Origin of the sequence: Paenibacillus ihuae (assembly GCF_001368795.1) — a bacterium.
In the GTDB taxonomy this organism is placed as follows: domain Bacteria; phylum Bacillota; class Bacilli; order Paenibacillales; family Paenibacillaceae; genus Paenibacillus_AQ; species Paenibacillus_AQ ihuae.
Window position 1 is genome coordinate 515,233 of the sequence record NZ_LN831198.1, and the last position, 57,671, is coordinate 572,903.

The 57,671-nt window shown below is 45.8% G+C and carries 41 protein-coding genes and 1 pseudogene (1 of these 42 running past the window's edge); 34 read left to right on the forward strand and 8 right to left on the reverse strand.

What is annotated here, in order from left to right; genetic code table 11:
- The 19 genes from AQR02_RS02385 to AQR02_RS02480 form a co-directional block, all read left to right on the forward strand.
- Window positions 1–317 (forward strand): DUF3109 family protein (locus AQR02_RS02385; protein WP_209444113.1); only part of this gene is annotated, 317 nt, incomplete at its 5' end.
- Window positions 318–453: 136 nt separating this feature from the next.
- Window positions 454–1,650, forward strand: coding sequence for an exonuclease SbcCD subunit D (locus AQR02_RS02390; protein ID WP_054939227.1), 1,197 nt, complete (start codon window positions 454–456; stop codon window positions 1,648–1,650).
- Window positions 1,607–4,699 (forward strand): AAA family ATPase, encoded by a 3,093-nt coding sequence (locus tag AQR02_RS02395; RefSeq protein ID WP_054939228.1) that lies wholly within the window; start codon window positions 1,607–1,609, stop codon window positions 4,697–4,699. Before AQR02_RS02390 ends, AQR02_RS02395 begins: the two co-directional genes overlap by 44 nt.
- A gap of 349 nt (window positions 4,700–5,048) precedes the next feature.
- The gene (locus tag AQR02_RS32975; RefSeq protein WP_054939229.1) at window positions 5,049–7,337 is read left to right on the forward strand and encodes an AAA family ATPase; all 2,289 of its coding nucleotides are present in this window, start codon (window positions 5,049–5,051) and stop codon (window positions 7,335–7,337) included.
- Window positions 7,334–8,599: an McrC family protein gene (locus AQR02_RS02405; RefSeq protein ID WP_054939230.1), complete on the forward strand. Its 1,266-nt coding sequence runs from the start codon at window positions 7,334–7,336 to the stop codon at window positions 8,597–8,599. Before AQR02_RS32975 ends, AQR02_RS02405 begins: the two co-directional genes overlap by 4 nt.
- A gap of 176 nt (window positions 8,600–8,775) precedes the next feature.
- Window positions 8,776–10,944 carry a Z1 domain-containing protein gene (locus tag AQR02_RS02410; protein WP_054939231.1) on the forward strand — a complete coding sequence of 723 codons (2,169 nt, stop codon included), beginning with the start codon at window positions 8,776–8,778 and terminating at the stop codon, window positions 10,942–10,944.
- A gap of 280 nt (window positions 10,945–11,224) precedes the next feature.
- Window positions 11,225–13,477: an McrB family protein gene (locus AQR02_RS02415; protein WP_054939232.1), complete on the forward strand. Its 2,253-nt coding sequence runs from the start codon at window positions 11,225–11,227 to the stop codon at window positions 13,475–13,477.
- Window positions 13,452–14,945, forward strand: a complete 1,494-nt coding sequence (locus AQR02_RS02420; protein ID WP_054939233.1) for a DUF2357 domain-containing protein — start codon at window positions 13,452–13,454, stop codon at window positions 14,943–14,945. Before AQR02_RS02415 ends, AQR02_RS02420 begins: the two co-directional genes overlap by 26 nt.
- An 18-nt stretch (window positions 14,946–14,963) precedes the next feature.
- The gene (locus tag AQR02_RS02425) at window positions 14,964–15,377 is read left to right on the forward strand and encodes a hypothetical protein (RefSeq protein WP_054939234.1); all 414 of its coding nucleotides are present in this window, start codon (window positions 14,964–14,966) and stop codon (window positions 15,375–15,377) included.
- Between the two features lie 112 nt (window positions 15,378–15,489).
- The gene (locus AQR02_RS02430; protein WP_054939235.1) at window positions 15,490–16,551 is read left to right on the forward strand and encodes a restriction endonuclease-related protein; all 1,062 of its coding nucleotides are present in this window, start codon (window positions 15,490–15,492) and stop codon (window positions 16,549–16,551) included.
- Window positions 16,548–19,631, forward strand: a complete 3,084-nt coding sequence (locus tag AQR02_RS02435) for a pPIWI_RE_Z domain-containing protein (protein WP_054939236.1) — start codon at window positions 16,548–16,550, stop codon at window positions 19,629–19,631. Before AQR02_RS02430 ends, AQR02_RS02435 begins: the two co-directional genes overlap by 4 nt.
- Window positions 19,628–22,114 (forward strand): pPIWI_RE module domain-containing protein, encoded by a 2,487-nt coding sequence (locus AQR02_RS02440; protein WP_054939237.1) that lies wholly within the window; start codon window positions 19,628–19,630, stop codon window positions 22,112–22,114. Before AQR02_RS02435 ends, AQR02_RS02440 begins: the two co-directional genes overlap by 4 nt.
- Window positions 22,115–22,341: 227 nt before the next feature.
- Window positions 22,342–25,035 (forward strand): DEAD/DEAH box helicase, encoded by a 2,694-nt coding sequence (locus AQR02_RS02445; RefSeq protein ID WP_054939238.1) that lies wholly within the window; start codon window positions 22,342–22,344, stop codon window positions 25,033–25,035.
- A 129-nt stretch (window positions 25,036–25,164) separates the two neighbouring features.
- Window positions 25,165–27,798, forward strand: a complete 2,634-nt coding sequence (locus tag AQR02_RS02455; protein ID WP_159067671.1) for a DEAD/DEAH box helicase — start codon at window positions 25,165–25,167, stop codon at window positions 27,796–27,798.
- Window positions 27,799–28,112: 314 nt separating this feature from the next.
- On the forward strand, window positions 28,113–29,042 hold the full coding sequence (locus AQR02_RS02460) for a hypothetical protein (protein WP_054939241.1): 930 nt from the start codon (window positions 28,113–28,115) through the stop codon (window positions 29,040–29,042).
- Window positions 29,043–29,104: 62 nt separating this feature from the next.
- Window positions 29,105–31,279, forward strand: coding sequence for a dynamin family protein (locus AQR02_RS02465; protein WP_108721964.1), 2,175 nt, complete (start codon window positions 29,105–29,107; stop codon window positions 31,277–31,279).
- 16 nt (window positions 31,280–31,295) lie between these two features.
- Entirely contained in the window at window positions 31,296–34,418 is a 3,123-nt protein-coding gene (locus AQR02_RS02470) for an ATP-binding protein (RefSeq protein ID WP_054939242.1), read from the forward strand.
- A 4-nt stretch (window positions 34,419–34,422) separates the two neighbouring features.
- The gene (locus AQR02_RS02475; RefSeq protein WP_054939243.1) at window positions 34,423–35,040 is read left to right on the forward strand and encodes an HNH/ENDO VII family nuclease; all 618 of its coding nucleotides are present in this window, start codon (window positions 34,423–34,425) and stop codon (window positions 35,038–35,040) included.
- A gap of 11 nt (window positions 35,041–35,051) precedes the next feature.
- On the forward strand, window positions 35,052–35,447 hold the full coding sequence (locus tag AQR02_RS02480) for an SMI1/KNR4 family protein (protein ID WP_054939244.1): 396 nt from the start codon (window positions 35,052–35,054) through the stop codon (window positions 35,445–35,447).
- A 56-nt stretch (window positions 35,448–35,503) separates the two neighbouring features.
- Here the strand turns inward: AQR02_RS02480 and AQR02_RS02485 are convergent, their stop codons facing one another.
- From AQR02_RS02485 to AQR02_RS02500, 4 genes are read right to left on the reverse strand one after another with little or no spacing between them, the layout of a single operon-like run.
- On the reverse strand, window positions 35,504–36,736 hold the full coding sequence (locus AQR02_RS02485) for a hypothetical protein (RefSeq protein WP_054939245.1): 1,233 nt from the start codon (window positions 36,734–36,736) through the stop codon (window positions 35,504–35,506).
- Window positions 36,737–36,752: 16 nt separating this feature from the next.
- Window positions 36,753–38,291, reverse strand: a complete 1,539-nt coding sequence (locus tag AQR02_RS02490; protein WP_054939246.1) for a dynamin family protein — start codon at window positions 38,289–38,291, stop codon at window positions 36,753–36,755.
- Window positions 38,281–39,906 carry a dynamin family protein gene (locus AQR02_RS02495; protein WP_054939247.1) on the reverse strand — a complete coding sequence of 542 codons (1,626 nt, stop codon included), beginning with the start codon at window positions 39,904–39,906 and terminating at the stop codon, window positions 38,281–38,283. The genes AQR02_RS02490 and AQR02_RS02495 overlap by 11 nt, the downstream gene beginning before the upstream one ends.
- Window positions 39,907–39,921: 15 nt before the next feature.
- Entirely contained in the window at window positions 39,922–40,866 is a 945-nt protein-coding gene (locus tag AQR02_RS02500) for a helix-turn-helix transcriptional regulator (protein ID WP_054939248.1), read from the reverse strand.
- A 391-nt stretch (window positions 40,867–41,257) separates the two neighbouring features.
- Between AQR02_RS02500 and AQR02_RS35425 the strand changes: the two genes are divergently transcribed.
- Window positions 41,258–41,407: a DUF1304 family protein gene (locus tag AQR02_RS35425; RefSeq protein WP_425339993.1), complete on the forward strand. Its 150-nt coding sequence runs from the start codon at window positions 41,258–41,260 to the stop codon at window positions 41,405–41,407.
- Window positions 41,408–41,487: 80 nt separating this feature from the next.
- Here AQR02_RS35425 and AQR02_RS02505 read toward each other — a convergent pair whose 3' ends face one another.
- Window positions 41,488–41,967: a glutathione peroxidase gene (locus AQR02_RS02505; protein WP_054939249.1), complete on the reverse strand. Its 480-nt coding sequence runs from the start codon at window positions 41,965–41,967 to the stop codon at window positions 41,488–41,490.
- Between the two features lie 186 nt (window positions 41,968–42,153).
- On the opposite strand from AQR02_RS02505, the gene AQR02_RS02510 reads away from it, so the two are divergent.
- The 3 genes and pseudogenes from AQR02_RS02510 to AQR02_RS02520 all read left to right on the forward strand — a co-directional run bounded on the left by AQR02_RS02510 (window position 42,154) and on the right by AQR02_RS02520 (window position 43,571).
- Window positions 42,154–42,573, forward strand: coding sequence for an organic hydroperoxide resistance protein (locus AQR02_RS02510; protein ID WP_054941959.1), 420 nt, complete (start codon window positions 42,154–42,156; stop codon window positions 42,571–42,573).
- 189 nt (window positions 42,574–42,762) lie between these two features.
- The gene (locus AQR02_RS02515; RefSeq protein WP_054939250.1) at window positions 42,763–43,041 is read left to right on the forward strand and encodes a hypothetical protein; all 279 of its coding nucleotides are present in this window, start codon (window positions 42,763–42,765) and stop codon (window positions 43,039–43,041) included.
- 109 nt (window positions 43,042–43,150) lie between these two features.
- Window positions 43,151–43,571, forward strand: a pseudogene (locus AQR02_RS02520) (thiol-disulfide oxidoreductase DCC family protein).
- A gap of 71 nt (window positions 43,572–43,642) precedes the next feature.
- Here the strand turns inward: AQR02_RS02520 and AQR02_RS02525 are convergent.
- Window positions 43,643–44,833 carry a copper amine oxidase N-terminal domain-containing protein gene (locus tag AQR02_RS02525; protein ID WP_054939251.1) on the reverse strand — a complete coding sequence of 397 codons (1,191 nt, stop codon included), beginning with the start codon at window positions 44,831–44,833 and terminating at the stop codon, window positions 43,643–43,645.
- A 288-nt stretch (window positions 44,834–45,121) separates the two neighbouring features.
- Here AQR02_RS02525 and AQR02_RS02530 point away from each other — a divergent pair, with 288 nt between their 5' ends.
- The 10 genes from AQR02_RS02530 (at window position 45,122) to AQR02_RS02575 (ending at window position 55,748) form a co-directional block, all read left to right on the forward strand.
- On the forward strand, window positions 45,122–46,291 hold the full coding sequence (locus AQR02_RS02530) for a P-loop NTPase family protein (protein WP_054939252.1): 1,170 nt from the start codon (window positions 45,122–45,124) through the stop codon (window positions 46,289–46,291).
- The gene (locus tag AQR02_RS02535; RefSeq protein WP_054939253.1) at window positions 46,284–47,549 is read left to right on the forward strand and encodes a TadA family conjugal transfer-associated ATPase; all 1,266 of its coding nucleotides are present in this window, start codon (window positions 46,284–46,286) and stop codon (window positions 47,547–47,549) included. Before AQR02_RS02530 ends, AQR02_RS02535 begins: the two co-directional genes overlap by 8 nt.
- Window positions 47,546–48,394 carry a type II secretion system F family protein gene (locus AQR02_RS02540; RefSeq protein ID WP_082451591.1) on the forward strand — a complete coding sequence of 283 codons (849 nt, stop codon included), beginning with the start codon at window positions 47,546–47,548 and terminating at the stop codon, window positions 48,392–48,394. The genes AQR02_RS02535 and AQR02_RS02540 overlap by 4 nt, the downstream gene beginning before the upstream one ends.
- Before the next feature lie 12 nt (window positions 48,395–48,406).
- Window positions 48,407–49,279 (forward strand): type II secretion system F family protein, encoded by an 873-nt coding sequence (locus AQR02_RS02545; RefSeq protein WP_108721965.1) that lies wholly within the window; start codon window positions 48,407–48,409, stop codon window positions 49,277–49,279.
- 13 nt (window positions 49,280–49,292) lie between these two features.
- Window positions 49,293–49,481, forward strand: a complete 189-nt coding sequence (locus AQR02_RS02550; protein WP_054939255.1) for a Flp1 family type IVb pilin — start codon at window positions 49,293–49,295, stop codon at window positions 49,479–49,481.
- The gene (locus AQR02_RS02555) at window positions 49,481–50,143 is read left to right on the forward strand and encodes a TadE/TadG family type IV pilus assembly protein (protein ID WP_245237054.1); all 663 of its coding nucleotides are present in this window, start codon (window positions 49,481–49,483) and stop codon (window positions 50,141–50,143) included. Before AQR02_RS02550 ends, AQR02_RS02555 begins: the two co-directional genes overlap by 1 nt.
- A gap of 75 nt (window positions 50,144–50,218) precedes the next feature.
- Window positions 50,219–52,483, forward strand: a complete 2,265-nt coding sequence (locus AQR02_RS02560) for a hypothetical protein (RefSeq protein WP_054939257.1) — start codon at window positions 50,219–50,221, stop codon at window positions 52,481–52,483.
- 15 nt (window positions 52,484–52,498) lie between these two features.
- Complete coding sequence (locus AQR02_RS02565; RefSeq protein ID WP_054939258.1) at window positions 52,499–53,536, forward strand: TadE/TadG family type IV pilus assembly protein; 1,038 nt, start codon at window positions 52,499–52,501, stop codon at window positions 53,534–53,536.
- 25 nt (window positions 53,537–53,561) lie between these two features.
- Window positions 53,562–54,074, forward strand: a complete 513-nt coding sequence (locus tag AQR02_RS02570) for an A24 family peptidase (protein WP_054939259.1) — start codon at window positions 53,562–53,564, stop codon at window positions 54,072–54,074.
- A gap of 18 nt (window positions 54,075–54,092) precedes the next feature.
- Window positions 54,093–55,748 carry a DUF6382 and FHA domain-containing protein gene (locus tag AQR02_RS02575; RefSeq protein ID WP_054939260.1) on the forward strand — a complete coding sequence of 552 codons (1,656 nt, stop codon included), beginning with the start codon at window positions 54,093–54,095 and terminating at the stop codon, window positions 55,746–55,748.
- A 24-nt stretch (window positions 55,749–55,772) separates the two neighbouring features.
- On the opposite strand, the gene AQR02_RS02580 is transcribed toward AQR02_RS02575, so the two are convergent.
- Together AQR02_RS02580 and AQR02_RS02585 are read right to left on the reverse strand one after the other, a co-directional pair.
- Window positions 55,773–56,675 (reverse strand): TIGR01777 family oxidoreductase, encoded by a 903-nt coding sequence (locus AQR02_RS02580; protein WP_054939261.1) that lies wholly within the window; start codon window positions 56,673–56,675, stop codon window positions 55,773–55,775.
- Window positions 56,676–56,703: 28 nt separating this feature from the next.
- Window positions 56,704–57,159, reverse strand: a complete 456-nt coding sequence (locus AQR02_RS02585; RefSeq protein ID WP_054941961.1) for a DUF2621 domain-containing protein — start codon at window positions 57,157–57,159, stop codon at window positions 56,704–56,706.
- 172 nt (window positions 57,160–57,331) lie between these two features.
- Between AQR02_RS02585 and AQR02_RS02590 the strand changes: the two genes are divergently transcribed.
- On the forward strand, window positions 57,332–57,671 hold the beginning of the coding sequence (locus AQR02_RS02590; protein ID WP_054939262.1) for a deoxyribonuclease IV. Its footprint extends 788 nt past the window's final position; the window shows 340 of its 1,128 coding nt (coding positions 1–340); the start codon lies at window positions 57,332–57,334; its stop codon lies off the right edge, out of view.

The following is a 57,671-nucleotide window of genomic DNA, read 5'->3' on the forward strand; positions in this document are numbered from 1 at the left end:
ACTTTGATCAAACTCGATGTGTTTTTTCAAATGATACTGGACTATGTTCTTTGCAGGCAGCCGCCACTGAGAACGATATGCATCCCTGGAAATATAAACCTTTAGCTTGCTGGGTATTTCCATTAAGTATGGAAAACGGTCTGATAAGTGGCCCACCAGCACAAGATCAAATCGACCCGGATTATGTTGATGAAACTTATCCGGGATATACGAAGTACGTCACCTGTGGAAGTCATGATAATAATGGGGAAATATGGTACAAAAAGTATTATAATGAAATATTGAAAATTGAAACTATAATGAATAATAAAAAGTAGACTCACTTCAAATGAGAACAAAAGTTCGCTGACAACCTTCTGTCAGCGAACTTTTGTTTATAATAGAGTGACATAAAACAAGGAAACGTATAACCGTTAAGTTAAGCGAAAGAATTATACGAAAGGACGGAAAACCATGAAAATCTTCCACACAGCAGACTGGCACCTAGGCAAGCTGGTACAAGGCGTCTATATGACAGAGGATCAGCATTACATCCTTGAACAATTCATCAAGGATATTGAAATAGAGCAGCCTGATGTCATCATCATCGCAGGCGATCTATACGATCGTGCCGTCCCACCGACGGAAGCAGTGCAATTACTCGATAGAGTGCTGCAGAAGATTATACTGCAGTTGAAAATTCCTGTACTCGCCGTCGCCGGTAATCATGACAGTCCAAGCCGTCTCGACTTCGGCAGCACCATTATGAGAGCCTCGGGGCTACATATCGCCGGAGAACTTCATACCTCCATGGAGCCTGTGGTCTTGAGTGATGAGTATGGTGAAGTTCACTTCCATCTCATTCCTTATGCTGAGCCAGGGAAAGTACGTTATTTACTAGGTGATGAGAGTATTAGAACACATAACGATGCCATGCAGAAGATTACGGAGGATATTAAAAGCACGATGGACCCGAACGCCCGCCATATTTTTGTGGGACATGCTTTTGTAACACCTGGCGGTGAAGCACAGGATAATACCAGTGATTCTGAACGGCCGCTGTCGATCGGTGGGGCTGAACATGTAAATTCCGAATTTTTTGACGGATTCCATTACACCGCATTAGGTCACTTGCATCAGGCACATCATGTTGGAAACGAAACGGTCCGATATGCTGGCTCACCGCTGAAGTATTCCATTTCGGAAGAACTTCATAACAAGGGATATTTAATTGTCCATCTGGATGAACACGGAGAGACAACGATTGAGAAAAGATTGCTGACACCACGACGCGACATGCGGACCGTCGAAGGTTTCATCGCAGATATTGAGCAGCATGTCATTAATGAGGATTATGTGTTCGTCCGCTTGCTGGATGAATTGTTGGTGTCATCGCCAATGGAACGGGTACGCTCGGTCTATCCAAACGCAATGCATGTAGAACGCAAGATGACAATCCCAGGGTTGATTGGGGAGCCACAGGTGGTTGAAGGACGAGCAAAGATGGATGGACTGTCGCTGTTTAAAGCTTTTTATAAAGACGTAAGAGGAACAGAGCTATCGCCAGAAACAGAGAAGTTGTTTATCGAAACGCTGCAGGAAATCCTGGAGAAAGAAGGTGAGCGTTATGAGACCGCTCAAGCTGACAATGACGGCGTTCGGGCCGTATAAGGATACAGAGGTTATTGATTTCTCCGAGCTTAAAGAGCACCGGTTATTTGTCGTATCAGGGAATACGGGGGCCGGGAAGACATCGATTTTTGACGCGATCTGTTTCGCTTTGTACGGAGATGCAAGTGGTGAAGATAGAAATGATAACAAGATGCTCCGGAGCCATTTCGCCGATGACCAGGTCCACACGTCTGTTGATTTGGAATTTGAGCTGAAAGGTCGGACGTACCGTGTATTTCGGCAGTTAGCCCATGTAAAGACCGGAAATAAAGGTGCGACAGGAGATAGTTATGAACTGTACGAAATCAGCGGTGGACAGGCTGTCCCCATTGTCGATCGTTTTATCGTGTCGCAGGTGGATGAGAAAATTCGCGGACTTATTGGACTCACCAAGGAGCAGTTTAGTCAGATCGTTATGCTGCCACAGGGTGAATTCCGCAAGCTGCTCACCTCAGAGACAGAGAACAAGGAAGAGATCTTGCGCCGGATTTTTAAGACAGGGTTATATAAACAGGTCGCGGACCATTTGAATGAACAACGCAAGGATATGCAGCAAATTTGCTCGGAGCAAGCGAAGATGCTGGAATATCATATCGGTAATGTGAAAGGTGCTCTAGGTGGGCGTGAAGCCTCTGACTTATACAAGGTTTTTGAGCAGGAGAACTACAATACTTATCAAGTGCTTGAAGCATTGGATAAAGAGATTGAATATTATACTGTGCAACTGAAAGAAAAGAAGCAGTTGCTGCAAGCTGAAATGACCAAATTCCAAGAACATACGGCTGTTTATCATCAAGTACAAGCGGTGAATGGACAATTTGATCTGTTAGATCAGAAAGCTGAAGTAAAGCAACAGTTAGTAGCGAAAGAAGATGTTATCAAGCAGCAAACAGTGCAGCTGTCTCTGGCGGAGCAAGCGGTTCACCTTCAGGTCTATGAACAACATAATATTGAAATGACGGATGAACTAAGTCGTAAAAGCGAGTTGCTCGAAGCTGCGCTTACAGAATGCCTGCAGGCTGAAACTGCCCTCAATACGGCTATTGCTCTCTATAAGCAGGAGGAAGGAAAGGAAGAATTACGGAATCAATCTTTACGTGAACTGGATCGGCTTCAAGGATATCTCCCGGCAGTAAAAGAGATTGACCAGAGACAGCAACGAGTCACGAAGCTTACGATAGAAGTGGATACCTTGTCTAAGCAGCTGAACGGCTCAATTGTTGAGCTGGAGAAGAAGCAGAGCGATCGACTCTCTAAAGCAGCGCAAGTTAAGGAACTGGAAGATAAGGTTCTTCATTTGCCGGCAAAGACTGAGAAGCTTAGCCAGTTAAGACAGCAGGCTGTAACTATGAAAGAATATCTCGGCCTGTTAGACAAACTTACAATAGAACAAGCAGAAGAAAGAGAGAATAAAGGGTCATTTGAACAAGCGGATCAGGCGTATTCTGCAATTGAGGAACGCTGGATTGAAGGGCAAGCAGGATTGCTTGCAAGTCATCTTCATGATGGTGAGTTATGTCCGGTCTGCGGAAGTCTTGATCATCCCCAAAAAGCTGCTGCCACCGGCGACATTCCTACCAAAGAAGAGCTTGAGCGAATGCGTAAGGAGAAATCTTCATATGAAAAAAAACACCTCGAAGTAAAGGCGAAGCTCACAACTACTGAACAGCAGATTAAAGAGAAGCAGCAACAGTTGCTTGAACTGGGATATCCGTTAGAAGGGATTCAGACAGTCTACGCTGATCTGCAAATAGAGGGGAAGGCACTGGTTGAAGAGGAGAAGCAACTGAAGGAAGAGAATTCTATGTTGGCTCCACTCAAGCAAGCACTAGATACACTGGACAGCAAATTGGAGGAGTTACGCAAACAAAAGGAACATACGCTAAATTTGTTCAATAGCAAAAATACTGAATATGTAACTGAGAAAGCATTATTTGATCAATCGTTATCCAGCTTGCCAGAAGAAGTACGTAGTCTCGGGAAATTAGAACAGCATATCAAGAGTGCAGAGGTTAACAATAAACAACTGGAGAACGCGTGGAAGCAAGCACAGGGTCAATACCTGGAAGCGAACGAACGGAATATCAAGGCATCTGCAAGCCGAGTCAATGCTGAGAATGGGAAGAGTGAAGCGACTACCAATAAGGACAAGGCTCTTCAAAGCTACGTCGGAGCGTTAGAGCAGGCTGGGTTCGCTTCAGAAGAAAGCTATAAAGCAGCGAAGATGAGCAATAGTGCTCAAGCTGAGCTGAAGAGTCAGATTGAAATGCACAAGGCCTCATTGTCATCGGTAACCAAGCAAATTGAGGAATTAACCTCCACGCTGGCAGGTAAAGAACGTCAAGATCTTGCCATCCTGCAGAAGCTTCTAGATGATCTGGAGCAATCTATTGATATCGTTCGCGCGGAGTCTATCCAAGCCGGGAATAACTTTGATAAAGGCTCGGAATATAAGGCGAATATTCTTGAGGCTGAGCGTAGCTGCCAAGAGGCTGAACGTGAGTACCAAGTCGTGAAAGATTTGTATGATGTTGTGCGCGGAGAGAATAGTAGTAAGATCTCCTTTGAACGCTATCTGCAAATTGAGTTTTTAGATAAAATTATTCACAATGCAAACCATCGGCTACAAAAGATGTCCGGAGGACAATACTATCTTGTCCGCAGCGACCGTATGGAGAAACGCGGTAAGCAAAGTGGCCTTGGATTTGATGTGTATGACAATTATACCGGTCAATTGAGGGATGTAAAGACATTATCCGGTGGAGAAAAGTTTAATGCTTCGCTGTGTCTAGCGCTCGGAATGGCAGATGTTATTCAAGCTTATGATGGCGGGGTTTCACTAGAAACCATGTTCATCGACGAGGGTTTTGGTTCACTGGACGAAGAGTCTCTGAACAAGGCTATTGATACTCTGATTGACCTGCAACAGTCCGGCCGAATGATTGGTGTAATCTCACATGTCCAAGAGCTGAAGAGCGCAATTCCGGCAATCCTGGAGGTGAAGAAAACTAGAGAAGGGTATAGTTATACCAATTTTGATGTGAGTTAATTAAATCGTTGTTTATATTTATAGTGAGATGTATAATCGGTTTTCTTTAAGTCCTACGCTGAAAAATTAAACTAAAAAACCAGAAAAGAGACGAACTTCGATTGTTCATTTTTTTTCCGTTTATTAAACATTGGGGGACTAGTAGAGGTGGTTATGCACAATGAAATTAGAAGCAAAAAATCTAAAGGGAATATTTGGTCGACATACTTCTATTTTTGTCGTAATGTCTATTTATAGATATCTATGAGCTATAGGGTTATCTTCTTTGGTAACTTTTCATGAATAAGTCGGGAAGAACCGATAGTTTCAAGTGTTAATTTTTATAGTTACAAGTCAAGGAGTATATATAATGAGTGATTCGATTAAGAATGGCGTTTCATTACATGACATTAACTATAGTTTATTGGATAAAAGCCTTCGGAGGTTTAATAAGTACCGGGTAAATAATGAGGAGGAATATCAGAATGAACGTCAATTAAAGGTTGAAATCATGTCCGTAATCGGTCCGATTCTCAGAAATTTGGAAATGGATTCGCAGCATATGATTGACCGGTTAATACAAGTTACTACAGGAGAAGGCAAAAATAGAAAAGTCTATCAGAATATATATAAGTTGTTCAAGGGATGGATCTGGCGGGATAATTTCAGGCGCATATTGCAATATTCTGAGTTGGTTGTCATCTTGAACTTATTGCAAGATTTATTAGAGCAAGGTATTACGGTTGAAATCAAAGAGCGATTCAGAGAGCAGTATCGAGCAATGATAGAGGCACATGGAAGTATCAAACCTAAAACAAATGAAGTACCTGTTCCATTGTTAGCCATGTTACTAGCATCTTATAATCCTGATAAATATGTGCTCTATATACCAAAAGAAAATTTCGATTCATTTGGAGAGCACCTTGGCCTTATCATTCCTAACGATGTGGTGGAAAGATATACTTTATATAACCAGGTGGCAAATATGATACTTAATTACGCTAAGAAAAAGGGATACAACGTTCAAGACTTATTGGATGTTTATCATGTTGTTAATATGACTGATAAATATGAGAATGTAACTGGAGGGTTCAGGACTGTTATGAGCAATAGCCAACCTATAAACAAAATTTTATATGGTCCGCCAGGGACAGGAAAAACCTACAATGTTATCTATGAAGCCTTATCCATTCTAAACCCAGAAATTGATTCTGATATCATTACGAATCCACAACTCCGAGATGAGGCTGTAGCTCTTTTTAACCAGTATGTAGACAGCAATCATATTATGTTCTGCACCTTTCATCAATCGTATAGCTATGAAGAGTTCGTGGAGGGAATTCGGTTCAGTGATGAAAAGAAGCAGTATGAAGTTCAAGACGGCATCTTCAAAAGATTATGTAACGCGGCACGGGCAACCTACTCTGAACTTAGAGAAACTTATAAATTCGACCCCGATCAAACCCAGTTTTTCAAAATGTCCCTAGGCAATACGGGGAATAGTGATGAGGATGAGGTATATGATTACTGCATCTCAAACAATGAGATCGCTCTAGGTTGGGGGGAGAATGTCGATTTCTCTAAATGCCAAAACAAGCAAGCAATACGTGGATTGTATGAATCCCAACTGCCGGACGAAAACCCTTACGGAGCAGAGTTTGTAGAGCGTTTTAAGCATTGGATGCGAATCGGAGATATCGTCGTCATCTCGCATGGCAATAAGAAGGTTAGAGCGATTGGGAAAATAACTAGCGAATACAACTACAGAGTAGACTCGCCAATTGCTTATCATCAATTCAGGGGAGTCCAGTGGCTGTACGAAAATAATGAAGCCATGCTCCCCGTGCAAAGCGTTTTGCGAGAAAAGTTTTTTTCACAACAAACAATCTATATGTTCGATAAGAAAGACCTAAACATGGACAGCATAAAGGAATTAATTTCGGGCATACGAGAGCAGGGAGAGCAAGATCAACAATACATCCTCATAATTGACGAGGTTAATCGGGGGAATATCTCCAAGATCTTCGGGGAATTGATCACACTGATCGAACCGGACAAGAGAACGAACCAGAAAAATGAACTTTCAGTCACACTCCCATACTCGGGGGATCGTCTTCGTGTGCCTTCCAATGTTCATATTATTGGCACAATGAATACAGCCGATCGCTCTATTTCTTTAATTGATACCGCTTTGCGAAGAAGATTTGAATTCGTTGAGATGTTGCCGGACTACTCGCTGCTTCCATCAGATGTGGAAGGAGTGAATATCAAGTTATTAGTGGAAACAATAAATCAACGTATTGAATATTTATATGATCGGGACCATGTGATCGGACATGCCTATTTTTTGATGGATAACCCTCAGATTGAGAATTATATTGCAGTGATGCTAAGTAAGGTGATACCGCTTCTGCAAGAGTATTTCTATGATGATTGGGAGCAAATCGAACTCGTATTAGGAGGTTCAGGGAAGCCTAGAGATAATTCTTATTTTCTGAACAGAGTTGTGATGCAAGCTGATAAGCTATTTGCTAAGAAATCTGGCTCCCTCGAACCTATTAAAGCTCGTTATTTCGTCCAAACAAACCCGACAGTGGATGCACTCAAGCGGATTTATAACATGTCTAAGAATCAAGCTGAACAGGACGATGAGGAATGAAACATCTTGTCGTGACTGAATGCTTCAATTCACTTCTGATATCAGATACGGGGAATCAAGAATGTCTTACGTCGTTAGAAGCTGATGAACTTGCGGCCTACGTAATAAAACATGATTTAGAGGAAGACGGCATACAATTCTCCCGAAACGAGATTACCTTTATCAATTATGTAGGGTTTATACAATTGAGATCGTGTTCAATAGAAATCTTACCTAAGGTATCTGGAAATGATGTTCGTCACTCGAGACAAGTGTTGTTACGAATGCTTCAGCGTTCCGGATTTTTAAACATCCACGAGAGCCAAGTCAGTCAGCTGATGATTGAGAAAATGAACTTGTTCGAGATTATTGCTAGTTTATTCACGGAGAAGCTCGCTCTAGAACTTAGAAAGGGAGTATTTAAGACCTATCAGAGAGAATACGGCGAGCTTCACCTCGTTAGAGGAAAGATTAACATGAATCGACAACTTCTTCGGGAAGCCATGATGCAGCCGGGGGTTAGTTGTATATACGACGAGTTTCAAATAGACAATCCATTAAATCAAGCGTTCAGAGCTGCGCTACAAATCGTTATGTCTCAATCCAAGTTCCCCTCGACAAAGAAGCGAGCTATGAGCAGTGAGGTATTATTGGATGAAGTAGATTCTAGGCTATTTAACTACGATCAGTTGGATCGTATACGATTCGATCGAACGAACGTCCGTTTTCAAGATAGCTTCCAGCTTGCTAAACTTTTAGTTGGCCGGTCAGCACCTGTATTTTCCCCAGGTAGAAATAAGAATAGCTCGATCTTGTTTAAAATGAATGATTTGTTTGAGGCCTATATTGCTTATTTGGTACGTAAGAATTGGGACGAGGTTACGGTAAAGGATAGAAGCTATAAACTGCTCGTCAACGAGAGAAACAGTAGGGGGGTCTTCCAGCTTGAACCGGACCTATTGGTCGCCCGGCCAAACGGGAAACAAATCATTATCGACACTAAGTGGAAAATGATTCACTCTCAGCGTCCCCGGCATGGGGTGAAACGTGAAGACTTTTACCAGATGTATGCTTATTTAACTCGCTACAAAAAAGTTACTGAGGTAGTATTACTCTACCCTCACCATGATGGAATTGCATCATGCGACAGCTGTTTGGAATCCTGGCATCTAGAAGGAGAGTCTGGGAAAAAGATTAAGGTATATTCTATCCAATATGAGAATGAGCAGGTTGCTGAGAGTGAACTTCGCGACATAGTAGGTTCTTTAGAATTATTAGATTAATTAGATACAGGACATAGGCAGAATTCTGTTTATTATTCGGAAATTTACAAATAGACCGGATGGGTAGTAACTGTACACTGAATTCATTAAATAGAACACCCGTTTACTGACAGGAAGTGGTCAATGGGATTTGTTAGAATGTATTCATTAAATACACCTACTTAAGGAGCAAGAGTATGTTAAAGACAATGCAAACAGGGATTTTTTATAATACACTAAAGGAAAAAAATGGATATAACGAGCCCTTGGAGACCTGTATTAAGGAAACTGTTGCTAAGTTACATGAGAATAATACAAGCGCTAATCGTCCGGGAATGTTACTCGGGAAAATTCAGTCAGGTAAAACTCGGACATTTATTGGAATTATGGGTCTTGCTTATGATAATGATTTCGATGTGACTATAATACTTACCAAAGGAACAATTGCACTTGCACAGCAGACGATTGAGCGTCTAAATAGTGAATTTCATGAACTCATTCAAAATGATAAAATGCAAGTTTTTGACATCATGAATGTACCAAGTGGTCTCCGGGGTTATGTGCTTAACCAAAAACTTGTCTTTGTTGTGAAAAAGGAAAAGCGTAACATGGAACGACTCCATAATGCATTCTTTGAGAAATACCCGTTACTTGGAGAAAAGAGAATATTAATAATTGATGATGAAGCTGACTATGCCAGTCTTGGCTTTAATAAGTCTAAAGCTGAAGGTCTGGAAATTAAAAAAATTGCCGGTAGCATAGATGAATTTCGTAAAAAAGCTGGTAAGTGCGATTTTCTCCAAGTTACAGCAACGCCATACTCTCTCTATCTTCAGCCTGAAGAATTGACGATTGAATCCAAAAAACTGGAATTCAAGCCCATTCGACCTGCCTTTACTAAATTAGTTCCCATACATAACCGGTACATCGGTGGCGATTTTTACTTTGATCAGAATGATGATGGCAGTGACTCCATTTCGAAACATTTGTTTGAAGAAGTTAGTGAAAGTGAATTGGAAGCTCTGAAAAAATCAGATCGTCGATCATTTAAAATTGAAGATTGTCTTATTAGTCCTAAAGTTAAAACACTCCGTGAAGCTATCGTCAACTTTATTGTTGGTGGCTCCATTCGTCGATTGCAGAACAGAGAATTAAATGAAGTGGAAAAGAAGTTCAGCTTTATCATTCATACCGAACAAAATAAATCCTCTCATGGTTGGCAAGATGATGTGATCCTGGCAATCTGCGATAAGTTAAATGAGGAATGCAAGGCAGATATGCCACGATATAATGAATTAGTTGAGGAAGCCTACGATAACCTTAAAGAATCAATTGATCTCTATCATTTAGAAATACCTACTATTGAATCGGTTAAAAAAGAAGTGCGGAAGGCTTTTTTGGATGAGCACATCATGACAATGGTAGTGAACTCAGAAAAAGAAGTGAAGGAACTTCTGGACGAAACAGGTCAATTGAAATTACGTACTCCACTGAACATTTTTATTGGTGGACAAATCTTAGACCGTGGCATAACAATAGGGAATTTAATTGGATTTTATTATGGTCGAAGACCAAAAACATTTCAGCAGGATACGGTACTGCAGCATTCCCGTATGTTTGGAGCCCGCCCAATGGAAGATTTAATTGTTACCAGGTTTTATACGACCAAGCCTATTTACGATATCATGAAAAAAATCCACGATTTCGATACTGCATTGCGTGAAGCTTTTGAAAGAGGGAACCAAAATAATGGTGTGATATTTATACAAAAGGATACAAAAAACAAAATAGTACCTTGCTCGCCCAATAAGTTGTTGTTATCTAGCATCACTACGCTTAAGCCCTCATCTCGCCTACTTCCTGTTGGTTTTGAACTTAAAGCCAAAACAAACATGCAAAAGGCTGTTTCTCAGATTGATAAAATGTTAGGTAGTAAAACCAATAACTTCGATGAGCCATTCCTAATGGATCTTGATGAAGTAATTGAAATGATCAAATTAATCGAGAGTACTTTTAAGGAAGGTCATAACTGGGATCAAAAAGCATTCATATCAAGTCTTGAGTTTTTAAGTAATCGCTCTACCACATTACAGGAACGTCAAGGGAAGGTTTGGGTTTTGGTGCGCAAAGAACGTCAGGCGCAAAGGCTCAAACAAAATGATGGACGACTTGAAAACTCGCCGGATTCTTATCAAGAGAAAAACAAGGCTCGTGATGTGGCGCAAGACATCCCAGCCTTAGTTCTGCTCCGTCAAGAGGGTGAGGTTGAGAAAGGATGGAGTGGCAATCCCTTCTGGTGGCCTGTATTAGTTACACCGGCAGATACGCGGACGGCAGTATTTACGAGTGAAGAAGTGTCGGATTAATTGAAAACAAATTTATCTGATATTGATTGAGATCGAATGAGAGAATGAAAGAGATGCGGAATTGTCATGGAAATGTATGATAATACTGCATCGCTTTTATTGTAGGAGTACAAATTTAATTGTTTATTGATTAAGCATGTATGTATCCTAGCAGATTATTAGAATAAGTCCTTGCTAGGAGCCCCTTGACTGTCAAATACATACAGAATATTAGAGTTATAAAATATGGTGGCAGTTATAAATAAATGTTAAATAATTCGAACATTCAAAGGAGCTCATTATGATCAACTTATCTCAATATCAGCAAATCTTCGATATTGAAAATACCACGGAACGATGCAAAAAAGTTAATGATACCATGGATCAGTTCTGGAAATCAGAATTAGATCAGTTGGCTGGGGAATTAATTGGTCAGGATTATAGAATTGCTACATACGGTCAAACGTTAGTGACCACCTATCATGACTCGTTAAATCCTAAATATGCAGAGCAAAAGAAAGATACGAGTATAGGCAAAAAGTATTTTGCTCAAATCGTTGGCAATACAGGGAACAAAGAGTTCAATCTGCTAACACTCGAGTTTAACGGTGTTGAGCGTCAGTTTTATATCAATATAGAACTAAGTTTTTATCAAGTCTATGAGTTGATTAAGACTGGTCGTCTGAATTCGATGTTAAGTGAACTGGATAGTGAGATCAGAACATTCACCAGAACAGGTTCCTTCACGAAAAATGAAATTGAACGATCTGAATTGGAACAGACTTTAACTGCAATGATTAAACCAAGAACCAGACCCTGGGTTTATTTTGGTCTAGCACTTCCTCTGGAAGGTGAGTATCAGAGCACTGATATTGTAAATATGTTAAGAGTTATATGGGAGAAGACGGCTTCACTACGGAATTATGTATTTGAGGATAGAACGCAAAGTGCTAAATCCTCGCATATTATGGCATTGATTGCTTCGGTGGAGACGAGTTATTCGGTTTCGCTGTTTGGATATCCCTATCAGATTCATTATGGAACTCTTGAGAATGAGAAGTCGGGAACTCGGGAACAGGAATTCACATTAAAGCGGGATGGGCAGACGATTGTACAAGGCTACTTTTACTATAGTGAATATGATGTGAGATCAGCAATAAACAAACCGGTGCTTGCAGTGAATGTAGAGGGTTATAATCATATTTATGCAAACGTATCAGGTCTTCTTGATGATGATCGTAAGGAATGGTGGATTAAAAAATCATTTAAAATGCAAAACCAAGATAACGAGGTATTAAAGCTTCGCGCGCTTGATTTACTACGTCAGAATGGTATTCCGGTACGTAATGATAATGAATATCTGACAGGTACATACAACAATATAAAGCAGCAGTTTGAAGAAGAGCTAGCCGAAATTAAAGGGAGATTCGCTTGTGCTGCCCTTTTGTTCGCTCATGTGGGCGGGCGTGGAGGATTTAAATTTCTCGAGACCACTGCTCCAAGTGTTGAACCGGTGGATGATGATTCGGCAAACGATGATCATTCAACGGAGATTGTTGAGTACAACAGCAATTTTAATTTTTCAGTTATTTATGAGACGATTCAGAATTGTTCCCTGACTTTTGATAAAGATTTAATCCGTGACCTACATCTGAATTTGACAGCTTTGAACGATAAGCATTTTGTTATTCTAAGCGGTATTTCGGGAACGGGCAAAACACAGCTAGCTAAACTCTACGCAAATGCAGTATATGGTTTGTCCTATGAAGCTGACAATCCGTATTTATCTATAATACCTGTTCGTCCGGATTGGACGGATGCGACTGCTTTGTTTGGCTATTACAGCTCTTTTGAGAATGGATATATTATGACAGAATTCTTAAAGGCGATCCTTCACGCTCAAGAGGAGCGCGAGAAACCACATTTTATTGTACTCGACGAAATGAATCTAGCCCGGGTCGAGTATTATTTAAGCGATTATCTGAGCGGGGTGGAATCACATCATGAAATTCCTTTGCATAATCGAGATGACCTAGTACTGATTCCTTCCAAAATTAAAATACCGCCGAATGTATATCTTATTGGAACGATAAATGTAGATGAAACAACACATAGTATCTCGGACAAGGTATTAGATCGTGCATTCGTTATGACATTAAGCGAGGTGGATCTGCAAACTTTTTGGAGTCGTGTAGATGATGGTGTCAGAGCGGAACTGCAGAACGAATTTGTATTTTTGAAGCTACTGAATGGGTTGTTGGCTCCTTATCACCTGCATTTTGGATACCGGACAATGAATGAGATGATTCAGAAAATGAGCAGCTATCTTGCGTTAGATGTTGAACATCAGGGCTCAAGAAAGGCTATGCTGGATCGTGTTATTGCGGAGAAGGTGCTTCCGAAACTTAGAGGTGATGATCGGATAGCTGATCTGCTTAAAGAACTAAAAGAAACCTTCTCTGAAAATTTGAATGAAGAATCAGTAAGTTACGGTCATATTATTCGTATGGAGAAGGAGCTTGTACGTTATGGAGCAACACAGTTCTGGCGGTGATTTTCTGCTCCGATTAAATGGTGAAGCATGGGTTACCTTGGAAGATGCCTACTTAATCGAAGCGACTACCTACGATTGGAAGTATGTAATGAAAGACTTGGAACCGCAGCCTTCGGTCCAGTTTTGCGGTTTGCGGCATTTCCCAAATCGAATCTGTGAAGGAGAAGTTTATGGTCAATTAACGACACCTTTTTATAGCGGCCAGGTCACTTTAGTGATTAATGGAGTAGTATTTGATACTTATATTTATTCGGATACCCGGAAAATGACGCAGGAGCAATATCACCTCATGTTAAGTGAGATTTTACAGGAAGCGTCGCTTTGTTTCGAGCATTCGGGGATTGAACTGGGAGTTGATGCCGATGATCGTTCGCGTGAGCTTTCTTTGGCACAATGGAGCTATATTGAAGCATCGTTCTCTTCACTTGCAACCATGATCCGACACGTGATTGAGAACCCGACTAGGGTACTTCAAGCCCATGAACAACAAATGAGACGGGATCGAGTCAAGGTAGTGGATACGCGAACACTGGTCTGGGTAGAACGAAATAGAGGGCGGAGCCCTAATGGAACCATACCGAAAACAGTGAAATCTTCTATGCGAGAAGATAACTACAACACATATGAGAATAGGCTGATAAAGCGGCAACTGATGGAACTGAGAAATCTGCTGAAGCTGTACGGGAATACAAGTCCGGCAGAATTTGCAAGTAGAGCTGAAGCCTATGCTGATAAAGTAGGGTATTGGCTAAGAGATCCTTTTTTTCAGCAAGTAACTCCCTACCAAGCTGTGATCCGAATATCCCAAGTGTTTCGAAAACATCCCGTATACCGACAGTGCTATCAATGGTTTGATCGCTTATACAAGCATGGGAAAGAACGAATCGGCATGAGTTACAATTATCCGCTGAGAGAAACTTTTGCGCTATATGAGATATGGTGTTATATGCAACTTGTGAAGCTTTTTCGGGAAAAGGGCTTATTAAAAGACAGCAGTAGGTTATTCCGAACCAGAAGGGAAGGGATTTTCCTTCATTTTGCAGAGCACAACGAGAGTGTTGTCCAGTTAAAGAATGGTATGCAACTATCCTATCAACGGGTATTTCAAAGTAATTCACCGCACTTTTACACCTTTACACAGAAGATGGTCCCCGACATTGTTATTGATGCAGGAGAACGTCTATATATTCTCGATCCTAAATACCGCGTAGCTAGCAATTTGGGGACAGCACTTGGAGAAATGCATAAGTACAAGGATGGAATTTTGCTACGCCATAACGACGAACGTGCAGTTCAGAGCGTTTATATCTTGACCCCTGTTCAGAGCGATGAACTTCGTTATTTCACGGCAGATTTTCACGAAAGATATAATATGGGGGCAATGACGGTTATGCCGGGTGGTGGCATGAGATCACTAGAGATGTGCGTAGATAAACTGGTGCATGAGGTAGAGGAAAGGCTTATTTAAAAAGTCAGGAGGATGCAAATGTCAATTCCAGATAAAGGTCTAATAATCGAACATTTAAGCAATAAGTACAGTTGTAAATTAACAACCATGACAAGAAAACAAATCATGTTCGAGGGAAACAAAAATGGCGAACGCATTGTTGTATGTACTCCGGGTTCTAAAATACACAAAAAAGGTAGTGGTTGGTTCGATTTGAAAATGGCTCAAGTTGAACTTTTAGATGACGCTAATATTTCGATTTTGGCTGTAAGACTTGAGGGGAACAAAGTATATTATATAGATTTCAAAGAGCTTAGGAAATTGATAACTCCTGATTACATTGTATTTACACCTCATATAGGTGAACATTGGAAATTTTTTGTTTGGGAGTCTCATATCGAGATTCAAGGGAATAGAGAAAAATTCTATGTTCAGCCAGAATTTGTTTCTTGAATTAGTGACCTCACAGAATCGGAATTTATTTCGAACATACATTCGCTGACAACTAATAGTCACACCCATAGTTTATCCTATATCTATCAATCTTCTAATAGGATGGTGCTCTATGGCTAAAACACATGACACTCTTCTGTCCCTGATCAAAGGCATTAACAAATGGCAGGGCGACTATGGCAGGATTCCGGATGAGCTTTATAAGGGAATGCTGCTGTTCATTGAACAGACAGCTGCTTCTAAAGCTCAACCTCCGGTTGATCTATATCATCTACTGCAAACTCTTCATCGCCCCTCCAAAGAATGGGGGATCCCTGATCTCCAAGACTATTACCCCGAAGAAGCTTCTTTGTTAGAAGAATTCATTGGCTTAACGCCGGATGCTGATGAGTTCCTGAACAGATATGTCTCCCCACAGGATGCTGAGCAACAGACTATGTATGAGATCCTCATGTACTGCCGAGAAGAAGATCGACAGCTTCAGCAGGAATATACTCGCATCCGCACGTTTCTATCTAATCCAAAAAATGCCGTAGTTACTTCCTTTCAATTGTCCCAATTTGCTGATACATTCCTTGATGTTCAACTAACGAATTTGATCAAACAATGTTATGAAGAAATAACACCTGCGGTGGCAAACTTTCGGAAGTGCCCCCACTGTGGATGGACCCTGGAGTATAAGAATGACCGGTGGCGTTGTAATAAGGAAGATATCTGTCATCTGCTTGCTGATTTTGAGCGCATGAGTTCTTTTGATTTTGGTAAAGAAAGGGTATTGCGGCTTGTACCCGGAATTCAAAGATTTGTATTGCTGCCTGGAATATCTGAACTTAGAATCGCCGAACGATTGATTCGTAAGGGATATCAGGTTGAGCTCTATCCCAATGTAGATGAATATGATCTCTTGGTATCCGAAGATGGAAAAAGGATCTTTCTTGATGTCAAGGACTTTAGAGATCCACGGACGCTTGCTAATTTCTTCAATCATCAGAGTCCTGCCTACCTGGAAAAGTACAAGAACAAATGCCTTATTGTAGTTCCGAATTATCGCAGCCAGCTCTTCGCATCTTATCGTGAACGAAGTATGAATCTGCTAAACGAAACTGCTAGGGCATGTATCGAAATGATTATGGAGAAAGAAATTGAATCCACGCTGAAGAAGGTGTTTCTGTGAGGCAGACTTATTGGGATCTTTCCGAAGGTTTCATCAAGGCGTTTGAATCACTTCAACTGCGTAAGTCCGAAATTAACCTTCTGGTGAGCATGGAGTTATTCATTACAGGTTGTACTTTGATCGATCCTAAGCTATCTATCCATCAAGCGTGGTCAGTTTTGGTTGGTTACAATGAACCCATTCTGAAACATACCACTCGCTCGGACATCATCACCCGGCTGAGAATTCTATTTCCTGAACTGCGAACCAAGAAGAATCTCTTGAAACGAATCAATGCCTATATGGAAATCGGGAGTGAGTATCGGTTATACGAGATCAAGGAGGATGAAGGAGCGATTCGTATTGCTCCGCGTTATTTAATTGACCGTTCTTCTATCTATAGCAATATCCTTGAACATTCCATCCCACGCCAGTTGAATGCTAAACCCTTTGCTAATGAAAAAGTGTTTACATACTCTCGAAGGATTCGAGGTGGGCAATGGATTACCTTCCAGGGGGAAATCCCTGAATCTATGCTCTCCAATGAAGTCAAACCTCTGCCAGCGTATCGGCCTAAAAGAATATTTAAGCTTTCGGTCCCATATAACGGAGCTGTATTAGCAACTGAGATGGATCAACTCCTAGGAGCATCGGCCATGTGGGTAAGTAGGGCCAAGTCTGTGCTTTTGGAATCGCTTGATGGTATGGATCTAGAATTTGTGTATCAAGGGAATCAACACATTGGTGGGGGGCTTGGAGCAGGGAAGTCGACTTTTATGATGATGGAAGCCTACCGGCTGGTAAAACATGAGGGTGCAAGGGTAGGCTTCATTGAAGGTAGTGTTATGCAGGCCCTTGAACGTGTAAAAGAATTGCGTAAGCTTGGAATACATGCAGTTCCTGTTATTGGGAGAACCTCCAGAGAAGATCATCTCAATAACTATTTGTTTGCGAATAGCAGTGGCATTCAAGAGGTTAGTGATTGGAAGAGCCAGCAGCATGAGTCACTTATTCATTTATCTGATGTCTGTATCATTAAAGCGTTGGCTGAAGATTATGATCGGAGTAGCAGATATCCTTGTGTCCAGTTGCAGCAAGACGATACATCTGTGAAATGTCCGCTTGCACATGCCTGTGGTGTATATAAAGATTTATCTTCCTTGCAGAATGCTGAAGTATGGGTTGCCACTGCGCCGAGTGTTCTAAAGACACGTATATCAGCAGTGATTGATCCCTTGGAGAGAACGATTTACGAAGCCATGTATGACCTGCTTGATGTTGTTTTTGTAGATGAAGCGGATCAGGTGCAGAAGCAGTTTGATGAGACCTTTTTGACACAATACAATGTGTTCGGGGCAGCTGACGATATCTTTGAACAGTTAAGATATGAATCTAATGAACTTACTAGAGGACAATATGGTCAGTATGCTGGTGATTCTGCCATTATTGAGTGGAACGATAGACTCCGTATGCTTGACCAGATGATCTGGCAAATTTATCGCAAGCTGGACTTATCTCAGACGTTGCGGAAGGATATACGGAATAATCTGATTCGGGTGGCAGCATTGGCAGGCACACTAAGTGAAAAACTCTCTGACAATACTCAACTACAGTCAAAGTTATTCAAACGTTTCAGCGAATACGCCTCAGACCCATACAAAGATCCAATACTCTCAAGAATCGTTGATGAGATTGTAGAGGCAGAGAGCCCCGAGCAGAAGCAGAGACTCCTGGAGCAGATTATATCCAAAGTAAAAGGAGTCCTAAAACCAAGGGTGAAAATAGAACTGCTCTTTGCGCAGCTTGAATTCTTCCTGTACTTATGTAGGGCAGAGGAGAGTATCAAATACATTTTAACTACGTTTCCTATGATTCAAGCTAAACTTGGCCTATCGATTAATTTCTCACCTTTGTTTACTATGCAGAAGGATTATCAAGCATTTATGAAAGAAGCGATGACCGGGATTACCTTAGGATATAAATATGACTTGCCTGACAATGAAAAGACCGGGAAATTCAAGCTGATTGAATATACTGCTGTGGGCCGTCTGCTGCTTCATGATTGGCATAATTTGTATCAAGAATGTGACGGGAAAGCAGGTCCTGCAGTTGTATTTCTCTCAGGAACCAGTCATGCTCCGAAGTCGGCTCATTACGACTTGGAGACACCTTCAGAATGGTTGCTAAGAGCAAACCGCCAAAGCTCAGTTATTCAAATGAATTATAAGCCCGTGCTTGATGAGGTTAATGAAGGGTTTTATGCCGTGTCAGGTATTTGTAATCCAGAACAGAGAAATCAATATTTAAGTGGGATGGTGCAGCATCTAAAGCCAGATATTGAATATGAGCTGAAACACTGGAGAACTGAAGGTAACAACAGGAGAGTATTACTAGTTGTGAACTCTTATGATGACGTTGAAACAGTATGCAGTGTTTTTCGGAATGATCGAATTTGGAAGGGCAGATATAAGGCGCTCTCAAGGGATGATGGTCACCAAGAAGATCAGTATTCTAGAGTATTGATCGAATCCTTTTATCGGGAACGGGCTGAGATATTGATTGTACCCCTATTGTCCGTTGGTCGGGGATATAACATATTAGATAGACAGGGAGAGGCGCTCTTCGGTTCAGTATTCTTTCTGGTTCGTCCTTACCCCATACCCAATGATCTGAATTATCTTGTTCAGGTCCTGCATGCGTATTTGCCAGAATATATGCGTCGAATAGAAGGAAAGAACCTTGTTTACGATAAGGCGGTTACCAAGCTACGGCAAATCAGCAGCAGTAAGCTGGAGCATATGTATATAAAACCGGATTTCTGGTCGATCTTAAGTCCCAAAGAAAGAGAGATTCTGGGATGGTACACTTTTGTTCCGGTATGGCAAATGATCGGTCGTTTGCTGCGTGGAGGGTTAGATGCCCGTGTCCACTTCTGTGATGCTAAGTTCAACGCTAAACCAGCAGGTAACCCTGAAGGATATTCGATGCTTGAAGTATGGGCAGCAATTATGCGCAAGAACAAGAAGGATGCTATTTTCCAAAGTTTATATGGGCCCTTTAGCGAAGCGATTAATAATATGAATATAGGAGGCAGTCTATGAACAGAATGGAGCTCTTTGCACTGGAAGTAAATGAAGCGGTATTCTATCATGAAACGATTCATGTCATGCATATGCCAGACAGCTGGCGCAATTTTTTTATTACACAAGCTACACCTCAAAACCACAAGCTTGCATATAAGGTTGAACCTCTTTGCAAAAAGCTTAAGAGCATATTTCCGGAGATTGTTCATGTGGATTTAAATAATAAAGTACTGCAAAAAGACTTGCCATGGATTGTATCTACTGTTGAAATTCCAGAGTCTCATATTAAAAAGCTCACTCTAGGCTGGTTTGCATATTTGAAAGGATATTCAGAAGCGAATCTCCCGGAAGAAATTAAAGAGGCCGAGCTGGGATGGGAAACTTCTACATTTGGCGAGCTTCATGAATCTATTGATAAATACCAGTGGCTTCCTGGCTTGGCAGCTCATAAGTTCTGTGAAGAACTGCGAACAGTTGAGTTAGGGAAAGGTATTGTAGAGGCGCTCCAGTTTCATCATACGATCTTTAATAATCAGCATGAATGTGTCTCCACTCCGATCAGGAAATCACCGAAACACGATCCTTTCTCTTATGTACTGAAGGTTGAACTGAAGAATCGTGGTGGGGATGCTGATAGACCGCTTATTCTTGTAACTGTAGGTACAAGGCGGTATTTGAGGAACGCACAAATTAAGGAAGGTTCCTGTTATTTAAAAGCGGATCATGCCTGTTCAGTTCTTGTGTCAGTCCGTAATCCGTATACATTGCAAGAGAAGCTTTCTTTCTCACAGCTTCAGTTTGAGCGTCGTGCTGGTAGTGGACAGGGAACACCGCCTTTTGCAGTCTGGAAAACAGCCCTGGATGGTTTGTATTGGGATGTTCTGTACGGAGAATCCCTCGAACCGGATAGTTTGCTCTCTAACCCTGCTGCATTCCTGGACGGAAAGGGTGAAGTTACTGCCTATGTAGTCAATCATCATTCGTTCAATGGCAAAGGTAACTTTGTGAAGTCAGGACTCGGGTTGTCGGAGAAAAGTGGTCTGTTTAATAAATTTAAAGAAGTACTTGCTATGTATCATCTAACACCGTTATTTCATATTCCGGAGATCCCTCGTAAGCGTATGAATGACATTCGGTTCCCTATTGTCGCGCATCAAGCAGAAAAGCTTATTATTGAGGTTTATAGTAGTGAAGCAATGTTTACTGCAATGAAAGAAGTTTATACGACCGAACAAAAATCACTGGAAAATAAATCGATAATCTTTAATCGTCAAATTTCAGAGAATGTCTATGGGCTCAATTGCGATAAGGATGTAACCGTAGAATTCGTATACTGCAATCCTATTGAAATTGTAAGTGAACTGGAAGTTGGAACATATAAATCTGATGTTGCCTTTATCAAGCGAGTGAATCAAATTAACAAGCTGCTTAATGAAGAACGGACTTCCGGGGATCAGCGGACATTGGCATTAGTGGAGATTGCGCCTAAAGAAAACTGGAGCAAAAACGGTGATCCTAAGAGAGCTATAAGGGAAGGGATGAAAAAGGCAAGACGTCTTACTCAGTTCATACATCCTCTTACAGGAGATGAGAAGGGGGATACTGCTCGCATAATCAATGCATTATTTGATTTACTTAATGATGCAGGCTTCCTAAGCAACAATGTAACCAAGCTAGATTCTTACGGTCCAATTCTGTCATTTAATATTTTAAAAGCAGACAACAAACATTTACCTGTCATATCAAAAATGGATGGTACAGAGACGATGTTGAAGATATTCGGAGTTGAGTCATGGCTACCTTTAGGAGAGGCGCCTTTTTATCTGGAACAGGTCAAAATGTTGGATAATCCGGGTAAAGGGAATCAAAGTAAACAGATTTTTTTGGATTTTATGGTAAGAGCTATTGAGAATGAGCTTGGTCAAGATATAAAGCAGCTAACAGTAATGATCAATGCGACTCTGAGAAAGGACTGGCTTCCAGTCATTCGAAATACTGACATTCAATACGATAAAGTTCCTTATCTGAGCGAACGGCTAGTAAATGATGCCCGTCTTAAGTTTATACGTGTTAATATGACGGATGATGTGCCGCAATATAGAATTATTGAAGATGATGCTGAAGAGAAATTCAACAAAGCTTCGGGGATTTTCAAAGATCCACTAGGGATTTATTATGGTGTTGGTGGAAGGCCAAGAGCATGGTCTGGTGTGAGAAACGAAGATATCAAGTTCCTGTCACCTAGCAAACTGCTGCTTCAGCAGAAAGCAGTCGAGTACATTCCTCTGGGAGAGCTGGATGAGATGGAACGTGATGATTTGGCAAATTTAGTTGATCAGCTTCGAAGAGTAGGTCTGAATTACGATAAACACACGATATATCCTTATGGTATTCGGATCACAAAAATTCTGTCGAAATATTTAACTGGAGAAGAGAAGAATTATGATCCGGAGTTTGATGAGGGAGTGGAGTTTTGGGAGGAGGTTGAGGAGTTGGTGTAGTGTGTATTCTTATAGGAACAGGCAATATAAAGCTGAGATTAATCAAGACGACATTCTTGTCGTCTTTTTTAGTTAGCTTTTAGTTAACAAGGACTTCAGACTCGATTTGTCGAATTAATTCGAATAAGGGAATATTTTCAAATGAACATACGTTCGCTGACAAGTGGTTGTCTAGGTAATATGGTCTAATAGAAACAGGCAGTAAGATGAATGGAGGCGGAGTAGAAATGGCGTTTCTGAAATGTTCAATGTGTTCAAGCATGCTTAAGGCTGTTCAAATATCTCATAGAATCAGTCAGGTTGGAGAGCAGCGGAGTTTAGAGTATACCCCTAATGGAATCAAATGTTCAGATTGGTCTCAAAAAATGGAAACATATAGAGAACATTCGGAAGGCGTCTACTGCCCGGAATGCCTGGCAAATGTAAATCTGGAAAAGGATGAAATGCCCTTGTGTGAGGATTCTCGGATTCCAGGAGTGAGCAGTAGTGAGTTTTCGGCCAATGAAGTCCTAGAGAAGCTAAAAACACTAGCCGATGAAGAGAATGCTGAGATTCATGTACATACTTTACCGGCCAAGGATGCTATTTATTCAGAAATTCCAGCATTTATACCACAGCCGATCCGGGATTCTTTAAGCCGTATGGGAATAAATCAACTCTATGTGCATCAGGCGCAAACAGTAGAAGCGGTACATAGAGAATCAAATGTGGTGTTAGTAACTTCAACTTCGTCAGGTAAGACTTTGTCATACAATTTGCCGATTCTTAGTTATCTTTATGATCATCCTAATGATAAAGCACTATACTTATTCCCAACAAAAGCTTTGGCCAATGATCAATTGGATCAACTCAAACGCTTTGGTGAAATCAAATCTTCCAATCAGCCATCTTTGGATGAGTGGTTTGAGACCGAATTAAAGTTAGGTGAACGAATCATACATGCAGGTCGACTAGATGGAGATACGGAGAATGGGCCAAGGCAGCGGATTATGGAAAAAGCACAGATATGGATGAGCAACCCGGATATGATCCATTATTCTATTCTTGGCCAGGTTCAAGCGTTGAAATATTCTTCAGGGACGTATATCCGGAATTATCTTTGCAATCTCAAATTTATAGTGCTCGATGAGATGCATATGTATCGCGGTACGTTTGGATCCCATGTTGCACTGGTACTTCGTCGATTACTAAAAGTATGCCGTGAGCTGGGAAATAACCGGAATATTCAGATCATAACCAGTTCGGCTACCATAGATAATCCGGTGAAATTGGCTCAGGATCTAACAGGTCTTACAGAGTTTGTACTCATTGATACGGATGGTTCAGCTCATCAGCGCAAAGAGATCGTTCTATGGAATCCAGGGATATCAGCTGGTGAGCAGGTTAGACGTGCACCCTCAACGGATGCAATTACGATTGCTAAGCAAGCTATGACCGTCAATCAGAAAGTAATTAAGAGTATTATCTTTCAGCCCTCCCGGAGTCAGACGATGGTGTTTACCAAATATATTAAAGACGTTTTAAGACAGCCTCTTCGCTTGCCAAAAGAACGTGTCGAAGGAGAAAAACTAGCTGCCTTTTACACGGGGATATTGCCTAATGAGACTCGGAAACGAATTATCGAACGCCTGAAATCCCACGACATCCACGTAGTTATTACTACAAATGCACTTGAAGTAGGGATTGATATTGGTGATTTGAGTCTGGCTGTCTTGGTTGGGTATCCTGGTTCGAAGGCAGCATTCTCACAGCAGATCGGGCGTGTAGGGCGGAAAGGTGAGGGAGTTGCCATACTCATCTGGCAAGATGATCCACTTCAGCAATATTACATGCGCAATCCTCATGAATTTCTGCATAAAGCGCCTGAAGTTGTAAGAATTAATCCGACTAATTATAAGATATTGGCGCTTCATTTACCTTTACTCAAAGAAGAACTTGGGCGGGATTTAACGGAAATAGATCTGAAAAGTATGTTTCCGAACCTAGATGAGGAATATATTCAATCCATCTTGCAGACCGCAGTTGCAGCAGAAGGAACAGAAGAAGCGGTTGTAGATAAGAAGTTTAGTCTCCGTTCAATCTCAGGTCAAAGCTACAGTGTATCTATTCGTGGACAGAATCACTCTGTAGTGGATGGCCTGGATGAATGGAGTGCTATGAGGGATTTCCATGAAGGGGCCATCTACTGGACACCAGGCGATAAAGCGTATCGTGTAGATTCCATTAATCGCCGGAAGGGTGAAATTATTCTTTTGCCTATTCAGGAGTTGACTTATCATACTCAATCTTCTTATAAAGATAAAATTGATGTTATCCAAACGTACCAGAAACATGATGATGAAGAAATTAATATGGCCTATGGTGAGTTTGAGATTAAGAGAAGTGTATTTGGTTACAAAAAGCTATACTTTGGGCAAAAGGGTGATTCAGAACAAGTGACTCTAACACATCCATCGGTAACGAAATTTGCTCCAGAAGGAACTTGGCTAACCATTACAGATTCAGATTGGCTGCTGCTAAAAGAGAATATTCAGGATTGGGCAAGTGAACATCGAACTACCGAGATGCTGATAGAGGCTTCACTTCATGCCGCCCAGCATGCTATGACGTCGGTAATTCCAGATATGATCATTTGCGATGCTAATGATTTTACAGGCTTCTCTGCAAGCGGAATCTCTGCATTTGCTAATCGACCGGTTATTGGGTTTTATGGAGAAAATGGTTCGGGGCTTGGAACAATCGAGGCGATTTACGAGAATACAACTAAGGTGATGCGTAAGGCACTTGAACTTATGGAGAGCTGCCCTTGTAGTGAAGGATGTCCAAGTTGTGTTCAGCTCCCTGGTAAGTACAATAATGTTGAACTATTTAAACCTGGAGCAAAGATACTCCTGAAATCTTTAATCGAGAGGAACGATTAAGAGATGCCTCTGATATGTTCATCTTGTGGAGCAGTTAAACCCTACGGGGATTTTGTTCAGATCAGCTATAAAGCTGATTCTAGAGGCTATCGACGGGAAATTCAACAACGAGCTAACGGAGTCCACATCATGGATTGGCAATCCCTTGAAGCTGAATATGAGAGCGACAGTGTTCAAGGAGAAGGTATCTTTTGCATTGAAGATGGAAGTCCTATAATGAGCAGCTTACTTATGACAGAAGAAGTTGATTTGCTTTTAGATAGAAGGCTTCCACTTCAAGAGTCATTTCATAGCAGTCTTCTAGCGGGACAATTAGTTGATCTGAGCAAACGCATTCGAGCCGATGTATTTGTCCATGAGACAGATGAGATACAAGGTGTGTACGATGAGCATATACCAATGGAGAGTTGGATGCGTAGTAAGCTTGAATCAATGGGAATCAATAAACTTTATAAGCATCAGGGTGAAGCAGTGGAAGCGGTAAGACAAGGACGTAATGTAGTTATTTGCACAAAGACGGCATCGGGTAAATCGTTGTCATACAACATTCCTATAATAGAAAAACTCGTAGCTGACCCAAATGCTTGCGCCCTCTATTTATCGCCTTTTAAAGCCTTGGTCGAAGATCAATTTGCTCATTTACAACAATGGACAGATCTGGAAGAAGAAAGTGTAAGTAACTTCAAAATGGCTGGATTCTCTAAACTAAAGGTCCATGGAACAGAAGTGCCCGCTGGTCTTCTTTTCGGTCAACGAAATATTCCTCAGCATAAGAGGAAAGACCAGGCTTCCAATCTGGTATTTGAACAGGGACGCTATTGGCTAACCAATGTTCATTATTTGCATCCCATTCTTCAATGTATAGGAGCACAGACAGGGAAGGCTTCGCAATTAATTAGGTTCTTAACAAATCTCCGTTATATCGTAATAGATGAGCTACATCATTACTCCGGTATGATTGGTTCAAAAGTGGCTATGGTCATTCGTCGTTTAAGAATGTTATGTGAAAGATTAGGAAATCGGGAGATTCAATTCATTGCATGTTCTGCTACTATTGCTAATCCTAAACAATTGGTTGAGGAATTAACAGGTAAGAGGGGTATTCAAGGATTCCATGAAGTTATGGAAAGCAACGCACCGATTAATAAAAAGGATATTGTTCTATGGAACCCTGGTCTTATAGATATAGAGCATAAAAGAAGAGCAGTTGCATCAGATCTTTATGAGATCCTAAAATCAGTTTACAGTAATGGGCAATGGCCGAGAAGTATTATTTTCTCTAGTAATCGTCAACAATCTCAGCTTTTAAGTAGAGAACTCAATATAATTCTAAGAACACACCTTAATGAGTCCGGATCAATAGAATTGAAAGAAGGTCAGGATTTATTTCTTCCGTATCATGCTAATTTACCTCAAGAAATCAAGGAGCAAACTATAAAGAAGCTACAACAAGGTGAAATATTGGGCCTTGTAACGACAAAGGCCTTGGAGGTAGGCATTGATGTAGATAGTTTAGATATATGCATTATGCTCGGTTACCCTGGATCTCACGCATCCTTTTGGCAACAAGCAGGTCGAGTAGGGAGAAGCAGAGATGGTTTAGTTGTCATGATGTTACAGGAAGAGCCGCTACAACAATATTATGCTCGTAATCCACTAGAGTTCTTCCAGCAAATACCGGAATCTGCTGCAATTAATATTAATAATCCAAAAATATTACGGGAGCATCTTGTTTATGCCGCGCATGAGCAAGGAGGAACGATTTACAATGCTATCAATTACGTTCGCGCCGGCGTCCTTCGAAAGGTATTAGCTGATGTTAACGAACAATGGCAACAGGCTGAAGGCAAACTGGTTTATATGGGGGAGTCTCCAAAGTATCAGCCATTAATTGCGATGGGTGAAACATACACGGTCGTGAGCAAAAGTGGATGGAATGAAACAATATTGTTTCAGAATGTGGACACTCGATCTTTGATTAGAGATTATCATGTAGATGCAGTCTTTTTAGGATCAGATAACCGAAGTTATTACAAGGTAAAGTGGATCGATAAGAGGCAGCGGAAGGTTCTAGTGGAACAGGTGAGATCGGACTATCTTACACGCGGTATTGTGCGGGATAGTATCGAAGTGAGTGATATTAATAAGCTCATATTAGTTGGTAATGAGTTGAAAGCGAACATTGGGAATATAGTTGTTAAACGAAACACATTCGGCTACAAGAAAATATACACTCACAATGCAAAACCATCAGAAACGGTACAGGTAACCAATACCTACCCTGTTTCGTTTCAAACAGATGCACTGTGGTTGCTGTGGGATGAACAAGGTAAAAGTCAGCTTAGAAATCTTTTAACAGGTATACAAGCAGTATCAGATCTTACATTCGAGGAGCTTCTCGATGGAAGTATACATGCAGCTGAACATGCTCTAGCCGCAGCAATTCCAGCTATTGTGAAATGCAGCGCTGCTGACTTTCAACATGTCTCATTTCACTCGAGTTCAACTTTATTCGGGATGCCAGGTTTATTTATATATGATAGCCAAGTCGGAGGGGGCTCTGGAATCGTTGAGGTTGTTGCTGAAAAGTTTGCAGTACTATTGGAAAAGGCCAAGCTAATGATGACAAGCTGTAGCTGCTCCAATGGTTGTCCATCTTGTGTTCAACTTTTCCAATGTGAACGTCAAAATGAACCGTTGCATAAAGTAGGAGGATTAGTTGTCATCCAATCACTTCAGAAATATTTCGAGGAGAACTTATAAGAGAATACATGGTGGAAGGGCATTGCAAAGGGGTTATGTTTGATTCCGATAACTATCAAAAAAATTGAGAATGGTACAGCCGATTGAAGTTTGGAAGCTTGTAAGTTGCGACAAGCGATATTAATAAGTATACGACTGTAATAAGCAGAATTTTTGATGAACTAGAGGGGGACGTAAGGATTGTGCGTCTCTTTTTTTGCATAACGACAAATTCTGTCATCTAATCCAAGTATAATAGGAGAATATACCGACATTTTAATAACTACATTTGTATTATGTGGCTAAATTCAAGGTAAGGAGCGAGCAAATAGGGAATGAATTCACTCATCCATCTTGAGAAGAAACTTCTCTCACTAAGCAATCAGCTTAAAAGTTTAAGTCAAGAGCTGGAGAAGGAGCGGAATCTGTCAGCGAAAGACCAGGAATCCGGATATGACCGCATCCAAATGCTGGCCAGAAAATATCCGATTAAAAATGTAAAGTTGCGAACGGCACACGAGTCGACAAAGAAGGCATATTTCGGCTTACTTACTCTCTTATCTACTGCAGCACAGCAAGATCTTACAGAGGATCAGAGGTTATTCTTGCAGCGGATTGCTGCAGGGGCTGGCTATAGTCTGGATTTCGAAGAATGGATAAAAGCTAGAAAGACGATTGAAGAAGAATTGGAAGATGGAAACAGAATTCCATTGGAAGAGAATACATATTCACTGCTACTAGATGGCCTGTTATTAATCAATCTTACAGGGGCTGCTACGATGGAAGAGTGGCGAATGCTTGCGGAGCTCTCGATTGTGCTGAACTTTGCACAGGAAGATCTCGAAATGCTCGCCCAATTGGCCAGAAGCATCATCCATCAGAATGAGGAGGAGTTCAACTCAGTTGTAGTAACGGATTCTGTGAAGTGGAGGGGGATGTTTACTCACCATATTCCTGCTGCCTGGTTGAAGAATAACAGGATTTATTGCGGCAGTTACGAGGAGATTATTGATAATGAGGAACTTCAGAGTTTAATTTCCAAGATGTTAAGAATACACGATCAATTAGAAGTTGAGTATAAATTGAAGGAGGATTCAATCGTTAAAAAAGATGATGTAATTGTAAAATACATAAAAAATGATGAAGAAAATAGTATATTATCTCCCAGAAGCGGGCGTGTCTTTTATAAAGAATTAAAGAAAAATATAACCAATAGCCAAAAAATGGTGACTACCAGTGTTTTTATTGGCAGCTGTTTTGAGTAGGTAGACATACCGAAGACCTAACAATCAGACTTTTGAAAGCAGACTACAAAAGGAGACACATAATGAGCTCTAGTACCCATACAATAGAAACAACAGAGGATTATGCCGAATTTGCTGGTGCGGTTGAAACTGTTGCAAGGAATCTTTCGGCCGTTGCCGCTGAGCATGACCTAGGGTTGGTTACCCGGTTAGGGCAGAATTTTATTCTGAAGACTACTGATTTTTACAGAGAAAACCGAAAACTGAATATCGGAGTCATTGGCCAGGTTAAAGCTGGTAAGTCATCTTTTTTAAACTCTTTGCTCTTTCAAGGCGCTGAGGTGCTACCCAAGGCTTCAACCCCCAAGACGGCTACACTGACCAAAATGGAATATGCCGAGCAGAACAGAATTCATGTTGAATATTACACACCGGAGGAGTGGGAGGTGCTTGAGGATAATGCCGCTGTCGATTCAGAGGAGGATATTTATCATTCGGCGCGTGAAATCGTAGGTATGGTAGAGCATTCCGGAATTGAACCGCTTCATTATCTGGAGAAGGGGACGGAAGATGAGTTGTTCGACAGCTATGAGCATCTGATCGCCCATCTTAATGATTATGTAGGCGAGGACGGCCGCTTCACTCCGCTGGTTAAAGCCGTCACCCTGTTTCTGAATAAAGAAGAATTCAAGGGGATTTCTATTGTGGATACCCCGGGACTGAACGATCCGATTGCTTCACGGACGGTTCGCACCAAAGAATTCATGGAGGTATGCGATGTTGTCTTCTTCCTCAGCCAGACAGGCAGCTTCCTGGATAAAAGTGACTGGGCCCTCTTATCTACCCAGCTTCCGCAGAAGGGGGTTAAGAAGCTGGTACTTGTGGCCAGCAAGTTCGACAGCGGCATCCGCGATGTGCTGCGGCATAAGGATGAGGATGATATTTTTGGCGGCTGGGAGGACGACAACAGCGCGGATACGATTGCCGGAGCGTATGCAATTATCTCACGGAAGCTGAACCGGCGTGCGCGGGAGAAGGTAGCAGAATTTACAGAGGATCTGAGAAGGCGTAACAGCCCGGAGCCGCTCATTCAAGTGATCGGGGAGTGCGGGAAGCCGGTCCTCATCTCGGCGATCGCCTATAATATGTCGCTTAAGCAGCCGGCGGAATACAACATGGAGGAACAGAACATCTGCCGCGGGCTGCAGGAGTTCTCTAAGGAGCTGGCTGCCGACCTTAAGCTGCTGAGCAATATGAGTACCATTCAGGAAATCTATGCGGTGGTGGTGGAGGAGAAGACGGAGATCCTGCGGCAAAAGGCGAAAGGCTTCGTGCCCACGGCATTGGAGGAGCTCAAACAGCTGCTGGGAGGCTTCCGGGAAAAAGCGGAAAAGCAGCTCGCGCTCTTGTCCGGCAGTGATCGCGAACGGCTGCTGGAGCAAAAGCGGGGGATGGAGAATCAGATTTCTTCTATCCATGCTGATGTGGTGACGGTCTTCGGTGAACTGAATGCCCGGCTGGAGGCTGAGAAGTCAGAGGCCGTGCGCGATTTACGGAAGGCGAGCAGCGAGCACTCCAGATTGTCGGAGCGGACAGGCACGGAGGTCAAGACCGGCTCCCGGACGTATTCCACTTCCAAATGGTACAAGCCGAAATCATGGGGAACCTCCCGTACTGAACATTACAGCTATGAGGTTGTCTATTCCTATCTGGATGTGGCGGATGCCCTTGATAATCTGCGCTCCTACTCGATAGAAGCCATGAATCAGATCGAGGAGATGTTTAGTGAGAGTATTCAGCTGAAGGAGATGAAGCGGAAGCTGTTGACCGTTGTGGTTAATAATTTCGATATGGGTAGTGAGAAATATGACCCGGCCTTCTTCCGGCTGCTGGTAGAGGAGAAGATTAACGGGATTGAGTTCCCGGTCATCAAGCTGGATATTACGGAAGCGACGAACCGCTTTGTGTCCAAGTTCAGCGGTGAGATTACCTCGGCATCCGAGAAGACGAATATGCAGAATGCCATGCTGAGTGCCGTTAACGCACTGTTCGAGACGATGAGCACTCAGCTGAGTGAGCGGGTGAAAGTGTTCAAAGCGGACATGAACGAAATTGCCGGACAGCTGAGTGTGTCCCTGCTGGCCAGCGTGCAGGCTGAATTCGACGAGTTGCTGCAGAAATATGAGAACCGTCAGCAAGAGATTGAGAAGTACAGAGAGTATATTTACATGCTGTCAGATGAACTTAAGAGACTATAAGGCCGGGGGAATGAAGATGGCAACAAGCATAGAGAAGCAGCGGCGGGATCATGAATATCAGCTGGAGACAGCGGTTGAAGCTGCCGGCCGGATTATTACCAAAAGCTATCTGGATCAGCTGGAGCAGTATGCCATTATCGAGCCCTCCGAAGAAGAAATTGATATAGATATTGCCGAATGCGGCCAGTTCTATCAGCTGACCAAGCTGGTCTACAATAAGGATGAGCATTTCCTGGATAAGCTGACGACGATTGCTAACGTAGCCCATTCTATCAATGGAAGTATCGCTTCGATCATCAAGAGTGACGGGCAGTCAGTGAATTATTACCTCGGCGTCATCTCCAAGAATGACCGCGGCCGGAATGAGAACAGCCTGCTTAGACGGCAGGCGGCATCCAAGGCGTTTCAGGGAGCGATTCAGGGTAATCTGATCGGGTCCGATGTGCTGACACTGGACAAGGATGAGGTTATGGAGCTGCAGCAGAATATTTTCTCCCGGAGCGCTCAGGCGGTATCCTCCGTGTCAGGAGTCGTCGCACTGCGGGACGGCGATATGAAAGGTATGCCAGCGTATGTGCAGGGGATTGAGAACATGGTCGATTCCTTGCGCGGCCAGGCCTATACGATTGTGCTCATCGCCGATCCGCTTCGTAGCAGTGAGCTGAAGGCAGTTAAGCAAGGATATGAACTGCTGCATACCGAGCTGTCCGCCTACTGGCGCAGCTCACTGACCCTGAACGAAAGTGACAGCACCTCGTTATCCCAGGCGGCTTCAGAAGGCGTATCCAGCGGGATTACCAAGGGTATTGCTTTAACCCAGGGCAAGAATACATCTAAAGGGTATTCTCTTGGCGGGCATGCTGGTGTGAACCTTGGAATACCCAACACAGGTATTGGTATAAATCTGGGCGGAAGCTTTGGCAAATTCAGCTCCACCGGAGAATCCTCCGGGGAGACGACGAGCCAGAGCGAGATGGAGAATATTACCCGCAGCACTAGCAGTACCTCCGGTATCACGCGCAGCGGGGGGAAGAGCCTGCAGCTTCATTACGAGAACAGAAGCACCAAGGCACTGCTGGACAAAATCGACAGTCAGCTTGAGCGTCTGGATGTATGTGAGAGCTTCGGCGCCTTCAATTGCGCGGCCTATGTCATTGCGGATGACCGCAACGCCGCCATGACGGTCTCCAGCAACTATAATGCACTGATGCGCGGGGAAGCATCCTCCATCCAGGCTTCATTCATTAACACCTGGCACAAACAAGCTGATGTAAAGCGGCTGCTGGCCTATTTGAATTCCTTTGTACATCCGCGTTTCACCGGGCAGGGGCATGGAGTATCGGAAGAGGCGCTGCAGGTGACGCCAGCATCGATTCTGAATGGGAACGAGATTGCCATTCAGATCGGCTTGCCGAAGAAGTCGGTTGCCGGCATCTCTGTAATTCCCATGGCGCCATTCGGCCGTAATGTACGTACAGCCAAAGGGGGAAGGGTGCTGCAGCTTGGCAGTCTCTATCATATGGGCAAGCCGGATGGCTCACCGGTCATACTGGATGTTCAGAGTCTGGCTGCACATACCTTCATTACCGGATCAACCGGTTCGGGTAAATCGAATACGATCTACCAGTTATTAACCAAGCTTGAAGAGCAGAGGGTATCCTTTCTGGTCATTGAGCCGGCCAAAGGGGAGTACAAGCATGTCTTCGGCAGCCGGCCGGATGTGAATGTATTCGGCACGAATGCGCAGGCTGCCCCGCTGCTGCGGCTGAACCCGTTTGTCTTCCCGTCAGGCATTCATGTTTTGGAGCATATTGACCGCCTGATTGAGATCATGAATGTGTGCTGGCCGATGTATGCGGCTATGCCTGCTGTACTTAAAGAAGCCGTTGAGGATGCATACATAGAAAGCGGCTGGGATCTGGAGAGCTCGGAGAACCGCTATAACAATGGCTTTTATCCGACCTTTATCGATGTCATGGGCTCTTTGAAGCGGGTGATTGAGCAGACGGCTTACGCGGACGAGGTGAAGAGCAACTATAAAGGCTCCCTGCTTACCCGAGTCAAATCATTGACCAATGGGCTGAACGGGCAGATTCTCTGCAATGGAGAGCTGGATAACGGGCTGCTGTTTGATCAGAATACCATTATTGATCTGAGCAGAGTCGGCTCTGCCGAGACCCGGTCACTGATTATGGGGATGCTGGTCATGCGTCTGCAGGAGCACAGGATGCATCAGGGCGGTATGAATGTACCGCTTAAGCATGTTACAGTCCTGGAAGAAGCCCATCATCTGCTGAAAAGAACTTCCGGCGAGCAATCGATGGAAGGCGCCAATCTGCAGGGGAAATCCGTCGAGATGCTGGCAAATGCCATTGCCGAAATGCGGACACTCGGTGAAGGGTTTATTATCGCCGATCAGTCACCGGGACTGCTGGATGCAGCCGCCATTCGTAATACGAATACCAAAATTATACTGCAGACACCTGACATGAATGACCGGCAGCTTGTCGGCAGAGCAGCCAATCTGAATGACGAGCAGATCTTGGAGCTGGCCAAGCTTTCTACTGGGGTTGCTGCAATCTACCAGAACAATTGGCTGGAGCCGGTCTTATGCACTCTGGAGCCGTTCGCAGCTGCGGAAGAAGTATACAGCTTTGTTCCTGAAGTGCAGAGCAGCATCATGGGGGCGCGCTATACCCGGGAGCTGCTGAAGCTGCTGCTGGGTAAGCTTTTGCCGGAGTACCCGGAGCTGGATCTGGAATACCTGGAAGCGGGCCTCTCCCGCTCCAGGCTGTCAACGAAGTCCAAGATTATGCTGCATCAGCTGATCGGCGAATATAAAGATGCTCAGCAGCTGCAGCTGTGGAACAGCGAAGGATTTGCACAGCTGGCTGGTCTCGTCAGTGATCTGATGGACGGAGAATCTATCATGGAGCAGACCCGCTTGGCCGGAGTAGAAGTGGAGCGGCTGAACGGACATCTGAACGCGGTGATTAGCCGCAGGATCGGTCCGGTCGATGAACCTTTAGCTCATGTCATCAGCCATTGTTTGATGAAGCATCAGTCGGCGAGAGATAATGAAGGACTCAAATTATATTATATGTGGGAACATATGACTCGGGAGAGTATACGGGGGTAGGCAAATGGGGATGGAGAATCTGTCGCTGGGCAGTAAAGAGGCTGCTGAAGTGAAGCGGCCGGGAGCGGGCACGGATATTGATGTACGGTTAATTGATGTAGAGAAGCTGGACAGACCTCTCTATGAGTCGGAGCGTAATCAGGATAGTGAGGCTCCGCACGAGGTTATAGAACCGGCTCCACGGCCGGAATGGACAGAGGAAGAGAAGCGGCAATGCCAGCTTGAAACAGGCTGGCCGGGTACTATTATTGACTCGGTAAGTTCCACTGAGGAGTCTAAGATTTACATCGATGCAGGCCTGAAGGTGAGTGAAATCGGAGGCAAGCCTTGCCTAGAGCGGAACGATATTGATGGAGGCCAGAAGGATGCTATGGGCCGGACGAATAAGGAACGGATGGCCCTTGGGCTGGCACCGGTAACGCCGGACGGCAAGACAGTCGAGCTGCATCATATCGGCCAGAAGGCCGATTCCCCACTAGCCGAATTGACCATGGAGCAGCATAGGGGCAAAGGCAATGATACGATTCTGCATGACAAGAAGATTGAGAGTGCAATTGACCGTATTGCCTTTAATGCAGAGAAAGCGGAGCACTGGAAAAGACGGGCAGAAGCATATAATTGAGGAGGAGAACAATGAAGACTGTAATTGAGCAAATTGAACAGCAGTTCCGTCTGTTCCATGCGGCAGGCTGCTCAGTAGAGCAGGTAATGGAAGCGGAGGAGCAGTTGGGCCTGCGGTTCGCAGACGAATACCGGAATTATGTACTGAATTATGGCGCAATCTCATTTGGCTCCCATGAGTTTACGGGATTGAACGTAGATTCGTATATTAACGTTACAGATGTGACCCGGCAGGAGCGCGAACTTAGAGATAAACTGCCGGCTGATTGTTATGTTGTGCAGCAGCTTGGCATTGAAGGGCTGGTTATCCTGCAACATCAGAGCGGCGCCGTGTCTCAGCTGGACGAATCCGGTAACTGCTCGCGGATTGCCGATAGCTTCAGCGGATATCTTGGAACATTGTTGTAGATTGAAGCAGCACAGGGGCTCCCTCGCGGGAGCCCCTTCATTAATATTCTATACAGTTAAGAGAAATTTGCGCTGCTGATGATTTCGTTTTTCTTATTAATAGAAGAGGTTGTGAATAATGTTCTACGGGAATTATCAGGATCACGCTCGTAGTTGCTGTGATAATTCCAACAGTTCATAAACTTGGAGTTGCTGACTGTACTGGTGCAGTTGGAAATTATCGCGGAGGCATAGTAGGGTTTGGTGTTTCTTCCCCCGCATTCTTTAAAGGAACATTGATTGATAAGTAGCTCTTGGATTTTTGAAGGCTGCTGTGACCATATTACACAACCTAGATTGTCCCAATCGCCTGAATCTTTAGTGTGTGGATACATACATTGATTGAATTCACAAGAAATAATCTTGGTAGTGGTAACATCTTTAAGAATAAGTGTTCTTGCCTTGAAATCACGGAACAAACAATTCACTAACATGATTTCTTCGCAATAGTTGAACTGAATGGAGTTGGTAGAACCGATGAATTCACAATTAACCAATTCTACTTTTTCGCAGGCTTCAAATATTAATTGAAAATCTGCTGTATTTATGATCATGTTCTCAAGGTGGATATTGTTCTTGCTCATTAACATGCTTGTCAGTCCTAAATAATTCCCCTCTTGTTGCTCAAAATTGTAAAGGGTCCGTTTCTGATAAACCATAGAGAATAGATCATCCCCTGTAGTGATGAATACTTGCACATATTCTTTCGTGTAGTAATAGAACATATTGGAAGATATGCTGACTGGTCTTATTTCCTCAGCAGCAATGTATTTATCGTGATTCTGCTCGATGATGCTTTGCGATAACAAGGCTAAATACTTGATTTCTGCAGCGCTAATCTGCAACTGTTCGCTGAGTTCGGCAATAAATTGTAGCTGTTGGCTAGTATCCTGGCTGCCTATCGCTGTTATGACAAGACTATCAACCACATAAGCAAACTTAAGCTCCTCCGTTCTGAAGCCTTCAATGAAATCGTCCAGAAAGTCCTTATCAGCTTCAGTTGCCCGGCGTATGTATTCCTGCATACTGGTATCTTTTGTTACTCCCAGAATAACTCTCTGAAGCAGGAATAGCTGAGAATCATTCATCCCGTCACTGTAGTGGGCTACTAGGCAGAGCATTTTCAGATATAAATCGCGGTAGTACTCTTCCTGTGAAGCTAAAGGATGGTCCATGATCGCATAAAGCTTAGCTTTGTTGTCATTCATAGCTTCCCGGAGCAGATTTACCTTTTCCTTGTAGATTTGCACGGTGCAGTTCCTCCTGTTATTCTCCCAAACTGAGATGTGTATTGAATATTTCTGCGTACAACCCGCTGGCTTTGCATTCATTCTGAATATGTATATCCGGCTGCTTTATTACACAATGGGACTGAATAATGCCTACTAGTTGGTCAATATACGTGCTGCCTCCGGGCTGCGCTGCGATTACGGGCTTCATGTCATTGAAGGTATTCTGCAGCAGGTGGAAGGTGCTGTCATCAGAACTGAGACCTTTCATCTGTCGATAGTTTCTGAGCAACTGCAGCGGATTCGTCAGACTCTCCTGAATTAGTTCGATCTCTGAAGGTTCAGGCATAGCGATGCCAGCCAAATCTGAGATAAGCTTAAGCTCTGTAAAGAAATCAGTCTGCAGTTGCTTCAGGGCTTGGTTAACGGATTTTAGTGCGGCGATGCTACGTGAAATCTCAGTGATGAGCGAATCGAGGCATTCGCTGATCGTAGGATCATCCGTCAGCGTTCTGGATTTGTTAAGCCGGTTCAGGCGGCGGCTCTCCTGCTCAATCTCATTCTCGTAGAACTGCTTGCAGCGGATGAAGATTGTTTTGAAGTTACGGGCGAACTTGGATTCATACACCTGCGCATTCCAGCGGTCCAGTTGATCACGGATGGCTGCACTGTCATACTGATCACGCTCAACATTGGAAAATGCCAGCACATTTAGATAAGCAATTCCCTTGAGGTCGAGCACCTTTTTGGTTTTGGCGATAATCTCTCGCAGGTCCTGCTCCGGCTTCTTGTCGGCCTTGTTCACAATAATCAGCTTCGGAATATCCTCCCGCAGACTGCGGATGAAGGTAATATCCTCCTCTGTAATAGTCCCGGCATCCGCTTGGATGAACCAGAGAATGAACTGGCTTGAATTGAGGTGCGTCCGGGCAATCTGCTCGTCTGTTTTGGCGGAGTGGTTCTTGTTATCGGCCTTGGAGTAACCTGGCGTATCTAGGAAAGCAATATGATTATAATGATGCCAGGGGGTAGTCAGAAAGATTGAATTCATCACGTGGCCCAAAGTCACCGGATCGGTCAAAGGCCGGTCATGCTCATCATCCACTTTCCCGAAGCCGTGCGTAATCCGCTGAATAGCCTTTAATTCCAGATCGATTTTGGTGTTGAAAATATTAATGCCCTGTACCTGGTGATCAGGCCCGTTAACGATATAGGTCGGAACTGAGGTAGAGGGGTCAATATCTGCCGGAAGCACACGTTTACCCATTAAAGCGTTCAGGAAGCTGGACTTTCCGCTAGAGAATCCGCCGCCAAGAGAGACAACATTTTTACCGATCAGCTTATCGAACAGGACGAAATCCTTGAACTTCTCGAACTCATTCTTGAAATTGGTGAACAGAACATGGAAATCAGCCGGGGCATTCTTCTGGAGTGTCTCCGGGATTTGTCGGCCGATAATATCCTCAATTCTGCTTAGGTCTACTTTAAGATCCGGTTGCTTCGAATAGCGGATGACTGTGCGGAGCAGCTCGAAATTGCTCCTTAATTTGTCCGTTACTTGCGCATCATAGCTCATGATTGATCTCCTCAATTCTGTACAGATGCTTGGCGGCCTGGCTGAGCAGCTCATCCTGCAGTTCCTGTTCCTCGTCACGTTTAGCCTTGAGCTCGCTGAGAGCCTTCTCCAGAAGAGAACGCTGCTGCTCAACCTGCCCGCTGATTGAAGCATTCAGCTGGTGGATCTGGTCAGTAATTTCAGCTTCCACATGCGAGCCTACCTGTGTGATCACGGCAGGGTATACCTCAGTCTGCAGCTTATGCCGGATCTCTTCCTTCAACACAGTGCGTTTCTTGCTTTCGAAGTGCTTGCCGATAAAATGCTTCGCCAGAGCGCCTATAACCGTAAACAGGGGGCCGAAGATAATCAGGCTGATGCCTGCAATAACCCCATTCATAATTTTTTTGGTGATACTGTCGGTATCAATGCTTAAATGCTCAAACGAGAACCCGCTGTCTGCACCGAAGTCAATATGGATACGGTCCGTGAGCTTTTTCAGGTACCGCCGGACTTTGGGCAGCAAACGCTCCTGAATACTCCTCGTGAGCGACTCGCGGACGATATGATTAACCTTCTCGGCAATGTCCTGCTTGTTCAGAATCAGGGTACATAAGGTATTCTCTTCAGCCGTCAGGCTACTTCGGACATCATTCTGAATGTCTCGTACAATAAGAGGGATCTCTTTCTCAAACAGGTGATTATCATCTGTCAATTGACTGTTCAGCGAGAGCATTCTCCGGTTCAGCTGTTCCTCTTGCTCTTCCAGTTCCGAGACTGATAAGCTTTTGCTTTGAATAAGCATTTTCAGATAATTGCCGGTAGTGTTCGCCTCCTGCAAGGCCAGTGTCCGGAATTTTCCGCCAAGCAGCTGCGCGGACTGGTTCTGAATGTGGAGCAGGAACCCTTCAAGCTCTTCTACATCCCCTTTATTGCTGCTGGTTACGCAGTAGGTGATCTGGTCCGGCTGTTCAATATACTTTCTGATACTGTCCTTGAGATGGCTGAGACCCAGCTCCAGCTCCTCCAGGCCTACCTTGTCGCTTTTGGTAATGACGATACAGACCGGTGTGTGATGGAGATTCAACTCCCGCAGAATCTGTACGCTGCTGCTCTTGAGGACCATGTCGTCTGCAGGAAAAGTGAGAATGTAAGCCAGACTTTGTGGCAGATAGCGGTCAATCGCCAGATTATGTACCTCAATCCCCGATTCGAAGCCAGGCATGTCCACGACCATGACCTCAGGAATACGGGCGAGTAAGTGTTCATTCCTTAGCTGCAGCCGAATGCTTTCTACGTGAGCGGCATTATTAAATTCACCTGCCCTGAAGCTAGAAATATCGGTGACAGTCATCTGATCATTTGTATGAACGATAACGACAGAATCCTGCTCCTGATAGATGATTTCTGTCGGCACAGCCGTTTCTGGAGTAATATTCTCCTTGAGAAGAGCTCTGCTATAGCCCAGCAGCGTGTTGAGCAAAGCGCTTTTTCCTGCACTGAACTTGCCAATGACAGGTGTGCATACCTTGCTGGTGTTTATTTCATCCAGCAGACTATTAATAGAATCACTAGGTAATTTATGAGAATTATTAATAACAGCAATTTCATTTAATATAGAACGAATTTGATTCACATGTATTCTCCTCTATTAGCATAGTTCTACTAGATCGCCTTGACTGCGCAGCCACATATCAATCCCTTTACCGAATACTTCAGCCGAAATAGTGTATACCCCGCCGGTTTCATCCAGCACTTTGGCTGTAGGCAGACGGTCCAGTACCGCCTCGACCGATTCGCCTTTAAAGCGGAATTTTATCTGCTGCAGTTCTCCTCCGTACATGAACTGCACCCGCTTGCGGAACTCGCCTTCCTCGAAACGGTCTTTATATGGGATAATGAACCGCTCGTCCAGTACATGGAAATCTATCATCCGGTCGATGCGGTAGATTGTAGGATAGAGATCCTGTTTGCCGGCGGCAGCGGTATTATCCGCTTTATTATCAATGAAGGCAGCCAGATAGAAGTAATATTCCGAGAAAAGGATTGCGACGGGCTGGAGTCTCCGGTGCACAACTGCTTTGCCTTTAACACGCTGGTAGTCAACCTGTAGAATTCGGTTCTCCTTGACGGCCATTCCGATGTCCCACAGCTTGCTCCCGAATACCGTCCTATGTTGTGGTTCTACATAGTGGAACTTCTCGTTAGCAATCAGCTCGGTCATGGGTTTATGAGCATTCTTTGGCAAACAGCATTCCAGGAGCTTATCCAGCATCGGCATAAGCTCCTGGCGAGTAAAAGCACGACTTTCCAGCATGATTTTGCAGATCGCCAGCACTTCACTGTTAGAAAGCATCGCGCGGTTCACTCGTTCCAGTCGGTAGCCGTTAACTGATTTGTCGAAAATAACTTCGTGACTTAATCCTTCCTCGAGGAAACGCTGCTCCAAAAATGCGCGTATATCCTCGATATCTCTTTGAATGCTGCGCTCATTCACGCCGTATCTGGCAGCTTCCGTTTTTTTATAGATAACAGCACCTTCGCAAAGCCTGGTATAAATGGCCAGGACACGCCCGTTTTTTCCGCTATTATTCATGAAAGCTAATCTCATCTCCCAATCCAGTGTCGATGACTCTATTATAATTCATAAGATGGACATTTTCTGTCATTTCTTTGCAATGATGCAGGGACTATTTTTGCTAGCCATGGTGCATAAAGATGAGGGTCTCCGATTTGCTACTTCTACAGCGCAAAGGTCCTCAAAAGATAGTCGACTTTGGCAGCGGAAGCAGTAATTCATGCGGTGACCTGGAATTAATGCTATAACAGAGAGTTGAATTTTATGTGATTATAAATTGTGAAAAATATTATTTTTAGTTATATAGTTTAAATGTATTGAGTAATAGGGGGAAATACATGATGGTAAAGCGTGGTATGGTCAGTGTTGTTGCGTTAATACATATTTACATTCTGTACCTGGAAAGTTCCTGTGGGCTACACCTAAGGGTCAGAAGGCATTTGGAACTACAGCGCAGGTGGCCAAGGATTCGAAGTCGCTCGCGTTTAATCAGGGTCTCTATAACGGTTTCTGGCTGCGGGACGGATTTGGGGAATGCTGTATCCGGATGAGGCAGTAGCTATATTAGGTAAAAAGAGACGCTTCGCACATGGCAAATGCCGTATGTGAAGCGTCTCTTTGGGTTAGGATAAAATGTATCTAGTCCAGCAGTTTGGCGATATCCGCTTCAATCTGATCCGGTGTGGTCTGCGGCGAAAACCGCTTCAGTACACGGCCTTCCTGGTCGACCAGGAATTTGGTGAAGTTCCATTTGACACTCTTTGAGCCCAGCAGGCCCGGAGCTTCCTTGGACAAGTATTTGAAGAGCGGATGCGCGTCGTCACCCTTTACATCAACCTTTTCATACATCGGGAAGGTTACTCCGTAATTAATTTCGCAGAATTCAGCGATGTCCTCGCTTTCCCCCGGCTCCTGTCCGGCAAATTGATTGCTTGGAAAGCCGAGCACTTCAAAACCGCGGTCCTTGAATTTATCGTATACCTCTTGAAGCCCCTTGTACTGTGGGGTGAATCCGCATTTACTGGCTGTGTTGACGACGAGCAGCACTTTACCTTTGTACTTCGACAGTGATTCTTCTTGTCCGCGCAAGGTGTTGGCTTCAAAATCATAAATGCTCATGAATCTGGCCTCCCGAATATAAATTTATCACAATTTAATTTTACACTATTTATCACAGGATGCAAGCCGCTGAGGTGTGACAACATTGTATTATCGTTTCAAATAATGACCATTGTTTAAGGTTTAAGTATGCGCGAATAAAAAAATCGGTTCAAAAGGAGAAGATTAACAATGACAACATTGAAAATGAAGGCCTTGTATACAGCTACAGCTACAGTCCGCGGCGGACGTGAAGGTTCTGTGGAATCGTCGGACGGCGCTTTGAAGCATGATTTGAAAATGCCCAAGGAGCTTGGCGGACCGGGAGGCAATGGCACCAATCCGGAGCAGCTGTTTGCGGCAGGGTATGGAGCCTGTTATGAGAGTGCACTTGCCCATATTGCCCGTAAAGAGGGCGTGAAGCTTCAGGATGTGGTGGTTACTTCCAACGTGCTGATCGGCAAGGACGAAAGCGATGGAGGGTTCAAGCTGGCGGTAAAGCTGGATATCAGCCTGCCGGGCATTGAACGTGCGAAGGCGGAGGAGCTTGCTGCAAAAGCACATGAATTCTGTCCATACTCCAAAGCGACCCGCGGGAATATTGAAGTTGAATTAAATGTAATCTAAGAGCGGTATAAACTCATGTTCCTGGGAATAATGGCTAAATAGAGACGGATAGCAGATATGAGTAATAAATAGCGGGCGGCAGCGCGTACTTTGGTTGACATCACCCCCAAAATTCTTTAATATGTCTAAGTATCTGTTAAAGTTGCGTGCGCTACTAAATACCAAAAATTTAAATAATGGGTGATGAAGATGTCTTACAGACCGAAAATTACGAATGTGACCAAAGCCAGCAGCAATGATAAAGAAGGCTTGTACGAATTTATTATTAAGACTGCTGACGGAACACAGTGCCGCGCGTTCTACAGTCGGTTTCCGGAATGGAAAATGACGAACATCAGCCGCCTGCTTAAAACCCCATGCCCGGTTTGCCGTAAAGATTTCATCTGCAAATGCATGGAAGCATTCACAGCTGATTTTGAAGGACAAATGATCGGGGACGAATGGATCGACAAGGCAATTGCCGAATAATTAAACGGACGGACAAATGAGAGCGCGGGAGCTATCCCGCGTTTTTGTTTTTCCTGGGATTAGGTTAGGTCCATTAGGATATGCTGAGCAAACAAGGGGCGTGTGGATTATGGAGCATAGGTATGGAGGAGGAGAAGGGCAAGCGGTTGTACTGATCGACGGTGTATGTCATCTTTGCCAGGGGCTGGTCCGCTTCATTATTCCGCGTGATCCCAAGGGCATATTTAAGTTTGCAGCTCTGCAGAGCGAAGCTGGACGTGAACTGCTGATTACTGCAGGCCTTGAGACAGACCGGCTAAACACAGTTGTGCTGCTTGATAATGGCAGGTTTTATACAGAATCGTCTGCTGTGCTGCGCATCGCCCGCAGGCTGCGTTTTCCGTGGCCAGCCGCCTATATCTTCATTCTTATCGCCCCGTCCGCTGCGCAACGCCGTATATCGGCTTGTAGCAAGGAACCGTTACCGCTGGTTCGGGCGTGATGAGCAATGCCTGCTCCCTACGCCGGATATCCGGAAGAGATTTCTTTGAAATGTTAGGCAGCAGTTGAAATGCAAAGAAGCAGCGGGAGATCCCGCTGCCTCTTGTTGTAGATATAAGATTTATTTAGTGATTGCTTCTGCCGATAGCGGGTAGCTTTGGACAAGCTTCCATTTACCGTCAGCAGACTTTTTCAGTGTAGTGACCATGGTAGTGCGGTTGTCCTGGAATTGTGGTCCCTTAAGCTTCTTGGTCGTCTGCACAGAATATAAGGCTGCTTCGTTACCTGTATAGGCGATAATCTTCGAGGATTCAATTACGGTTTGAAGATCGTAAGCCTGGAAAACTTGGCCAGCCATTACTTTGTTCTGCTCATACCCGGGGGAAGACTCGTCAATGGTAGACTGCACGCCTTCAAGATCCTCTTTGTTGGTGAAGTCAATATTTGCGGCAAATACAGCTTTGATCGCTGCCTCATCTGCCTGCGGCACAGTAACAGCTGCATTCAGAACCTCTTGCGGAAGGCTATATTTAATAGCTTGAACTTGCACATTGCTGATTTTCCAGCCGGAATCCTTGGAACTGCGGGTTAGGGAATAGACATTCTCCGACTGACTGTTCGGCATGAACGGCCCGCTGATTTTTTCAGAGGACTCAATGGTGTGTACAGTCACTTCATTGGTCTTTACATCGATAATATTCATCTGATCTACTGAGTTTTTGAGCTGGTAGGTTGCGTATTGCTCCTTGAGCTGCGGGCCAATCTGAGCCAGAGGGGATTTGGAATCAATGAGGCTCATGAACCCGTCATAGTTCTCTTCATTAGAATAGGATACATACTTTTTGAAGAAATCAGCAATCTCAGCAGTGTCCACAGTGCTCTGGAGGCTAGTAATCTCAACGGTTCTGGTAGTAGCATTCCATACCACGTTGTTGCCTGTGGCTTCACTTACAAACCGGACCGGTACATAAGTGACGTTATTAACCATTTTGGGAGCAGTCTGCAGCGGTTTGATGATTCCGTTAATGCTCGCATTTTTGCTGCCGATCTGCAGCTTGATGGTCAGGCCTTCCTTGGTGGCGGTTATCGTGCTTGTCTTGGCGTCAAATACCAGTTTCAAGCCCAGCTTCTCAAAAATAGGACGCATGGGAACGAGGATGGAGTGCCCGTCATTCAGGGGGGCATTGGTCGTCGTCAGGTTAAGCTTTTGCTGGTCAATTTGCACTGAGATAGGTTTCTCTGCTGCGGATGCGGACAAGCTGATGGCGCTGGATAAGGTGAGTACAGCAATAAATCCGGGTAGTATTTTCATTTGCGGAAAATCTCCTTTTTAAATAGTAGTGTGGTAGGATAATGTCTGCCATCTGATATTATAACCGAGAAATACATCTTGGGTATATATCCCATTTTGGATATGGCCTGCCAGAAAATCAAGAGCTAGCCGCCATAGGATAAAAAAATTATTGCTGCTCTACTGCATATATGCTACTATAGCTGTAAATTAAAGGATTAACAGCGGAAGCACCGTTCAATGACCGTATCTCACGGTTATTGGCGGTGCTTTTTTTGTTGTCTCAATTACAGAAAGGAGAGTGGCTTCATGGCGGCGAGAATTGTACTGGCCGTGCGCGAGAGTCAATACATTGAACCGTTGCTGCATTATATCCATCACAGTGATTACGGTGAACTGTTGCGGGTGTCAGCGTTCAGCAGGCCGGAAACCTTTATGGAATTTATGAAAAGCGAAGAGACGGTGGATGCGGTTGTCGGAGATCCCTTCTTCATTGAAGCCTGGCTGGTGGAGGGGAAGAATACGGTTCCGTGGGCGGTCCTTAGTGAGGATGGCCGGACATTAGGCAAGAGTGCTAATCTGGCTGGCGGCGTGGTCATTGCGAAATACCAGTCGCTTCCCGCACTTCTCGAATCCATACTACAGCTGTGTGATGTGGTGCGATCCAGGCCATCCTCCGCGGATAGAGAACAGACCCTCATACTCGGAGTGGTCTCAGCGACGGGCAGCAGCGGCAAAACAACTCTCGCGCTCAATATGTCCAAACAGCTTACGGATCTAGGGCTGTCTGTCTTCTATTTGAATCTTGAAAGTGTGGACAGCAGCGGATTATTTGTGCCAGTGGCGGCCGGGAACACACCAGGACTGGAACGGTTGCTCTATGACCTCAAGGCAGGCCGGGGGGAAGGGGGCAAGAACAACGCAGGGAGTATTGAGCTGGGAAGATATGTGGCCAGGTATGACCGCCTGCGCTGTGATGCATTCAGACCTGTTGAGAACTTCAAAGAAATGCTCCAGATGACCCGTCAGGATACGCTGGATTTATTGGACCTGCTGGATGCAGCCGGAAGCTATGACCTCGTGATCGTTGATGCCGGCAGTATTGAAGAGGAACGGACTCTGGCTGTATTACAGCGGTGCGGGATCCTGCTGTGGATGCTCAGAAACGATGAGGCAAGCATGTACAAAACCCTAAGGTGGCTGGAGTATGGCAGCCATCCGTATTCCGGCTGGCCGCCGGATATTCAGGAGAGGAGCAGGTTTGTACTCAACTTTGCCGCGGATTCAGCGCAGAACACACCGGTTCCTGAAGATATTAAGCCGGATGCACTGCTTCCTTATATCCCGTCCTGGGGCTTACGGCATCATGTAGAGCTCTGTCTCAGTTCTCCCCAGTTTATGGCTGGCGTTCAGCAGCTCTGCGAAGGACTCATAGAGCCGGCATTACCCCGCGTGTTTACAGGTAATCTGCATGAATGAAGAGCTGTTCAGGAAGCTGAGGCGTGACATCCGCGCAGGGCTCGATGTTACATCGGCTGTAGGGAACCATGAGCTCAGCGCATATATAGAACGAACCATTCTGGAAATGCAGAGCCTGCGGTATTTAACAGCCCAGGAGAAGCATGAGCTGGTGAAGAAGCTGTTCGATTCCTTCCGGGGGCTCGATGTGCTGCAGCCGCTGGTGGATAATCCGGCGATCACTGAGATTATGATCAACAGCCATGAAGAGATTTTTGTGGAGGAGGAGGGGCAGATCCGGCGTCTGCCGCTGGCCTTCGAGTCTAGAAGCAGACTGGAGGATATTATCCAGTCGGTGGTATCCGGGGTAAACCGGGTAGTCAATGATTCCTCGCCGATTGTGGATGCACGGCTGCAGGATGGCTCACGCGTCAATGTTGTGCTGCCGCCGGTGGCGCTGAAAGGGCCGGCTATGACCATCCGCAAATTTCCCGAATCGCCGATGACAATGGGCGAACTGGTGCGGCGCGGTGCGCTAAGCGGAGAGGCGGCGGAGTTTCTGCAAATTCTGGTTGCTGCCGGATACAACATTTTTATCAGCGGCGGTACCGGCTCCGGCAAGACTACATTTTTAAACGCCTTGTCCCAGTTCATTCCGCCGCAGGAACGGGTGATTACGATTGAGGACTCAGCCGAGCTGCAGATTGTCACCGTGCCTAACCTCGTCTCCCTGGAGACGAGGAACGCCAATACGGAGGGACGCGGGGAGATTACCATCCGCGATCTGATCCGCTCGTCCCTGCGGATGCGGCCGAACCGCATCGTGGTCGGTGAGGTCCGGGGAGCCGAATGCCTGGATATGCTGCAGGCGATGAATACCGGCCATGCGGGAAGCTTGTCCACAGGGCACTCGAACAGCGCGCGGGATATGGTCAGCCGCCTGGAGACGATGGTGCTCAGCGCAGCCGATCTTCCGGTAGCCGTAGTCCGGGAGCAGATCGGCTCGGCGATTGACATCTTCGTGCATCTCTCCCGGCTTCGGGACCGTTCACGAAGAGTGCTGGAAATTAGCGAGGTCATTGGTATACAGGATGGGGAGGTGGTGCTGAACCCCTTGTATGAGTTCCGGGAGATCGGGGAAAGTGACGGGAGGGTAGACGGCGCCCTTGTTGCCTGCGGCAATCCTCTGCAGCATTCCGGCAAGCTGAAGATGGCCGGAGTAAGTAGCTATCCCCTGGCGCAATTTGAGTCTGTGATTTCGAAGGGGGTGCTGATATGAAGCAGTCGCACAGGATGCCAGTCCGCGTACCGGTGCGCCGAAGAAGATTAGGGGGTGTAGGCGAGAAAGGTGTGAATGAAAAGGAAATCCGAAGGAAGCCTCAACTGCCTGACTATACGGTGTACATATTGTCCCCCGGATTGAAAACGCTGGCGGTGCTGGCAGGCGGGCTGCTGCTTTTTGGCCTCGGCTATCTGTTCTATCACCAGGTGCTGCTCTCCTTACTGCTGGTTCCTGGAGGAGCTTATGCGCCGAGGATCCTGCGTGATTATCTCAGAAACCGGCGGCGCTCGGCGCTCAATCTGCAGTTTAAGCAGACCTTGTTTTCACTCTCTTCTTCGCTATCCGCCGGACGTTCGGTAGAGAATGCTTTTCGTGAAGCCGTTGCGGATCTGCAAATGCTCGACCCGGAGGGAAGCAGCGATATGCTCTCGGAGCTGACGATTATCTGCGCCCGGATGGAATATAACCAGCCGGTAGAGGAGGCGTTGCATGATTTCAGCCTGCGGGCCGGGATGGAGGATGTTGAGCGGTTTGCCGATGTGTTCTCCGTCTGCAAGCGCACTGGCGGTGATCTGGTCGAAGTGGTACGCCGCACGTCCACGATTATTGGAGAGAAGCTTGATATTCAGCAGGATATTGCCGTCAGTATTGCCCAGAAGAAATTCGAGGCCAAAGCGCTGCTGGCCGCTCCGTTAATGATGGTTTTATTTATGAGCCTGACCGCAGGCGATTATATGCAGCCGATGTATACAGGTGCAGGAATGGCTATTTCGACCTTAGCGCTGGCTGGTTTGTTTCTCTGTTATCTCTGGACTTCCAAGATCATGAATATTCCGCTGTAAGGGGGCGAGGTGATGCGGTGGATGTGCGGCGGGGCCGCGATAGCTTTGGGACTGTGCTGGATGCTTCTGCGGCTGAAATGCGGCCGCCGGTATGCCGTGCTGCGCAGCCTGCCGATGGAGGGACTGCGGCTGCGTGGAATAGGAGAACCCTTTCTGCTGCTGATCGAGAGATGGCGAATCGGTAGTCATCTGCCTTCGGTCATGTTCAGAATCCAGCGGTCGCTGCAGCAGAGCTATGGCATGCGCTACAGCGCAGAGCGGACACTGCTCTTTATGGCTGAAATGTTCAGCTACAGCTGGCTGTTTATGCTTGGGGGCAGCCTGCTGACCGCCTTCAGCGGCGAGCAAGCCGGAATCATAATCGGCGCGGTCCTGACGCTGATATTACCGGTTGCGCTGGTCAGTGATCTGCATAAGAAGGTTAAGCTGCGTGAACAAAATATTATGCTGGAGCTGCCTGAGCTGCTGAACAGCATCGTACTGCTGGTTGGTGCCGGAGAGACTGTGCAGCGGGCGATTATCCGCTGTGTTGAGAGCCGCAAGGGCAACTACAGTCATCCGCTTTATAAAGAATTATTTATTATGACTACAGAATGGGAAGGCGGCTATTCGTTCCAGCAGGCCTTCGAGAATTTCAGCAAACGCTGTGCAGTGCAGGAGGTTTCGCTGTTCACAACGACAGTACTGCTGAATTACCGCAGAGGCGGTGCAGATTTCGTTCTCTCGCTGCGGGATCTTTCGCGGATGTTATGGGAGAAACGGAAGGCGGTCAGCCGGACGCGCGGGGAACAGGCTTCCTCGAAGCTGGTTTTTCCGATGGTGCTTATTTTTTTAATTGTAATTGTGCTGGTGGGAACACCGGCGATCATGATGCTGAAAATGTAGGAGGATGAGGAGAATGATGACGACGTTAACGGAAGCTGCAAAAGGCTTGTGGAAGGATGAAGAGGGGCTGGGCACGCTGGAGATGATTATGATTATTGCGGTTTTGATTGCGGTGGTGCTGGTGTTCCGCACAGAAATTGTGAAGGTGGTCAAGGATTTGATCAGTACAGCCGGAAGTAAGAGCCAGGAAGTTTTTGACTGATGAACCTGAAGAATGACGAAGGCAGCTTCACCATTGAAGCGTCTATGCTGCTGCCCATCATCATGGGGATTACGATGCTGCTGTTGTTCTTCTGTCTGTATACCTACCAGAGGACTATGCTGCTGCAGGTAGCCTCTGTTACGACAGAGCGGGCGGCTTTCAATTGGGATAACAGTCATAAAGACGCGGAGGGGGCCTTCGCGACTGGGGATTATGATTCGCTGTACTGGCGCATTGGAGAAGATGGATTGCTAACTTCACTCTTTGGCGCAGGAGCTGTGAATGGCGGAGTGAAGCTGACCTTGCCTGCTGAGGGAGGCTCAGGGACATTGCCGGTTATCAAACTTCAACAATCTGCCGGGAAGGTTCCGGCTAATATGACAGGTGAGCTGGCTTACACCTATAGTCTGACAAGCCGCAAAGTAAGTGCAGAGCTCAAGCGTGTGCTTCATCTACCGGTACTGGATGATATTCTCGAGGATAACGCTGAACCGGAAGTGCAGGCACAATCGGTTGTTGCAGATCCTGTGGAGTTTATCCGCACCGTGGACCTGATGCGTTATTGTGGAGCGAAGTTTAAGGGAAAGGGACAGGACAGCGGTTCCGGGATAAGCATGGAGAAGCAGGACGCAGGTAAGATGCTGACCAAGCTGAAAGAATAAGCAGCTAGATAATGTAGGGATTTTGGAACTGTAGGAGCGATAGCTCAGAACAATACGCCAGGGGAGGCGGCTCGGTTGAAGATTGTAAAGACTTTGACTTCCGGTCAGCGAAAAGGGCAGACATCCAGACGGAACAACCGGACCGAAGGCTCAGTCTCGATTTTTCTGATCATGGTGCTGGCATTTGTATTTCTGTTCACCGCTGTATTGATTGATTATGCAAGGATTGCCGCGGCGAATGTACAGCAGGAGCGTCTGGCAAGGGCAGCGGTCCGCTCGGTGATGTCCTCTTATGATATCAGCCTGCGGGAGAATTACGGCTTGTTCACCTTCGGGGGCGAGGACGGAGATCAGCTGCTGTCCGGTGTGCTGAATGACAATTTATACGAGAGCGGCCGGGGGGATGCCTTTAATCTGCTGCCTGTGAAGCTGGACACCTCCTCCTTAACCTGGAGCCGTCCCGTTGGGAGCTACGATATCTTTCGCAGGCAGATTGCCGAGGAGATGAAATATAAGGCACCGATTGACTTCACGCTGGAGCTGGCCGGAAAGTTCAAGCCGCTGTCGGCGGCGATGGGGGAAGCTTCACGTTCAACGAAGGTGCTTGGTAAGCTGCAGCCTCTATATGATGCGCGCGAAGCAGCACTGGATCTCATGATGAAGCAGCGGCGGCAGGCAGCGGAGAGCGGGAGAGTACTGCAGCAGATGATTATGAATCCTCCTCATGAAAATGTGAGCACTCTTTCTCTGGGGGATATTGTATCTGCAGCTGATATTGTGGCCATGTACAGTGATTATGTCGGGAAATACTACGCAGACCTATACCGTGACCGGGAAACGCAGCCTGAAAAGTATCAGCAGGCTCTTTCCCGCTACATAGAGCAAGCTGCTGCTCTGATTTCCGAGCTCCCAGGCACTTTGTCCGCTTACAAGCTGCAGCATAACTCTCTGATGGCTGAGGCGAAAGAGGCGCTTAAGCAGGCCGGGGAACTAAATGAGCAGATGAGAAGTGTGCTGGAGCAATCCAGAAGCAGCGGGGCGGAGAGCGGTGAAGCTTCGGCAAGCGGCTGGGATATTCCAGGCAGCAGCAATACTGAACTGAGTGCCGAGCCGCTGGCGAAGCTGCGTGAGCAGGAAGACGCGCTTATTCTTACGCCTGCCGAAATCAGCGGGATGGAGCAAAATTTGCATGCACAGGAGTTAGCTTCGCAGGCGGTAGAACCGCCGGTTTCTGTCCTGCCGGCCGTGCTGTCCGAAGTCTCCGGGCTGTATGCTGATTTTACCCAGATGAGTACCGCCGTAATAGACGCTTCACGTGCCAGCAGTAATTATCTGAAGAATTACGGAGATGACGGGGCCGTTATAACAGCCGAAGCTGCCCAGATCGAATCGCACCGGACCTCGGATAGCGAGCGCAAGCAGCTGGAACAGCAGGCCAAAACCAAGCTTGGAGATGCCATGAAGCTGCTGGAGCAGTTACGCAGTCTGGGAGATAGTGCGGGGGCAGCGATGGAACGTTACAGCACACTCAGGCAATATTATGAGGAGAATATTAATCTTAATCAGGCGCAGGATCAGGAGACAACAGGGGAATCCGGGAGCGGTGCGGATATTCATTCTGCAGGCGGCTCAGCAATGAGGAAGGTGGATGGTCTATATGCTTCTATAGGCAGCATTATGGAGGGCGCGCGGGATAGGTTGTTCCAAACAGAATACTCTGCGCTGTATTTTCCGCATTTTGATCTTTCTTTGCTGACATCGGTCGTCTCTGGCCCTGCCGGTGATACAGCCTCTGTGCTGGCAGATCAGCTAGATCCGCATGCCCAGGAGCTGGAGTACATTTTATACGGCTTTCATAATCCGGCAGGAAATGTGGCGGCAGCCTTTGGGGAGATCTTTGCACTCAGGCTGGCTATCCGGACGATGGAGGGTTTTATCGAAAGTGCCCGGCTCAGCAATCCGCTGGCCATTCTGGCTGCGGCACTGCTGTACGGTGTGGAGCATGCGGTTCAAGATATGCTGCTCCTATGCAAGACAGGAGAGGTTCCGTTGTCCAAATACTTGCCTGCAAAGCTGAATTACCGCGATTACTTGCGCCTGTTCATGCTGCTGCACGGGACGGGGAATGTACAGCTGTCCCGGATGCTGGCCCTGATCAGGCTTGATACAGGAATCAACCCGGCGGAAAGGTTCACTTACGCTTCAGCAGAGATCCGTATGGGCCTGCGGCTGTGGTTTTTGCCGGGTGTGGTAAAGCTGCTGGATTATAGCTCGGCTCTACCCGGTGAGGTAGAAGATAAAGTGTACTACCGGTCAGTGCAGGCTGATTTTTCATATTAGCAGGAGGTAGGCAGAATGAAACGCTGGTACCAGAGACGATGCAAGCACCAGGATGAAGGCAGTATGGTTGTTGAAGCGGCTATGGTGCTCCCTATGTTTCTTCTGTTCGTCTTATTCCTGATCTTTATCGTTCAGATGACGTTGTATTCGACGGCTCTGCAGAGTACCGCCTCCGACACGGTCAAGATGATCTCAGCCCATATCTATCCTGCGGCTTTGGCATCGCAGAAGTGGGGGGCGCAGGATAGCGGTATAGCTGATCCGGCAGGTGCCGGCAGCATTAGCGGGAATGCAGGCGGAGCACCGGATGGAACAACTGCGGGAGCTGCTGCCGGTTCAACATTGTCTTCCGGCAAGTGGGGTATTCCCCGTCTTTCACTTACAGAATGGAGCGACAGCTACGCAGCGGATCTGCCGGCACCTGTTGATGAGTGGGTCAGATCTGCCGTGCAGCGCGCAGAGGGTCCGCTGCAGGAGCTTCAGGCTGAGGCGTCGCAGTCTGTGCTTGACCTTGCACTTAAGCCTCTGATCAAGCCGTATCTGGCTACAGATTGGCTGGAATATGACCGGCTTCATGTCTCCAATGTCACCGTTCCGGAGCTGAAGAACGGCACACGCCCCTACTTCGGACTTGTCGTCAGCTACGAGCTGCCGATGAAGGTTCCTTTTTTGAACCGGGGTATCGTTCTGGAAGCCAGCGCGGTAGAACGGCTTTGGGTAGGGAATACCGATACTGCAGGGCAGAGCGGGAATGCCGGAGAGGGCGGGGAGCATGGCTCCATCGTAATACTGGACAAGCCAAATCCCGGCGTTGCTAATCATCAAGGCAGGATCCGGGTCAAGGTTCCGCCGGGAGCATCGGCTAACCTGGCAATTTTCTATAAGAGCGGCCAGAGTACGGCGAAATATTTGGGCTGGAAGCAGGCAGATGAAGCCGGATATATCGAATGGGAGTGGAAAATCGGGGTAAATACGACGCCGGGTTCCTGGCCCTTTGTAATCACTTTGGATGATGGAACCAGCCTGGAAGCAACTTTTACAGTAGTGAAATGATACAGCGGAAGAAGGTGAATTGCAGATGGCGGAATGGGCTTTTTGGGGCTGCCTGATCTTTCTGGGGGCGGCATTCATCACGGATTTGCGGAGAATGCGGATACCGAACTGGATCTCCGTGCTTGCTTTGGTGACGGGGCTATGTTCAAGGGGATTCATATACGGCTGGCATGGTTTGCTGTTCGCACTTTGTGGTGCAACCGCGGGGTTTGCCGTCCTGCTGCTCATGTATTTTATGGGAGCGGTGGGTGCCGGGGACGTGAAGCTTTTTGCCGGGATTGGGGCCTGGCTGGGGGTATGGTTCTCATTGCAGGTAATTATGTATTCTGTTTTGTTCGGTGCAGTGATCGGTTGGATCATTGTGCTGGCCCGAAGGGAGACAGGCAGGCGCATGCGCAATGTTATCAGTAGGACTGCCGGATTTCTGCTGCTGCGTAACCCCGCTTTATTAAGAAGCGGAAAGGACAGTGAGATGCTAAGGTTTCCTTTTATGCTGGCTGTTCTTCCGGGATTTTTATGCGCCTATGTCTACCTTTAGATTAGGAGGTGAAGCTTGTTGTTCGGATTAAACCGTGATTTTGTACAACTGGATGGTATATCGATGCAGCTGGGGAGCCCTGACGGATTGTCGGCCGCAGAGCTTAACATGGTTCAGGCCAGGATGCTGATGAATACGGGCATTCCCCATCATTTGCGTCTGCTGCTAAGGGAGGTTGATCTGCAGGTTACACTGGAATATCCTGTCTCCCGCCGCAAAATGCTCAGTCATCTGCTGAAAAGTGAAAGACTGGGCATGGCCGATTTCTTCGGACTGCTGCTGCAAATTACCCGGGGGATCGAAGAAGGCAGGCTGTATATGCTTCGGGCGGAGCAGTACGCACTGCATGAGGACTATATTTTTGTAGATGGGTCTCTAAGCAGCGGCAAGGTATACCTAACTTACATACCTTTGCAGTCTGAGAGGCTGCAGGCACCACCTGGAGAGAGCATGAAGTCTCTGATCATGGTGCTTATGGCATCGGTCACAGAGCTTTCGGGAAGCGGGGTCCAAAGACTGTTGCAGTACTGCGGAAGTGAGGAGTTCACCATGGCGGGACTCAAAACGCTGCTGGCAGAGCTGCTGACTGACGGAATCCCTGTGACTAGACCTTCCGGAAATACAGATTCTGCCCCAGCGGGCTTTCTATCAAGCGGGGCAAAAGCTCCGGCTGCAGAGACAATGATTAAGCAGAACCCGCAGGTGATTGCAGCGGTGGAACCAGTTGTACCGAGGAGATGGTCATTCACTCAGCCGCAGGTGGAAGCAGCCAGTGCCGGGCAGATTGAAGCTCCATGGAGCAATTCTTTGCCTAAACTCCGGTTAAAGGAAGAATTGGACTCGCTTGGTCCTGAAGATACCGTGAATGACGGGAACTTACCATCCTCCTATAGAACTTATGCTGCATTAGGCGCTGTTTTGGTAGATGCGTTGTTGTGGAAGTTTCTTTATTTGGATCAACCGCTCATGATCTGGTTAATTGTTTGCCTTACAGCGACTTTAATACTGGGGATTCTGTGCTGGCTGGTATGGAGTGAAAGATTGACGTTCGGGCGGAATAAGGTGGAGGCTGACAACGAGGAAGTACCTGAGCCGGAAGTGGGAAGGGGAGATAAACACAGGCAGAGCCGCAATCCGAAGGAGCTGGAGTGGGATTTTGGCAGAAATCCGCTAGCGCCTGTTCGTCCCCTGGCTCCAATCAGGACTGAACGGGAGCCGGCTGTACCGGATTATCCGGATATTGAGGATATGCGGCACAGGACGGCAGTGGAGGGCAGACATCAACCTGCTCCAGAAGCGGCAACAGCGCTGCTGACGCGAAGCGATGCTTCGGGTACGGAGCGGGAGAAGGCAGAGCGGGCACGCACAGCTCCTTATCTTGAACGAATCCAGACAGATGAAGACGATATTCGTGAGAGGATTGAACTTAACCGTGCAAGCTTTATCATCGGCCGCTCCCCGGAGGTTGCCCAGTATGTAGAGAGGTCCGAGGGAGCCTCAAGGGTGCATGCTGAAATATCAAGGGGGCCGGCAGGGTATATCCTGAAGGATCTGGATTCCAGAAACGGGACGCTGTATCAGGGAGCTCCGATGATTCCCTACAAGGAATATCCGCTGACTGAAGGGAGTGTGTTTACAATCGTAAAAGGCTGTTACACCTTCCGTTCAGCCTGAGAAAGCCGGAGGAACGGGCAAGCCTCACTCTGACTTAAGCTGCTCCAGTGCCGGCTGCAAGGTTGGATAAGTGAAGGTGAAGCCATGATTCACCGCTTTGGCCGGAAGCACCCTCTGGCCCTCCAGCAGAATTTCTGAGAGTTCACCGACAGCTGCTTTTAATATCACGGCAGGAACCGGAAACCAATGCGGACGATGATATACTTTGCCGATCATTTTGCCGAACTGCCCGTTAGTTACGGGATTAGGGGCCGTGGCATTGACCGGGCCTGTAATTTCCGGGGTGCGGATACAGAAATCGATCAGACGGGCGATATCCTCCAGGTGAATCCAGGAGAGCCACTGCTTCCCGCTGCCAATTCTGCCCCCAAAGCCTAAGGAATAGGGCAGCTTCATTTTGGGGAAAGCTCCACCCTCGTTTCCTAGGACAACGCCGGTGCGCAGTTTGATCAGCCGTACCCCTTGATAAGCTTCATCCGCAGCGGCTTCCCAGGTCTTAACGACCTCTGAGGGAAAGTCCATGACACGGGCAGGTGAATCTTCGTCAAAGGTATCGTTAAATGATGTACCGTAAATGGCGACAGCAGAGGCTTGAAGAATGACAGGTGGCTTATGCTGCAGAGCAGCAATCAGCTTACCGGCGGCGCTCACGGTTTCAAGCCGGGATTCCATAATTGCTTTCTTCCCGCTTGGACTCCAGCGCTGGCTGAGTGAGGCACCGGCCAGATTGACCAGTGCATCCGCATTTTCTGCAATTTCAGGAGTTGTGGCAAGGTCACCCCATGTTGTATAGCTGAGGGCGGGATGAGTCAGCTTACTGTTCGGCAGCTTGCGGCCGGCTAAGAGGATTTGATGTCCAGCAGCGAGCCAGTATTCCGTAAGCTCACGACCGATAAATCCGCTGCCGCCGCAGATGATATATTTCATGAAGGAATCCTCCCTTTCAGGATGAGTCTTACTTGATGAGGTGCCGGTAGGGAGTGTAGTCGATGCCGTTCTTCTCAAGAAAGGTAACGAGAAACCGGTTGTCCCTTCGCGGAGTGGCAACGATATATCCCTTGATGCAGTGCTCACGGGTCACGGCCGGCGCGTTGCTCTCCACGGCGATCTTACCGATCTCAGCAGCGATCGAATGTTTGGCGATATCGCGGAAGGGTCCTGGCACAGGCTGCACCAGCTGATCCAGAAACGCCTTCATTTCGTCGCTCCACAGCGGACGGCTGCGTTCGACCCAATAGTTCTGCCAGTCCAGCTTGGATTTGCCGTCAGCTTTGGGCAGCACCTTGAGGAATTTACGGAACATAAAGAAGCCGCCGATGCACATGCAGCCCAGCAGTAGAAAGGTCCAAAATGCGATGGAGTTCATAAACCAATTGCTTGGAGTCGACGATAATAAACTGAAATCAGACATGTATACACCGCCTTTGACAATGATGATTGTCACAAACCTTCATCTTACCTAAAGTATAGCGTATTTCCAAAGTTTTGCGAAGCGAAAGCACTCCGCCGGGGCTTGCCTAGATTTATTTTCCCGATCACGGTAGAATAAGGGTTAATTCGTGAAGGAAAGAGGGAAAAAAGGCATGCTGAAAATAGGTTCACATGTGTCCTGCGCGGACAAGGGGCTCTTAAGCGCGGCTAATGAAGCAAATGAGTATGGTTCCAGCTCGTTCATGATATATACGGGAGCGCCGCAAAATACACGCCGTAAGCCGATTGAAGCGATGTATCCTGCCGAAGGGAAACTGGCAATGAAGGCTAACGGCGTTGAAGAGATCGTCGTGCACGCTCCATATATTATTAATCTGGGCTCCTATAAGGACAACACATATCAGCTTGCTGTTGATTTCCTGCAGCAGGAGATCCGCCGTACGCATGAGCTTGAGGTCAAGCATATTGTACTTCATCCGGGAGCTTACACAG

Excerpts from the sequence above, each read along its gene's own strand:
- AQR02_RS02390 (WP_054939227.1), top strand. The coding sequence starts at position 454 with ATGAAAATCTTCCACACAGCAGACTGGCACCTAGGCAAGCTGGTACAA.
- AQR02_RS02395 (WP_054939228.1), top strand. The coding sequence starts at position 1,607 with ATGAGACCGCTCAAGCTGACAATGACGGCGTTCGGGCCGTATAAGGAT.
- AQR02_RS32975 (WP_054939229.1), top strand. The coding sequence starts at position 5,049 with ATGAGTGATTCGATTAAGAATGGCGTTTCATTACATGACATTAACTAT.
- AQR02_RS02405 (WP_054939230.1), top strand. The coding sequence starts at position 7,334 with ATGAAACATCTTGTCGTGACTGAATGCTTCAATTCACTTCTGATATCA.
- AQR02_RS02410 (WP_054939231.1), top strand. The coding sequence starts at position 8,776 with ATGTTAAAGACAATGCAAACAGGGATTTTTTATAATACACTAAAGGAA.
- AQR02_RS02415 (WP_054939232.1), top strand. The coding sequence starts at position 11,225 with ATGATCAACTTATCTCAATATCAGCAAATCTTCGATATTGAAAATACC.
- AQR02_RS02420 (WP_054939233.1), top strand. The coding sequence starts at position 13,452 with ATGGAGCAACACAGTTCTGGCGGTGATTTTCTGCTCCGATTAAATGGT.
- AQR02_RS02425 (WP_054939234.1), top strand. The coding sequence starts at position 14,964 with ATGTCAATTCCAGATAAAGGTCTAATAATCGAACATTTAAGCAATAAG.
- AQR02_RS02430 (WP_054939235.1), top strand. The coding sequence starts at position 15,490 with ATGGCTAAAACACATGACACTCTTCTGTCCCTGATCAAAGGCATTAAC.
- AQR02_RS02440 (WP_054939237.1), top strand. The coding sequence starts at position 19,628 with ATGAACAGAATGGAGCTCTTTGCACTGGAAGTAAATGAAGCGGTATTC.
- AQR02_RS02445 (WP_054939238.1), top strand. The coding sequence starts at position 22,342 with ATGGCGTTTCTGAAATGTTCAATGTGTTCAAGCATGCTTAAGGCTGTT.
- AQR02_RS02455 (WP_159067671.1), top strand. The coding sequence starts at position 25,165 with ATGGATTGGCAATCCCTTGAAGCTGAATATGAGAGCGACAGTGTTCAA.
- AQR02_RS02460 (WP_054939241.1), top strand. The coding sequence starts at position 28,113 with ATGAATTCACTCATCCATCTTGAGAAGAAACTTCTCTCACTAAGCAAT.
- AQR02_RS02465 (WP_108721964.1), top strand. The coding sequence starts at position 29,105 with ATGAGCTCTAGTACCCATACAATAGAAACAACAGAGGATTATGCCGAA.
- AQR02_RS02470 (WP_054939242.1), top strand. The coding sequence starts at position 31,296 with ATGGCAACAAGCATAGAGAAGCAGCGGCGGGATCATGAATATCAGCTG.
- AQR02_RS02475 (WP_054939243.1), top strand. The coding sequence starts at position 34,423 with ATGGGGATGGAGAATCTGTCGCTGGGCAGTAAAGAGGCTGCTGAAGTG.
- AQR02_RS02480 (WP_054939244.1), top strand. The coding sequence starts at position 35,052 with ATGAAGACTGTAATTGAGCAAATTGAACAGCAGTTCCGTCTGTTCCAT.
- AQR02_RS02490 (WP_054939246.1), bottom strand. The coding sequence starts at position 38,291 with ATGAGCTATGATGCGCAAGTAACGGACAAATTAAGGAGCAATTTCGAG.
- AQR02_RS02500 (WP_054939248.1), bottom strand. The coding sequence starts at position 40,866 with ATGAATAATAGCGGAAAAAACGGGCGTGTCCTGGCCATTTATACCAGG.
- AQR02_RS02505 (WP_054939249.1), bottom strand. The coding sequence starts at position 41,967 with ATGAGCATTTATGATTTTGAAGCCAACACCTTGCGCGGACAAGAAGAA.
- AQR02_RS02510 (WP_054941959.1), top strand. The coding sequence starts at position 42,154 with ATGAAGGCCTTGTATACAGCTACAGCTACAGTCCGCGGCGGACGTGAA.
- AQR02_RS02515 (WP_054939250.1), top strand. The coding sequence starts at position 42,763 with ATGTCTTACAGACCGAAAATTACGAATGTGACCAAAGCCAGCAGCAAT.
- AQR02_RS02525 (WP_054939251.1), bottom strand. The coding sequence starts at position 44,833 with ATGAAAATACTACCCGGATTTATTGCTGTACTCACCTTATCCAGCGCC.
- AQR02_RS02530 (WP_054939252.1), top strand. The coding sequence starts at position 45,122 with ATGGCGGCGAGAATTGTACTGGCCGTGCGCGAGAGTCAATACATTGAA.
- AQR02_RS02535 (WP_054939253.1), top strand. The coding sequence starts at position 46,284 with ATGAATGAAGAGCTGTTCAGGAAGCTGAGGCGTGACATCCGCGCAGGG.
- AQR02_RS02540 (WP_082451591.1), top strand. The coding sequence starts at position 47,546 with ATGAAGCAGTCGCACAGGATGCCAGTCCGCGTACCGGTGCGCCGAAGA.
- AQR02_RS02545 (WP_108721965.1), top strand. The coding sequence starts at position 48,407 with ATGCGGTGGATGTGCGGCGGGGCCGCGATAGCTTTGGGACTGTGCTGG.
- AQR02_RS02550 (WP_054939255.1), top strand. The coding sequence starts at position 49,293 with ATGATGACGACGTTAACGGAAGCTGCAAAAGGCTTGTGGAAGGATGAA.
- AQR02_RS02555 (WP_245237054.1), top strand. The coding sequence starts at position 49,481 with ATGAACCTGAAGAATGACGAAGGCAGCTTCACCATTGAAGCGTCTATG.
- AQR02_RS02565 (WP_054939258.1), top strand. The coding sequence starts at position 52,499 with ATGAAACGCTGGTACCAGAGACGATGCAAGCACCAGGATGAAGGCAGT.
- AQR02_RS02570 (WP_054939259.1), top strand. The coding sequence starts at position 53,562 with ATGGCGGAATGGGCTTTTTGGGGCTGCCTGATCTTTCTGGGGGCGGCA.
- AQR02_RS02580 (WP_054939261.1), bottom strand. The coding sequence starts at position 56,675 with ATGAAATATATCATCTGCGGCGGCAGCGGATTTATCGGTCGTGAGCTT.
- AQR02_RS02585 (WP_054941961.1), bottom strand. The coding sequence starts at position 57,159 with ATGTCTGATTTCAGTTTATTATCGTCGACTCCAAGCAATTGGTTTATG.